The following is a 55,428-nucleotide window of genomic DNA, read 5'->3' on the forward strand; positions in this document are numbered from 1 at the left end:
TCCCCCGCCCCCGCGGCCGTCGGCCGATGCCACCCGGGCGATGCCGCAACCGCAGCAGCGTCCTCCGGCCGGTGGTGAGAGTGCACCGACCACGGCGTTCAGCGCGCAGCGGCCCGGTCCGGGCCCCGGCCCGAATCCGGTGCCACGCCAACGCGATCAGGATCCGTCGACCGAGAAGTTGAACCCCCGCGGCGACGAACCTCCGCGTCGCGGCGGTGGGATGAGCGCACAGGATCTGCTGCGCCGCGAGGGCCGGCTCTAGCTAGATTCCGCTCCCGGGTCAGCGTTTCCCGGGTTGACGCGGCTCCTCCGACGGCACGTCGTCAGGAGCCGCGTCGATGAGCGTGCCGTCGGACTCCTCCAACCGGGCCTCTTCGGCCTGCGGGTTCTCCGCGAGCAGGACCCGGGCGGCGCTGTTGATGAACGCCACCGTGGGCACGGCGAGCAGCGCGCCGACGATACCGGCCAGCACGCCGCCGCCCGCGATGGCCAGCACCACCGCCAGCGGGTGAATCGACACCGCCCGGCCCATCACCAGCGGTTGCAGCACATGGCCTTCCAGCTGCTGCACCGCGATGATCAGGCCGAGAGTGATCAGGGCGTAGACGAACCCCTTGGCCAGCAGGGCCACCACCACCGCCAGGAATCCGGCGACGACCGCACCGACCAGCGGGATGAACGCGCCCAGGAACACCAGTGAGGCCAATGGCAGCGCCAGCGGGATGCCCATGATGGCCAGGCCGGTCCCGATACCCACCGCGTCGACCAGGGCCACCAGGAACGTCGCCCGCATGTAGCCGCCCAGCGAGTGGAACCCGGCCCGCCCGGCGTCGCGGACCCGGTCACGCACATGGCCGGGAAACACCTTGGTGACGAACGCGAAGATGTTGCGGCCGCCCTGCAGCAGGAAGATCAGCGTGAACAACACCAACAGCGCGCCGGTGAGCAGTTCGGTGAGGGTGCCCGCGGTGGACAACGCGCCGGTGGTGAGCTTCTCCTGGTTGCGCTGCAACGCCTCGATCGCGGTGTTACCGGCCTGGTCGATCTGCTCCTTGCTCAGCTGCAGCGGACCGTTGATCAGCCAGTTCCGCACCCCGTCGATGCTTCGGGTCACCTGCTCCACGAGTTGTGGTGCGCCCTCGATGAATTGGGAGATGACGAAGCTCAGGATGCCGCCCACCACCGCGAAACTGGCGAGCAACACCAGGGCCACGGCGGCGCCGCGCGGAGCGCCGCGCCGGTCCATGACGTCGACGGCGGGCAGCAGCAACGCCGCCACCATGGTGGCCAACGCCACCGGCACCACGATCACCTCAAGATGTTTGACCACCCACAGCAATGCCACTATGGCCGCGAAAATGACCAGCAGACGCCATGACCAGGCAGCGACCTTGCGGACCAACGGCGTAACGGCCTCATCAGCAACGGGATCCAGTGACATGTCGGTAGCCTAACCGCGGCGCGCCGCTGAAACCGGCGATGTCGTCGCGACCTGCGCGGTTACCCTGTAGGGCGTGTCACAGGACGCGCCGGCCGACACGGCCCGGGCCGGCACGACGCGCGGCAGGTACTGGTGGGTGCGGTGGGTGGTCATCGCACTCGCGGTCACGGTGCTCGCGGTCGAGGTGGCCCTGGTCTGGGATCAGCTGGCCAAGGCGTGGCGCAGCCTGCTGACGGCCAATGTCTGGTGGGTGCTGGCGGCCGTGGTGGCCGCGATGGCCTCGATCCACAGCTTCGCCCAGATCCAGCGCACCCTGTTGCGCTCGGCGGGGGTGCCCGTCAAGCAGTGGCGTTCGGAGGCGGCGTACTACGCGGGCAACGCGCTGTCGACGACGATGCCCGGCGGCCCGGTGCTCTCGGCCACGTTCGTCTACCGCCAGCAGCGCATCTGGGGTGCCTCACCCCTGGTGGCTTCCTGGCAGCTGGTGATGTCGGGCGTGCTGCAGATCGTGGGCCTGGCGTTGCTCGGGCTCGGCGGCGCCCTCATGCTCGGGGCCAGCAAGAACCCCCTGTCCCTGATCTTCTCCCTCGGCGCCTTCGTGGCGATCATCCTGCTGGCCCAGGCCGTCGCCACCAAGCCGGAGCTGATCGACGGCATCGGGGCCAAGGTGTTGTCGTGGGTGAACTCGTTACGGGGCAAGCCCTCCGACACCGGACTGGCCAAGTGGCGCGAGATCCTGCAGCAGCTGGAGTCGGTCAGCCTGGGCCGGCGTGACCTCGCGGTGGCGTTCAGCTGGTCGATGTTCAACTGGATCGCCGACGTGGCCTGCCTGGCGTTCGCCTGCTACGCCGCAGGCGGGCACCCGTCGCTGGCCGGCGTGACCGTCGCCTACGCCGCAGCGCGGGCGGTGGGGTCGATCCCGTTGATGCCGGGCGGGCTGCTGGTCGTGGAGGCCGTGCTGGTGCCCGGCCTGGTGTCCTCCGGCATGACGCTGGCCTCGGCCATCTCGGCAATGCTCATCTACCGGCTGGTGAGCTGGATCTTCATCTCCGCGATCGGCTGGGTGGTGTTCTTCTTCATGTTCCGCACCGAGAAGGACCTCGACCCCGACAAAGATCCCCACACCACCGATCCGCACACCACCCCGAACCCCGAACCAGAGCGCTAGGAGACGTCATGCGGATCCGGTATCCGATCGCCGTGCTCGCCCTGACCCTGGCCGGATGTTCGTCGGCACAGGCCCCCGAGCCGGAGCCCACCACGACCAGCGCCCCGCCCGCGGCCGTCACGCCGGTGGTGGGATCTGTTCTGGCGCAACCGGTTCCGGTGGCAGCCACCGACGGCCGCACCCACTTGGCCTATGAGCTGATGCTGACCAACACCTCGCCTGCCAACGTCATCCTGAACACCCTCAGCGCCGCGACCGGGGACCGCAAGCTGCTGACCCTGACCGGCGACGCCCTCAAATACTGGACCAGGGCGGTGGGCAATCCCGGCGTCGGCACCAACGTGCTGGGGCCGGGACAGAGCGCCTACGTCTGGCTCGACGTGGTCGCCGACGACCCGTCGCAGGTGCCCTCGGAACTGACCCACGAGCTCGGGATCACAGTGACGAAGCCGATGCCGCCGCTGGTCCCGCCGACCCTGACGGAATCGGTGGCCCCGGTGTCGGTGCAGACCCGCAAGCCGGTGTCCATCTCACCGCCGCTGACCGGGGACAACTGGGTCGACGCCAACGGCTGCTGCGATATGACACCGCACCGGATGGCGCTCAACCCGATCAACGGAAAAGTCTGGGCGGCAGAACGATTCGCGATCGACTACGTACAGCTCGGCGCGGACGGGCGGCTGTACGCCGGGGACCGGGCCAAGGTGGCGAGCTACCCGTACTTCGGTGCCGAGATCCACGCGGTCGCCGACGGGCCCGTGGTGGCGGTGCTCGACGGGCTGAACGAACAGGTTCCCGGCGTCACGCCGAGCGGCCTGACCCTGCAGCAGTACGGCGGCAACCACATCGTGCAGGACATCGGCGACGGCAACTACGCCTTCTACGCGCACCTGCAGCCGAACAGCCTCAAGGTCAAACCCGGCGATCAGCTCAGCACCGGGCAGGTCATCGGCGGCCTGGGCAACTCCGGCAACTCCGATGCCCCGCACCTGCACTTCCATGTGATGGACGGTCCGGATCCGTTGGCGTCCAATGGCTTACCATTTACCTTCAAATCGTTCCGGCTGGATTCCCGGCTCACCTCGCTGAACGCGTCGGATGCGCTCTTCGACGGGAAGCCGGCCGCACGGCAACCGGGCTTCGCCGTCCGCGACCAGGCGGACGTCAGCCCACTGGTACTGGATGTGATGACGTATGCGACGAGCTAGCCTGACCGCCCTGGCGACCGACCTGATCTGTGTCGTGGTGTTCTGCACCATCGGCCGGCGCAGCCACGCCGAAGGCCTGACGGTGGCCGGGATCGCCGAGACCGCGTGGCCGTTTCTCACCGGGACCCTGGCCGGCTGGCTGCTCTCGCGGGGCTGGCAGCGTCCGACCTCGCTGGCGCCCACCGGCATCGTGGTGTGGATCAGCACCGTGGTGATCGGCATGATCCTGCGCAAGCTGACCTCGGCGGGAGTTGCCGTCAGCTTCATCGTGGTCGCGTCCCTGACCACCGCGGTGCTGCTGCTGGGCTGGCGCGGGGTGCTGGCCGCCGTGCGCTCACGCACACGATCAGCCTGACCGCGGCGTCGTCAATCCGCTTGAGGTAGGCCCCCGCTCGGGGTCGACGACACCGCCGTCGACACCGTCAGGGTGGCCCGCAACCCGCCCAGCGGGCCGTCGGACAGCTTGATCTCCCCACCGTGCAACTGGGCCTGCTGCGCCACGAGCGCCAGGCCGAGTCCCGAGCCACCCGCCACCGCGCTGCTGCCCCGGCGGAACCGGCCCAGCACGGTCTTGTGCTCCTCGATCGGCAGCCCGCGTCCGTTGTCGTCGACGGTGATGACGAACATCTGGCCGGCGCGATGGGCGGTCAGCACGATCCGGCTGGCCTCGCCGTGGACAATCGCGTTCCGGACCAGGTTGTCGACCGCGATGCGCAGCCCGCCGGGCCAGCCCAGCACCAGGCCGACGTCGTCGGCCACCTGCACGTCGATCCGGACCTGCCCGCCGGCCCGGGTGTTCTCCCGGGCCACCCGGTCGAGCAGGTCGGTGATGTCGATCAGTTCGCGGTCCTCGGCCTGCGCCAGTTGCCCGGAGGCCAGCTGGCCCAACGACGTGATGATCGCCTCCACCCGGCGCTGGGCGCGAGACAGGTCGGCGACCACCTCGGCGCGCTCGGATTCGGGCAGGTTGTGGATCCGCAGGGTGTCCAGGTCGGCGCGCATCGCGGTGAGCGGCGTGCGCAGCTCGTGCGCGGCGTTGGCGGCGAAATCCTGCGCCGCCTGAAGGGAATTGGTGGTGGCGCGCTGCGCCGCGGCCAACCGGGTGAGCATGCCAGCCATGGCCTCGGACAGGTCTTCGGCCTCGCGCACGCCGCGCACCCTCGGCATCGTCTCGGTGCCGCTGTCGAGCTTGGATGTGTGTTCGGTGAGCTTGCGCAACGGCCGGATGGCGGGGCCGGCCAGCAGCCAGCCCAGTCCGCCGGCCACCAGCACGGTGAGCACACCGAACCCGGCGTACACCGGAATCCGATTGGGGCTCAACAAGATACTGTCGGCCCGGATGCCCACCGACATCAGCACCCCGCCCTGCTGGTCCATGTGGATCGTGCGCACCCGGTATTCGACGCCGTTGACCTCGACGGTCTCGGTGCCCGGCGGCAGCGCCGGCAGCTGCAGGCCGCGCTGGAACACCACCTGCCCGGTCGACCGCGACCGGCCGGTGGTCAGGACCCCGCGGTGCGGATCCTGCAGCTGTTCGGGGTTGAGGCTGGCGTCGACGATCGCATCGAGCCTGCGGTCCAACTGTGCGGAGTCGTTGTTGGCCAGCACCACCGACGTCAGGATGGTGAACACGGCGACCACCGCGGCCGCGGCCAGGGCGGAGGCCACCGCGACCCTGGTACGAAGTGACGCGGACCGGATCAGGCTGAGGACCCGCACCTACTGCCGGTCCCTCACGACTCTTCCCGCAATACGTATCCGATCCCGCGGACGGTGTGGATCACCCGGGGCACGTCAGGTCGCTCGAGTTTGCGCCGCAGATACGAGATGAACACGTCGGCGACGTTGGTGTCCACGTCGAAGTCGTATCCCCAGACCAGCTCGAGCAGCCGCTGCCGGGACAACACCACACCGGCGTTCTCGGCCAGCACGGCCAGCAGGTCGAACTCCCGCTTGGTCAGATCCACCCGGTCGCCGCCGACGAACACCAGGCGGCGGGCCGTGTCGATGGTCAGTGCCCCGACGGTCATGGTGTCCGACGGGCGGTCGGCGTGGCTGGCCCGGCGCAGCAGCGCGTTGAGCCTGGCCACCAGCTCACCGAGGTCGAAAGGTTTGGTCAGGTAGTCGTCCGCGCCGGCTTCCAGCCCCGCGATGCGGTCGTTGACCGTGTCGCGGGCCGAGAGCACGCAGATGGGGATCTCGTTGCCCAGTGCCCGCAGTGCGGTGACGACCGCGACGCCGTCGAGCTCGGGCATCTGGACGTCGAGCACGAGGGCGTCATGTGACTCGCTCGACAGCAGGCGCAGCGCTTCCTTGCCGGACGCCGCGACCCGGACGTCGAACCCCGAATGCCGCAGTCCGCGGGCAACCGAGGTACGCACATCCGGGTCGTCGTCGACCATCAGCACCGTGCGATTCACGCTGTCGGGCGTGCCGGGTCCTTCGCCGCTGGCGGGGGTTGTTTCCACCCGCACGCGGTTACGGGATCGAAGGAGCCGGAGCGTCGCCGCAGCGGTTCTTCAGGTCGACCAGCGGCTGACGGATACCGGTCAGTTCGGCCTTGGTCTGGGGGTTCGCCTCCAGGTAGTCGTGCACCTTGGTGCGGACCTCTTCGCGCGGCAGGCCTTCCAGGCTGGTGAAGAAGTTGTTCACATCGGGATGGGTGAACAGGTAGGCCGAGGTCGACGCCGACACCCCGGACGCCACGCCGGCCAGATCGGCCGCGGTGCAGTTGGGGGGATTGGCCGCCGGGTCGTCGGCCAGGGCCGACGGGATGGCCCCGAACAGCATCGCACCGGCTACCGCGCCGGCGCCGGCCACGCCAGCTACCACGCGCCGCGCATTTCGGGCCGAGAGCAACATGGTCAAGCTCCTTCATCGGATGGGGAAGGCCGTTACCCCAGACGGCTAACGGCTCAGAAANGCATCAGCCCCATCAGCTGCGGCAGGCTGATCGGCAGTTTGCACCGGGTGCCCAGGTTCGCCAGCGGCTGCTGCAACTGCTGCATGTCCTTGGCGGCCTGGGGGTTGGCGTCGAAGTAGCTCTTGAGGGCCGCCAGCGACTGCGGTCCGGCCTGCTGCTGGCTGATCGTGGTCAGGGCCTGGTTGGTCTGCGGATGGCTGTCCAGGTAATTGCCGACGTTGGTGGCCACACTGCCCGCGGTGCGGGCGACCTCACTGGCTGCGCAGGGATCGGTCGCCGCCGTGGCCGACGGGACCAAGAGCGCGGCCACCATCGCGCCGCCCGCTCCGGTCACCGCGAGGGCGACGGCCAGACTACGGCGCAAGCCACCGTTGGTCGGTTGCATGGAGTACTCCTTCAACGCAGGCCCCGGCGCACAGTCAGCCGGGGTCATTCGTCTGTATGTCGTCGGGCCGCCCGGTTCTGTTAGCGGCACACAGCCAACGCTACGGATATCTCTGGCGAACATCGGGTGCGCAGATCTCGGTGCGATCCCAGTTTCCCGAAGTGAGCGGGCCACATTACCGCAGTAGAGGTACGCTCTCGCTGACACAAGCTCAGGACACGCCCAGCCACTTCGGGGCGAGAAAGCGGGGACCTCGAATCCAGCAGTTCATGATGCGCTTGAGCAGCTATCTGCGCAGATTCCGCTGGGCGGTTTTCGCGACATGGTTGTTGCTTCTGGTGCCCTCGATCTACCTCGCGATCAACCAGTCGTCCAACCTCACCGGCGGCGGGTTCGAAGTCGAAGGTTCACAGTCGCTCCACGTCCAGCGGCAACTCGAGGAACATTTCCCGGATCAGGGCGCGTCCCCGCTTGCCCTGATCGCGGCACCGCGGGCGGATGCCTCGTTCGAGGACATGAACGCCGCGGTGGTGTGGCTGGAGAAGATCGCGGGCGAGGTGCCCAGCGTCAAGATCATGCCGAACCCCCAGCAACCCGGCCCGCAGCCGGACCGGCCGTACGTCATCACGCTGCAGCTGGACTTCAACAACACCGGCGCAGTAGACGTCGCCAAGCAGCTGCGCCAGAAGGTCGGCGTGCACGGCGAAGAGCCGGGTGAGAGCGAGAACGGCAAGGTCAAGTTCTACGTCATCGGACAGGGCGCACTCGGCGCGGCGGCCACCCAGGCCACCAAACACGACATCGCCCAGGCCGAGAAGTGGAACATGCCGATCGTGTTGATCGTGCTGCTGGCGGTCTTCGGATCGCTGGCCGCCGCGGCGCTGCCGCTGATGCTCGGCATCTGCACGGTCGTGGTGACCATGGGGCTGGTCTACCTGCTGTCGATGTACACCCAGATGAGCGTGTTCGTCACGTCGACGGTGTCGATGTTCGGTATCGCGCTGGCCATCGACTACTCGCTGTTCATCCTGATGCGGTTCCGCGAAGAGCTGCGCGCGGGCCGCGATCCCGCCGATGCAGTCGACTCCGCGATGGCCACCTCCGGCCTGGCGGTCGCCCTGTCCGGGCTCACCGTGATCGCCTCGGTCACCGGCATCTACCTCATCAACACCCCGGTGCTGGTGTCGATGGCCACGGGCGCCATCCTCGCCGTCGCGGTCGCGGTGCTGACCTCCACCACACTGACCCCCGCGGTCCTGGCCACGTTCGGCAAGGCCGCCGCCAAACGCTCGTCGTACCTGCACTGGTCGCGCCGGGCCGAGGCCAGCCAGTCACACTTCTGGACCCGCTGGACCGGTGCGGTGATGCGCCGTCCGTGGGCCTCGGCGGTCGGTGCGACGGTGTTGCTGCTGGCGCTGGCGGCCCCCGCGTTCGGCATGGTGCTCGGCAACAGCATGCAGCGCCAGTTCGAGCCCACCCACGAGATCCGCGGCGGCGTCAACGCCGCGGCAGACGCGTTGGGGCCGGGAGCTCTCGGCCCGGTGCGCGTGCTCGTCAGCTTCCCCGACGGCAACGCCGACGGGGCCAAGGCCACCGCCACCCTGGACACGGTCCGCAAGGAGATGAGCGGCGCGCCCCATGTGCTGAACGTGCAGCCGCCGGTGTTCTCCGACAACAACGACAGCGCGCTGCTTTCGGCGGTGCTGAAGGTCGACCCCGAGGACCTGGCCGCCCGCGAGGCCATCGACTGGATGCGGGACAAGCTGCCCGCGGCGGCGGGAGAGAACGCCCGCATCGACGTCGGCGGGCCGACCGCGCTGATCAAGGACTTCGACGACCGGGTGTCCAGCACGCAGCCGCTGGTGTTCCTGTTCGTCGCGCTCATCGCGTTCGTGATGCTGCTGGTGTCCATCCGCTCGGTGGTCCTGGCGCTCAAGGGCGTGCTGATGACGGTGCTGTCGGTGGCCGCGGCCTACGGCAGCCTCGTGGTCGTCTTCCAGTGGGGCTGGTTCGAGGGGCTGGGCTTCGAGAAGATCGACTCGCTCGACAGCACCATCCCGCCGCTGGTCCTGGCGATGACCTTCGGGCTGTCGATGGACTACGAGATCTTCCTGCTCACCCGGATCCGGGAACGGTTCCTGCAGACCAACAACACGCGTGATGCGGTGGCCTACGGCGTCAGCACGAGCGCGCGCACCATCACCAGCGCGGCGCTGATCATGATCGCCGTGTTCATCGGCTTCGCTTTTGCCGGCATGCCGCTGGTGGCCCAGCTCGGCGTGGCCTGCGCCGTGGCGATCGCGGTCGACGCCACCGTGGTCCGGCTGGTGCTGGTGCCCGCACTGATGGCGATGTTCGACGAGTGGAACTGGTGGCTGCCGCACTGGCTGGATCGGCTGCTGCCCGAGGTGGACTTCGAGAAGCCGCTGCCCAAGGTCGAGGTCACCGATCTGGTGATCATTCCCGACGACATCTCGGCGCTGGGCCCCACCGGATCCGACCTGCGCATGATGGTTCGGACCGCGGCCAAGATGAAACACCTTGCCCCGCAGACGATCATCGTCACCGACCCGCTGGCGTTCAGCGGCTGCAGCAAACCGTCCTCGCGCCTGGCGGCACGGCGGCCAGGCGGCCCGAAGCGCTGCCCCGGCGTGCATCCGGTGACCATGTGGCGGGGCCGGCTCTCGGTCGCGGTCGACGCTCTAGAGACCGAAGCCGACGGAGCGCGGGCACCGATGGAACGCCTCGGCCCGGTGGAGACCACCAATGTGCAACTGCCGACCGGCGATCGGCTGCAGATTCCGACCGGCGCCGAAACGCTGCGGCTGAAAAGTTATCTGATCATGTGCCGCAACAGCACAAAGGACTATGAGGAGTTTGCTGACCTCGTCGATTCGGTAGAAACCGAGACAGCAGCTCTGGTGTTGTCGGGCATGGACCGGTATTACTGTGGGCAGAACCCGAAGAGCAGATGGGTCGCCACCCAGCTGGTGCGCCGGCTGGCCGACCCGCAGCCGTCCGATGAGCACGACTTCGTGATGTCGGACCCGGATGCGGCTGCCGAATGGGAGAAGGTCAGGCAGCGCTGCCTGTCGGTTGCGGTAGCAATGCTGGAGGAGGCGAAGTGACGTTGGCCCCCGACGTCCGGGAAACCAGGGACGCGCGGACTGCGCGGCGCGACGAGGTTCAGCCCGGCCAACCGTCGTCTCGGCGTCCCGCGGGGCCCCCGGCCCAACGCACTGCCGCTCAACGCACCTCGACACCGCGCACCGCAACGCAGCGCACGCCGGCACAGCGTGGTTCGGCACCTCGCGCTTCGACCCAACGCACTTCGCCACAACGCCCCCAGAATCAGCCCGCCCAGGTACAACGGACAGAGAAGGAACGCACTCCGGCGCGGAGTGCGAACGGACAGGGCGTCCAGGCAAAGAGCACACAGGGGCAGGGCACGCAGACACCACGTACACCGGTACAGCGCTCGCAGCAGCCGCGACCCGCGCGTCAGGCGCAGGCCGCGCCGCCGCAGCGTCAACCCGCATTCGACGACCGGCCGGTCGAGTACTGGCCGACCGCGGCGATCCGTGCGGCACTGGAGACCGACGACATGGCGGTCTGGCAGCGCATCGTCGCGGCGATCAAGCGTGACCCGTACGGCCGCACCGCCCGGCAGGTCGAAGAAGTGCTGCAGACCGCGCGTCCGTATGGGGTGTCGAAGGCGTTGTCCGAGGTGCTGGTGCGCACCCGCGAACACCTCGAGGCCACCGAGCGCGCCGAGGTGGCTCGCCAGATCCAGGCCATGCTGCGTCGCTCCGAACTCCAGGCCCCCGAATTCGCTTCGCGCATCGGCGTATCCAACGAGTCGTTCGCCGACTATCTGGAGGGCACGGTCAGTCCGCCCGCCTCGCTGCTGCTGCGTATGCAACGGCTCTCGGACCGGTTCGCCAAACTCGCCGCGCAGCGGTCCGCGAAATAACCCGGGATCTTCCCGGTTCCCGACGCCGTCTCCGCCGGAAGCTAGCGCTCCCAGCCGCGCAACAGTAATAGTGCGGCAATCCGCTGGGTCGGGGTGTTCAGACGGTCCTGCAGAATCCGGTCGACCTTTTTCATGCGCAGCCGGACGGTGTTCGGATGGACGTTGAGCGCCGCTGCGGCGTGGTTGACGTCGCCCCAGTGCTCCAGCCAGGTGCGCAGCGTGATGGTCAGTTCGGTCCCGTCCGTGCGGTCGGCGTCGCGCACTCGCTGCAGTTCGCTGTGTGCCACGGACTGCACCGCGGTGGCAGCACGGCGCAGAACGATGGTGTCCCAGACCTGCTCGTGGGTCGCGGATCTGAGGCCGAGGTGCAGCGCGGCGGCAAGAGTGTCGTCCGCTTCCGCGCGGGCGGTCGGCAGCCCCGCGTTGCCGGAGCTCGATCTGCTCGCGCCGACCGCCCCGGGACAGGCAGATCCGGCGATCTCGCACAGCCATGGCCAGCCGCCCGGCGCGGCACGTTGTCCGACCACCGCGTAGACGGCATCGTCGATGTCGACGAGCACGGGATCTTCCCACGACTTCTTTCGCAGGAACGTGCGCCACAGGGCCAGGTCCTCTCGAGCTTCCGCCTGCGAGAGTCGTTGCAAAGCAACTACTCTCACCGGTTCAGACAGCAACGGCACGTCCTGGCCGGCATCGTTGCCCGTCCCGGTCAACGCCGCGCGCAATTGGCCTACCGAATACCGGCCGGTCAACTCGAGTTCTGCGCAGAACCGCACCAGGTGCAATGCGACTGCGGTACTCGCCGCGGAAAGTCTGGCCTGGAGATCGGTGTCGAGCTCGCCGTCGAAGATGGCCCAGATCGAACCGACGAGTTGTCCGCCGACCCGCAACGGGATGACGAGACGCTGCGCGAAGCCGGGGCCCTCGGCGGGCACCAGAAACGGACGACTCTCCCGGGCCAGCCGTTTCAGTGCCCCACTGGCCCGCAGTCGCTTCAGCACCTCGGTGGGGACTGCGCGGCCCATGATGGTGGAGGTGCGGGCAGTGTCGGCGGTCTGCGTCGTTGCCGAGTAAGCGATCACGCGGTTCCGGGCGTCCTCGATGGTGACCGAAGAATTCAGAATCGACGCCACCACTTCGGCCAAGGCGAACAGCCCCTGCTGCGCTGACTCCGCCCCGGCCACCGCAGCCTGCTCCTCGAGCAGCAGGCTCCGCACGAACCAGATGAAATGCGACCACTCCATTTGCGGGTTCAGAGCCGCCAAGGTGACACCACGCGCGGCGCTGTGGGCGCAGACAGCGGGTGAAACCGGCTGCGGCAGCACCAAGGCCGCCGCACCGGAAGCCGCCGCCGCGTCGACGATCTGCATTTGCATCTGCTCGTCGGTGGCGCCGATGGCGGCGATCAGCGAACCGGCGCCGGGAGCCCGATGATCACCCCACAGGTGTACTGCCGACACCTCTCGCGGATTGCCCTCCACCATCGTGGTGACGACCCCAGCACCCAGCGCCTCGCAAAGGTCTACACCGTGGAGCATAGCCGGATTGTAGATACCGCACAGTCGCTCACGCGCACGGTGTCAGTTCCGAACAGGGGTGGAACCTGTTGCAGGCCACAGTATTGAACCGTGAACACACACAACAGTGTCCCGCGGCAGCAAGTAGCCGTGATCGGCGCCGGCATGGTGGGTTTGTGCACCGCCTGGTACCTCCAGGAGTACGACATCGACGTCACGGTGTTCGACCGCGACGATGTCGCCTCGGGATCGAGCTGGGGCAACGCCGGCTGGCTGACACCGAGTATTGCCACTCCCCTACCGGAACCCGCGGTACTGAAGTACGGGCTGCGGGCGCTGCTGAGCCACTCGTCGCCGGTCTATGTCCCACCGGCCGCCGATCCGAATCTGCTGCGATTCCTGACCCGGTTCGCGCGGAACAGCACCGCGAGGCGGTGGCAGAAGGCGATGCAGGCCCTGATTCCACTCAACAACGGGGCTTTGGCGGCGCTCGAAGAGATGGAACTCGACCTCTCCGAAAAATCGTCTCCTGCAGCACCTTTCACTGCCGCCTACCGCACCTACGCGGAACGGGAAGTGCTTCTCGACGAGATCAAACACATCCGGGCAGCAGGCCAGTCGGTCAACTTCGAGCTACTCAACGGACCCGAGGCCCGTGAGCAGGAACCCGCGCTCTCGTCGGAGATCAATGCCGCGATCAAGATCCTCGACGAGCGGTTCCTCAACCCCGCCGCCTTTGTTCATTCCATTGCCGACGCCGTTGCGGCCCGCGGCGGAAAGATCGTGCGTAACACCGCCGTTGACCATATCGACGAGAGCACCGGCGGTGTCCGTATCGCCGGCCGCTCCTTCGACGCCGTGGTGGTCGCCACCGGAGCACGGCTCAACAAGCTCGCGCGGCCCTTCGGGGTCAAGCGACTGGTCCAGGCCGGACGCGGGTACAGCTTCACCGTCAAGGTCGACCATCTGCCGCGCGGCCCCGTGTACTTCCCCGCCCAGCGCGTGGCGTGCACCCCGGTGGGCGACCGCCTTCGCATCGCCGGGATGATGGAATTCCGCGACGTAGAAGCGCCACTGGACCCCCGGCGAATCCGAGTGCTGCGTGACGCTGCGGCGGGATTGCTCGCGGGGGCTCACCTCGACCAGCGTGAGGACGAGTGGGTAGGAGCCCGCCCGTGCACCGCTGACGGACTGCCACTGATCGGACAATCGACCAGTCCCCGGGTGTTCATCGCCGGCGGACACGGCATGTGGGGCATCACGTTGGGCCCCGTCACCGGCAAGCTACTCGCTCGACAGATCGCCACCGGCCAAACCTCGGCAGCGCTGCGCGCCGTCGACCCGCTTCGATGAAAACGGAAGTGAATCCTCATGACTGAACTGCAGACGATTTCCTCACCCGCAGCCCCGGCAGCGGTTGGCCCCTACGTGCAGGCGGTTGCCCACGCCGGTGTCCTCTACTGCTCCGGCTCACTGCCGCTGAATCCGGCCACCGGGACCATCGACGCCTCCGACATCGCCGCTGAGGTGCGCCAGAGCCTGACCAATCTCGCGGCGGTGTGTGCCGAAGCCGGCACCGGTCTCGACCGTGCCCTGCGGACCACGATCTACACCACCCGATTGAGCTCTTTCGCCGACATCAATGCCGCGTACGCAGAGTTCTTCGACGAGCGGTTCCCGGCTCGTACCACCATCGAAGTGGCGGCGCTGCCGTTGGGCGCCACGGTCGAGATCGACGCGATCGTCGCACTGCGCTGAGCCCCGGACCGGGCGCCGGTCTCGTGCCGGCGCCTAGCGCGAATGCAGTGGAGTGACGTTGTCGACGAGCCAGCGGCCGTCGGTCTTGCTCAAGGCAACCCGCAGTGCCATCACCGCGTTGTCGGTGGGTTTACCCGGTGCGCTCTGCGTCCCGCGCAGCACCACGGCGACGCTGGCCACCTGCGGTCCGAGCGCCTCCACCCCGGCCGAGATCGTGGCAGCGGTGGCCGAGACGTTCTTGCTCGTCAATTCCTTTGCCACATTGGCGAATTCACTCTTGAACCGCTCAGCCTGCTGGGGCGACATCATGGCGGTGGCCCGGTCGATCGAGGCGGCCGGGCTCTGCGGGCTGAAGGTGGCGGTGGCCTCCGAGACGCTGCTGGCGATACGCACCACCTCGTCGCGGTCGTTGTTGAAGGTGCGGTCCGGAACCGTCCAGCGCAGGTACCCCACCGTCACCGCGGCCACCACCGCCGCCGCGGCCACAGCGGCGACCGCGAACCGCAGGCCCGGGGCGTAGTCGTCGGTACCCACCGTCACGCCGTCCCGGCGGGCCAGCACGATGTTGACGATGACGCCTTGCACGATCAACAGGCACAGCACCGAGCACAGCGAGACCCACCACAGCGGCCAGGCCAGCGCCAGGCCGATGTACACCAGCCCGGCGATCGCGGCCAGCGGTGCGGCGATGTCGAAGGCCAGGACGCGCAACCGGTTCCTCATCGGATCGGCTCCAGCCGCGAGATCATCAGGGTGCCGTCGACGTCTGAGACGTCCAACCGCAGTGTCCACCGCACGGTCTGGGGCTTGTCACTGCCGGCGTTCTCGCTGACCGAGGTCGCCACCACCAGCACGGTGTCGGTGCGCGAGACCATCCCGGCCAGATCGGCCTTGGGCGCGGGCATCGGCCTGCCGTCCGGTCCCGGTGGCGGGTGGTAGAGCGATTCGATGGCCACCGAGTCGATCTGCCCGGTGGTGCGGGTCTGCAGCCGCTGCACCAGATCGCGGTAGGGCGCCACGGCCGCGTCGAAGTCGGCGTTGAGCTGCCCGACGGTCCCTTCGCGCAGCTTCTGCATCCCCGCCTCGACGCTGTCCTTGTTGATGTTGATCAGGGTGTTGGTCCACTCCACGGCGGTGCGCAGCACCCGGGTCTGATACTCGCGCTCCCCGGCCTCGCTGCGGTGCCCGGACCACACCATCACGCCCAGGACCACCGCGACGACGGCGATCAGGCCGGCGACGGCCGACGCGAAGCCGAAGCCGGTGATGACACCTCCGGGGTGATCGGCTGGGCTTTCCTTGCTGTCCGTGCTGGAGGGCGCCTCGGGCATGGCCGTGAGGGTACCGGCCGCGCAACTCGACCAGCGCACCCGCGGCCTTCTGGAAGAATGTCGGGGTGACGGTAGAAGCCATCAAGTCGGGTATCGACCTGAGCCATGTCGACCCGCAAGCCCGCCCGCAAGACGATCTGTTCGGCCACGTCAACGGCCGCTGGTTGACCGACTACGAGATTCCCGCCGACCGCGCCACCGACGGCGCCTTCCGGCTGCTGCACGACCGTGCCGAGGAGCAGATCCGCGACATCATCACGCAAGCCAGTGAAACGGCTGCCGCGACCGGGTCCACGTCGCCTTCGGACGAACAGCGCATCGGTGATCTGTACGCCAGCTTCATGGATGAGGAGACCATCGCGGCCCGCGGCCTCACCCCGCTGCTCGAAGAGCTGGCCCTGATCGACGCGGCCGCCGACAGTGACGCGCTGGCCGTGGTGCTCGGTGGGTTGGAGCGCACCGGGGTGTCCGGCGGGGCCGGCGTCTACGTGGACACCGATTCCAAGGACTCGACCCGCTACCTGCTGCACATGAGCCAGGGCGGCATCGGCCTGCCCGACGAGTCGTATTACCGCGACGAGCAGCACGCCGAGATCCTGGCCGCCTACCCCGCCCACATCGCGCGGATGTTCGCGTTGGTCTACGGGGGCGATCAGAGCGAGACGGCGGCGCGGATCGTGGCCCTGGAATCCAAGCTGGCCGCCGCGCACTGGGACGTGGTCAAGCGCCGCGACGCGGACCTGACCTACAACCTGCGCCGGTTCGCCGACCTGGCCACCGACGCCCCCGGCTTCGACTGGACCGGCTGGCTGGGGGCGCTCGGGAGCAGCCCCGAGAAGGCCGCCGAGCTGGTGCTGCGCCAGCCCGATTACGTGACGGCGTTCGCCGCGCTGTGGTCGAGCGCGGACCTGGAGGACTGGAAGGCCTGGGCCCGCTGGCGGGTCATCCATTCGCGCGCCGGGCTGCTGACCGACGATCTGGTCGCCGAGAACTTCGACTTCTACGGCCGCACCCTGAGCGGCACCGAACAGAACCGCGACCGGTGGAAGCGCGGGGTGTCGCTGGTCGAGGGCCTGATGGGTGACGCCCTGGGCAAGCTGTACGTCCAGCGGCATTTCCCGCCGGAGGCCAAGGCCCGGATGGACGAGCTGGTGGCCAATCTGCGCGAGGCCTACCGGGTCAGCATCAACGACCTGGACTGGATGACGCCGGAGACCCGGGCCAAGGCCCTGGTGAAACTGGACAAGTTCACGCCGAAGATCGGCTATCCGGCCCGCTGGCGGGACTACTCGGCGCTGGTGGTCGAGCGCGACGACCTGTACGGCAACTACCGCCGCGGCCACGTGGTGAACTCCGACCGTGAGCTGGCGAAGCTGGGCGGCCCGGTGGACCGCGACGAATGGTTCATGACGCCGCAGACGGTCAACGCCTACTACAACCCGGGGATGAACGAGATCGTCTTCCCCGCAGCCATTCTGCAGCCGCCGTTCTTCGACGCCGAGGCCGACGACGCGGCCAACTACGGCGGTATCGGCGCGGTGATCGGGCATGAGATCGGGCACGGCTTCGACGATCAGGGCGCCAAGTACGACGGCGACGGCAATCTGGTGGACTGGTGGACCGATGCCGACCGCGCCGAATTCGGGGTCCGCACAAAGGCTTTGATCGACCAATACGAGAAGTTCAGCCCGCGCGGGCTGGCTGCCACCCACCACGTGAACGGCGCGTTCACCGTCGGCGAGAACATCGGCGACCTCGGCGGCCTGTCCATCGCCCTGCTGGCCTATCAGCTGTCACTGAAGGGTCAGGAGGCGCCGGTGATCGACGGGCTGACCGGCGTTCAGCGCGTCTACTTCGGCTGGGCTCAGGTGTGGCGGACCAAATCCCGTGAGGCCGAGGCGATCCGGCGGCTGGCGGTGGATCCGCACTCTCCGCCGGAGTTCCGCTGCAACGGCGTCATCCGCAACATCGACTCGTTCTACGAGGCGTTCGAGGTGTCCGACACCGACGAGCTGTACCTGGAGCCGGCGCAGCGCGTCCGGATCTGGAACTAGCCACAGATACGACAAAACCCCCGCATTTCTGCGGGGGTTTTGTCGTATGCGTTGGGTCTAGAACATCTGCCAGTCCGACGCGCCGTCCGGTGCGTTGTACAACCCGACGGAGTTCTTGATCACCACCGGATCGCCACTGCCGAAGTTGTCGTAGAACCACTGGGCATTGGCCGGGCTCAGGTTGATGCAGCCGTGGCTGACATTGCGCTTGCCCTGGTCGCCGACCGACCACGGGGCGCTGTGCACGAAGATGCCGCTGTTGTCGATGCGGACCGCATCCTGCACCTTGAGCTTGTAACCCTCGGCCGAGTCGACCGGGACGCCGTAGGTGGACGAGTCCATCACGATGTCGGGGAATTTCTCCAGCACGTAATAGGTGCCGTTCTTGGTCTCATGCTTGCCGTCGGGCTTGCCCATCGACACCGGGAAGGTCTTCTCCAGCTTCCCGTTGCGCATGACCTCCATCTGCTTGGTCTTGTCGTCGATGGTGGCCACCAGGTAGTCGCCCACCCGGAAGCTCGACTTGGTACCGGCCGCGTCGATGTTCACCACCGTGTTGGACGGCCAGAAGTCCTGTGGCCGCCAGCGCAGCTGCGTGTCGGTGACCCAGTAGAAGCGACCCGCCACCGGAGGGTTCGAGGTGATCCGGATGGCGTCCTGGGCCATCTGCCGGTCGGCGATCGGCCGCTGGAAGTTGATGTAGATGGGCTTTGCCACACCCACCATCGATCCGTTGACCGGGTTGAACGACGGCGGCAGGAACGGCGCCTCACCGGTGAACGGCGTGGAGTTCTGCCCCGGCGCGTCGCCATCCGTGAAGGGGACGGTCGGCGATCCGTAGTTGACGATCGGCGCGGGCGTCGTGGGGGCGCCGGGAGCCGCTGCGGCCGGAGCCGCCGGGTCGGCCGGCAGCGGGGGGATGTACGCGCCGGGCGGGGGACCCGGTACAGCGGGGTCGACGGGTGCCGGCGGCACCTCCGGGTCTGCGTACGCCGACGGGCTGAGCACCAGTCCGCCCACCAGTCCCGCAGCCATGAAGGCGGTGATCAGTCGACGNATCGTCCACGCCGCCAGCGCGATCACCGCGGCGGCCGCGGCGATCACTGCGGCGGCCGGTCGCCAGCCCCACAGCTCGCTGAGCGCGGCGGTGAGCGGATTGCCCACCACCAGAGCCAGGCCGGTGCCGACGTAGACCGCCGCGGTGGCGCGTCCGGCATGGCTGGCCGGGACCAGCCGGGCGCCGATCGGGGCGATCACCGACCACATCAGCCCGTGCGCGAGCGCACAGAGGACGCGCCCGCCGGCCAGCACCGCGAAGTTCGGCGCGAGTGCCGAGATCACCTGAGAGATGGTCAGGCACACCAGGGTGACGACCAGCGTCCGGCGCCGGGGCCAGCGCGCGGTCAATCGCACCAGCGCGACCGTGGTGAGCGCGGCCACCAGGGCATAACCGGCCATCAACGTGGCCACCAGACCCTCGCTGACGCGCAGGTCCGTGGCAATCGCAGGCAGGGCGCCGACCGGAAGCATCTCGGCCGTGACGTAGCTGAAGGCCGCCGCAGCGAGGATGGCGAGTTGCGTCGCAACACGCGGTGTCCACGGGCTGGCGTGGGCGGCGACCGATTCGCCGGTGACGCTGAAGGTCATGCTGGAATGCCACGGTAGTGCCCGGACGTGTCCGGTGGCCCGCCGACGCGGCGGCGGGCCCGACGCCTTTGTCCGGCCGCAGCACCAGGAGCGCGCACAATCGATTCCGTGATTGTCGCGTTCAGCATCAGCCCGGCCGGCGGGGACGAAACCGGAAGTGTCGGCGCCGCGGTGGCCGAGGCCGTACGTATGGTGCGTGCCTCGGGTCTGCCCAACGAGACCAATGCCATGTTCACCAACATCGAGGGTGAATGGGACGAGGTGATGGCGGTGGTGAAACAGGCCGTGGACGTAGTGGCGGCCGTGTCACCCCGCGTCAGCCTGGTACTCAAAGCCGACATCCGGCCCGGTTACACCGGCCAGCTCACCGCGAAGGTCGAGCGGATCGAGCAGGCACTCGGCGACTGATCAGGACCGGACCAGGCGGGCGATGGCCGCCGATGCCTCGGCCAGCTTGGCGTCGGCCTGGTCCCCGCCCTCGGAGACGGCCTGCGTCACGCAATGCCCCAGGTGCTCGTCGAGCAGGCCGAGCGCGACCGATTGCAGCGCGCTGTTGACCGCGCTGATCTGCGTGAGGACGTCAATGCAGTACTTGTCCTCATCGATCATCTTGGCGATGCCCCGGACCTGGCCTTCGATCCGGCGCAGCCGCTTTGCGTAGTTTTCCTTCTGCGCCGAGTAGCCGTGGGCACCCGAGTCGTCTACCGCGTCCATGACCCCAGTATACGGGTACCCCACAGGGGTATGCATATCGTTTCGGCCGGGGGAAATGGCGCCCGCACCATCGTGCGGTTCCTCAGCGCAAAGAATTTGGGCGGCTAACTAACCGAGGGGCATACTTACCTGCATGTCTGCCGAGACCCCTGACATCAAACCCCGCAGCCGCGACGTCACCGACGGCCTGGAGAAGGCCGCAGCCCGGGGAATGCTTCGGGCGGTAGGTATGGGCGACGACGACTGGGTCAAGCCGCAGATCGGCGTCGGGTCGTCGTGGAACGAGATCACCCCCTGCAACATGTCGCTGCAGCGCCTGGCGCAGTCGGTCAAGAACGGCGTGCACGAGGCCGGCGGGTACCCGCTGGAGTTCGGCACCATCTCGGTGTCCGACGGCATCTCGATGGGCCACGAGGGCATGCACTTCTCCCTGGTTTCCCGTGAGGTGATCGCCGACAGCGTCGAGACCGTGGTGCAGGCCGAGCGCCTCGACGGCACCGTGCTGCTGGCCGGGTGCGACAAGTCGATCCCAGGCATGCTGATGGCCGCCGCGCGCCTCAACCTGGCGAGCGTGTTCTTCTACAACGGCTCGATCATGCCGGGTGTCGCGAAGCTCACCGACGGCACCGAGAAGGAAGTCACGATCATCGACGCCTTCGAGGCGGTCGGCGCGTGTGCACGCGGTCTGATGTCGCGCGAGGACGTCGACATCATCGAGCGGGCGATCTGTCCGGGCGAGGGCGCGTGCGGCGGCATGTACACCGCCAACACCATGGCCTCGGCCGCCGAGGCGCTCGGTATGTCGTTGCCGGGCAGCGCATCTCCGCTGGCCGTCGACAAGCGTCGCGACGAGTACGCCCGCAAGTCCGGTGAGGCCGTCGTCGAACTGCTGCGCCGGGGCATCACCGCGCGCGACATCCTGACCAAGGAGGCGTTCGAGAACGCCATCGCGGTGGTGATGGCGTTCGGCGGGTCCACCAACGCGGTGCTGCACCTGCTGGCCATCGCCCGCGAGGCCGAGGTCGAGCTGACCCTGGACGATTTCACCCGCATCGGCAACAAGGTGCCGCACCTGGCCGACGTGAAACCGTTCGGCCGCCACGTCATGAAGGACGTCGACGAGATCGGCGGTGTGCCGGTGGTGATGCGCGCCCTGCTGGATGCCGGTCTGCTGCACGGTGATTGCCTGACGATCACCGGCAAGACCATGGCCGAGAACCTCGCCCACATCGCCCCGCCCGACCCGGACGGCAAGGTGCTGCGCGCGATGAACAACCCGATCCACCCGACCGGCGGCATCACGATCCTGCACGGCTCGCTGGCCCCCGAGGGTGCGGTGGTGAAGTCGGCCGGCTTCGATTCCGACGTGTTCGAAGGCACCGCACGGGTTTTCGAGCGGGAGCGGGCCGCCCTGGATGCACTGGAGGACGGCACCATCACGCACGGCGACGTCGTCGTGATCCGCTACGAGGGACCCAAGGGCGGTCCCGGTATGCGCGAGATGCTGGCCATCACCGGCGCCATCAAGGGCGCGGGTCTGGGCAAGGACGTGTTGCTGATGACCGACGGCCGGTTCTCCGGCGGGACCACGGGCCTGTGCGTCGGGCACATCGCGCCGGAGGCCGTCGACGGCGGGCCCATCGCGTTCGTGCGCGACGGTGACCGGATCCGCCTCGACGTCGCCAACGGCACGCTCGACGTGCTGGTCGACGAGGCCGAATTCGAGGCCCGCAAGGCCGGTTTCGGGCCGCTGCCCCCGCGGTACAAGACCGGCGTGCTGGCCAAGTACACCAAGCTGGTCCAGTCCGCAGCCGTCGGCGCCGTCTGCACGTAGTTCCCCTGCACCGCGAGCGTGCGTGTCTGTCGGCCGGCACACCGCAAAACGTCGGCATTCCACGCACCCTCGCGGGCCGGTAGAGTGACGTCGGGCGCGCAGGATCGCCCGACGTCCGCTCGAAGAGGCACAGCCTCCCTGCCGATCAGTTGACATGTGACCGACCTCTTCTCGGCCCGATTCGCGGACGCGGGCGTGTGAGAGGAGGCCGTCATGGCCAGCTGTCTGCCGAGCAATCCCTCGATCGACCGACTGCGCAAGGAAGCCCGCAAGCGGCAGCGCGCGAATCGCATCCAGCTGCACGAAGCCCAGTTCGCCGTCGCCCGCGACTACGGATTCAGCAGCTGGCCCAAGCTCGTGCACTACCTGCGCGACGCGGCCGAGCTCAGCGTCGATCCCGGCGCGCTCGACGAGAAATCCCTGCACCTCGCGGACCGATTCTGTTCATGGGCGTCGTTGCGCTACAACGAAACCGACGCACCACCCCGCCGGCAGGCCGCCGCGGACCTGCTGAACAACCGGCCGAACCTGGTCGATGACAGCATCTGGGCCGCCGCCTCGGCGGCGGACCCGGAGGCTCTGGCCCGTCACCTCCGAGACCGTTCCATACCGGCGAACCGCACCGGCGGCCCGTTCGGCTGGGCCCCGCTGATGTACCTGTGTTATTCGCGGGTTCCGTCGGACCGCACCGCCGATGACGTGCTCGGCGCCGCGACCCTGCTGCTCGATGCCGGTGCCGATCCGAACGCCGGATATCTCTGGTGCGGGTTGTCGACCCCGTTCACGGCGCTGACCGGGGTGTTCGGCGAGGGCGAGCAAGGCCCGCGGCGTCAGCCCCGACACCCCTTCGCCGCCGAACTGGCCACCCTCCTGCTGGATCGCGGTGCCCACCCCGTCGACCAGCAGACGCTCTACAACCGGATGTTCCGGCCCGACGATTCCCACCTGGAACTCTTGTTCGCCCACGGGCTGGCCGACGCCGGGCCGAGCCCGTGGGAACTACGTCTGGGTGAGGCGATGGAAACCCGCGAGCAGATGTGGCGCCGGCAGATCGACTGGGCCGCCGAACACGGCTTCACCGCTCGGCTCGAGTTGTTGGCCCGCAACGGAATCGACGTCTCGGGCGTGGAGGTGGTCACCGCCGAATTCCCGACCGACCCGAACGCTTTCGACGACGAGGGCGCAACGGCCTTGCACCACGCGGCTTGGGAAGGCGACGTCGAGCTGATCGGACGACTGCTCGACGCCGGGGCCGACCCGAGTCTCACCGATCGGCAGTTCGGCTCGACCCCGCTGGCCTGGGCCGAGCACGCCTATCAGGCCGAGGCCGCCGACCTGCTGCGGCCACGAACGCCGCGCTAGCGCAATCTATTCGGGCGCAGCCGACCTCACCAGCCGGGGTCCCGGCCGGTCCAGGGGATCGCCTACCGGCTACGCGTGTCGCGGCTCAGAATTGCGCACCCTCATCCCGAAGTACATCGCGTTGAAGCCCAGCAGCATCACGAGGCCACCGCTGATCACATGCGACCAGATCATCCCGGCGGTCGGTCCGCTGACGAACACCCACGGCGAAATGATCAGCCACACACCGAAGATCGGCAGTGTCCAGGTCATGCCGTGCGCGCGGTCCAGCGCAAAGCTGAAACACATCGACAGGAACGCGATGGCGCCGCCGACGATCAGATCGTTGACGGTCAGCCGGCCGAAGGCGTCGTACCCGACGATCCATGGCGAGAGGGCGACGTACATCGCCGTCAGCAACGTCAGGCCGAACGTGAGCTGCGCGGCCATCGACTCCGCGACCCGGTCATAGCCCGCCCGCAGGGCCAGGATGTCCGGGTGCTGGTCGATCGATGAATGGACTGTACTCATTTCTTGTCCTTTCCGTTACACGGCAGGACGTTTGGGTCCTGCCGCACCCATCCATCGCTTCTCAGATTACGCCGAGATCGACACCTTGGGGCCGCCGATCTCGGGCGCCGGTCCCGGGCCAAGTAGGGTGTTTCCGATGCGGTGGCGCAGCAACGCCGAACCGGATGAGACCACCGGAGCGCGGCGGCAACTCGGCTGGTTCGCGACNGCCGCCGGCCAAGAACCCGCCGCGCTTCGCCGACCGGTGGCCGGCGGCCGCGCGCACCCCGGTCGGGCTGGTATTGCTGGTGGTCTACCTGTTCACCGTGTTCGACAAGCTGAACACCGCCTACTTCACGCCAGAGACCTCGTGCGGCAGTGAGCTGTTCGGTCAGCTGATCTGGCTCAACGGCTTCGGCGATGTGATGTTGAGTCCCGCGGTGGGGCAGGTCGTGGCCATCGCGACCGTGGTGGCCGAGGCCGTCATCCTCGGCCTGCTGGCGGTGCCGCGGCTGCGCTACTGGGGCGTGGTGCTGGGCGTGGTCTTTCACTCGGTCCTCGGGCTGGCCTCCTTCTACGACTTCGCCACGGTCGTCTTCGCGGTATACGTGCTGCTGGTTCCGACCGAGGCGTTCGCCGTTCCCGGCCCGCGGACCACCGCGCTGCGGCGCCTGGCGCTCACCGGTTTCGCGGCCCACGTGCTGCTGAGTGTGGTGTCGAGTTCCGCCGAATCGCCGACCAGCCCGATCGGTCTGCCCTGGCACACCCTGCTGGTGCTCACCTGGCTGGTGGCCGTCGGCCCGCTGATGTTCGTGGTGGTGCGCGGCTACCGCGACGCCCGGGCCGCCGGCGCCGAAACCCCGGGATGGCGCCTGCGGCCGGTCGTACTGCTGGTGGTACCGCTGCTCGCTCTGGCCAACGGGCTGACGCCCTACCTGGGGCTCAAGACCGTCGCCAACTACTCGATGTTCAGCAATCTGCACACCGAGGAGGGCACCACCAATCACCTGCTGCCGGGTGTCACCGCCGTGCAGCTGACGGACTACCAGCGTGACACCGTGACCGTGGTGGGGCTCGAGTTCCCGACGCGGTCGGGCGACATGACAGCGCTGCGCCGGCAAGCCCGCTGGATGTCGGAGGATCCCCCGGTCCGGATTCCCTGGCTGGAACTGCGACGCACCGTGCTGCTCTGGCAGGACGCGGGCATCGACGGCATCCGCATCGCGTACGTGCGTGACGGGCCACCCCGGGTGGTCGACGACGCGACCGCGGATCCCGTGCTCGCAGCCCCGATGCCGTGGTGGCAACGGCATCTGCTGGCGTTCCGCGCCGTCGACTCGGGCTGGGGCCCCGACGCCTGCCGCTGGTAGCCCTGCCCCTCCTGCCCCTGCACCTGCACCTGCACCTGCACCTGCACCGCCAGCGTGCGTGTTTGTCGGCCGCCACGCCGTGATTCGCCGACACTCTGTGCACGCTCGCGGCCGCGTGGATGACGCAGAATCGCGGTATGGACATCGCCGATCGGTTGAAACTCGATGTGCCGGTAGCCCAGGCCGGCATGGGCGGCGGCATCGCTGGCGCACCGCTGGCCGCGGCGGTATCGGCGGCCGGCGGAATGGGCACCTTGGGTCTCGTGCCGCCGGCTCAGCTCACAGCGGCCATCGCCGCGGTTCGCGAACAGGCGCCGGGCCGCGCCATTGCGGTCAATCTGTTGATGCCGTTCACCCGACGCCGCCATGTCGAAACCTGCCTCAAGGCACGGATCGACATCGCGGTGATGGCCTTCGCGATCGACCGTGCATTGATCCGGCAGCTTTCCGGGGCTGGGGTTTTCGTCATGGTGCTGGTCGGCACCGAAGCCCAGGCCGCCGAGGCGCTGGCCTACGGCGCCGACGGGTTGATCGCCCAGGGCCGTGAGGCGGGCGGGCATCTGGTCGGCACCGTCGCTCAACCCGATTTCCTGCCAAAGGCATTGGCACTGGCCGGCTCTCGTCCGGTCTTTGCCGCGGGTGGGATCGCCAGTGCGGCCGATACGCGTGCGGCGCTGGCCGCCGGGGCGGCCGGGTGGTGGCGGGCACCCGGTTTCTGCTCACCCACGAGTCCGGCGCACACCCGGCCTACCGGCAGCGGATCATCCACGCGGACAAGACGATCGAGACGATGGCGTTCGGCCTGTCCTGGCCGCAACGGCATCGCGTCCTGCCCAACGCCGTCACGAATCGCTGGTGCCACCCGGATGGCAGCGCGCGCCGGCTGCCGGCGGCCATCAACCGGTTCAGTGCACCGCTGTCCCGCATCCCCGACCGCGGCGACGGCGCCCTGCTGCACCTGCAACGCCCGGCGCTGCCGTTCCTCACTCCGCTGACCCTGACCGCAGGCATGCCGGCCGAGTGGGCGGACCGCGCGGCGCTGTACGCCGGCGAGACCGCGCTGCGGCTCGACGAAGTCACCTCCGCGGCACAGGCCGTCGCAGACCTCACGCCCTAGGTGCACGCTCGCCGGCCGCGAGCGTGCGCAAAGTGTCGGCGATTCACGGCGTGGCGGCCGACAAACACGCACGGTCGCGGTGCAAAGGGGGCCGGAGCAGCCCGGTCCAGCAGTACGCTGCGATCATGGCCAAACCGGAGAAGGGCAAAGCCCCCACCCCGTGCGCCCACAACCACCATCACGCATTGGTGCAATTCGACAAGAGTGCGAGCTGACATGACGGAGACGCAGATCGACGAGGCCCTCGAGCAGCTCGTCGAGGGCGAGAAGACTTGGTCTTCACTGACATTGGCGGCCCGACGCGGTCTGCTCGACGAAGTGCGGACGCTCACGGTCCGCCACGCCGGAGAGTGGGTGGATGCCGCCGTCGGCATCAAGCAGCTCGATCCGTCGTCGCCGCTGGTCGGCGAGGAGTGGATGTCCGGCCCGTACTCGCTGGCCGCGGGCCTGGGCGCCCTGTCCGAGAGCCTGGCCAAGCTCGAAGCGGGCCGCAGCCCACTGGACGGCGCCGAGTTCGGCTATGCGCCCGGCGGCCGCACCACCGTAAAGGCCTTGCCGCTCAACACGTTCGATCAGCTGCTGCTCTCCGGGTTCAGCGCCGAGGTGTGGCTGCAACCCGGCATCGAGAAGGCCGAGGCGATCCGCTCGGCCGGCCTGGCCCAACGCGATCCGTCCCGCACCAACGGTGTCGGCGCGGTGCTGGGTGCGGGCAACATCTTCTCGATCGCGCCGCTGGACACCATCTATGAGCTGTATGCCAACAACCGGGTGGTGGCGCTCAAGCTCAACCCGATCACCGATCCGCTGCTGCCGGTGCTCACCAAGGTGCTGGCTCCGTTCATCGCGATCGGGGCGGTGCGGATCCTGACCGGTGGCGCCGAGGCAGGCACGTATCTGGTGCGGCACAAGCTCGTCGACCACGTGCACATGACCGGCAGCGCACTCACCTATGACGCCATCGTGTTCGGCACCGGCGAGGACGGTGCCCGGCGCAAGGCCGCCGACGAACCGGTGCTGGACAAGGAGATGACCGCCGAGCTCGGCGGGGTGTCACCGACGATCGTGCTGCCCGGCTCGTGGAGCCGGGCCGACATCGAGTTCCAGGCCAATCACGTTGCCACGCAACGGTTGCACAACAACGGCTACAACTGCGTGGCCGCACAGGTGGTGGTGCTGCCCAAACGCTGGGCACAGCGCGAGGAGTTCATCGCCGCGCTCGGCAAGGCGGTCAACGACGCACCGGCGCGGGCCGCCTACTACCCCGGCTCGGACGCCAGGGTCGCCGGCGCCGACGCGTCGTACCCGGACGCACGACACCTGGGTGATCGGGGTGCGCGGGTGCTGGTGGTCGATCCGGCCAACCGCGAAGCGCTGTTGCGCACCGAATACTTCGGTCCGGTGCTCGGGGTGATCGAGCTCGACGTCCCTGACGAGAACTTCGCCGAGGAGGCCGTGCGCGTCGCCAACGACGAGTTCGTCGGCACCCTGGGGGTGAACATCATCGGCCATCCTGATTCCATCGCGAGCCTCGGCGACAAGTTCGACCGCCTGATCGAGCAGCTGCGGTACGGCACCATCGCGATCAACGCGTGGACGGGGGTCGGCTACCTGACCCCGACCGCCACCTGGGGCGCGTTCCCCGGGCACAAGCGCAACGACATCCAGAGCGGAACGGGCGTGGTGCACAACGCTTTCCTGCTCGACCGCCCGGAGCGCACGGTGGTGCGGGGCCCGTTCCGGCCCGCGCCACGCTCGGTGTTCCGGGGCGAGTGGTCGTTGTCGCCGAAGCCGCCGTGGTTCGTCAACAACCGCACCGCGGCGACGACGGGCCGGCTGCTGGTGGATTTCGCCGGTGCCCCGGGCTGGGGCAAGCTGCCCGCGATCTTCGCCTCTGCGCTGCGCGGCTAGTTCGACACGGCCGGGGTGACCGGCGCCCGCAGCAGCCGCTGCGTGCAGTCGAGCAACACGCGGTGCAGGTCCTCGTCGCTGACGTCGTTGAGTTGGGGGTCCGTGGCACTGCCGTACACGCCGGAGGCCAGCATCGAGATGATGATCCGGTCGGCAACGGCGGGATCGGGGCCGAGCAGGATCGCGGTGAGTCGTTCGATCGTGTCCTGGAGTTCGGCACGGCTCTGCACCAGGCCGTCGATCACCGGGTCGCCGTGAAATACCGCCGTGACCCGGCGGTGCCGCACGGCCATCTCCACCATGCCGCTGATCGCGGCCTCGCGCTGCGCCTCCGGCGTCGACATCGCTTCGGCGATCCGGAGCAGCCGCATCATGTCGTCGAAGACCGGCTGGATGACCGCGAGCACGATCTCGTCCTTTGAATGGAACTGGTAGTAGACGGCGGCCTTGCTGACCCCCAGGCGGTCGGCGATCATCTGCAGCGACGTGCCGTTGACGCCGTGCTCCGCGAACAGGCTCAACGCCGCCTCCAGCACCCGCTCGCGCGCAAAGCCGCGCGGCGCAACCGCCTTCGCCAACACCAGTCCCTTCGTCGCGCTGAGCGTACCCAAGGGTGCTAGATCACACCGTAAATTAAATTAACTAACTTGATTGCAGTTAGCCGACTGTATAAGTTTCACTTTACATCCGGCAAGGACGTCTGCGGGGAGGAGTGCCGATGCCGAGCTCATGCGTGGCGAACCCGGCACAGCTCCTCGACACGTACCTCCTGTCGGCCGTCCAATCGGGCGTCGACCAGGTGGTATTCCTCGCCTCCGACCTGGACCCGCGCCCGTACCGGCTGCCCTGGCCCGCCGGTACCACCGTCTATGTCGTCGACAATCCCGCGATTCTCGAGGTCAAGACCGACGCGCTGACCGGCACCATCCCTACGACCACCGTCCGCGGGGTGCCTGCCGACATCGCCGACGACTGGCCCGGAGCGCTGATCCGGGCGGGTTTCGACGCCGACCGGGCCACCCTGTGGAGCGTCGAAGGCGTACTACCCTTCATCCCATTGGACGAACAGCGTCGACTCGTCGCCGATATCACCGCGCTCAGTGCGCCGGGCAGCAGGCTGATCTCGGAGATTTCCGTCAGTCCCTTCCGGGACGACTCCGACGGAGATCCGGACGCAGATAACTGTTGGCGGCAATCCGCCGACGCCGACATGATCACGAAGTGGCAGTGGAGCTTCACCGCCAGCCGGTACGTCACCGCGTACCTGACCTGCGAAAGGCCGACCCGCGAACATGAAGCTGTTGAGACGGTTCTGGATTCCGTTGATCATCGCCGCGGTGGTGTTGGTCGGCGCGTTCACGGTGATGCGGGTGCGCACCTTCTTCGGCGCCGGCGACGGTTCGGGGATCTCCAGCGCCAAGGTCGACGACACCAAGCCGTTCGACCCCAAGGTCGTGGTCTATGAGATCTACGGCGAGCCCGGGGCCTATGCCGACGTGAACTACCTCGATCTCGACGCCCAGCCCCAGCGCATCGACGGGGTGCCGCTGCCCTGGACGCTGCGACTGGAGTCCACCGCCCCGTCGGTGTTCCCCAACATCGTGGCCCAGGGCAACGGCAGCACGATCAGCTGCCGGATCACCGTCGATGACGAACTCAAGGACGAGCGAACCTCCAACGGCGTCAACGCCCAGACCTTCTGCCTGGTGAAATCTGCATGAGCAATTACGACACCCCGACCGATGCGTTCCCGGTCGCCTCCGCGCCCAAGCACACCAACCACGGTGGCATCGCCAAGTGGATCCGTCGCCTGGCCATCCCGATCATCATCGGCTGGGTCGCGATCATCGGCGTCTTCAACACCATCGTTCCCCAGCTCGAAGAGGTCGGGAAGATGCGCTCGGTGTCGATGACACCGGACGAGGCGCCGTCGATGATCGCCATGAAGCGCGTCGGCGAGGTGTTCCAGGAGTTCAAGTCCAACAGCTCGGTGATGGTCGTGCTCGAGGGCGACCAGCCGCTCGGCGAGGACGCACACAAGTACTACGACGAGATCGTCGCCAAGCTCGAGGCCGACAAGGCCCACGTCGAGCACGTCCAGGATTTCTGGGGCGACCCGCTGACCGCCTCCGGCGCCCAGAGCTCCGACGGCAAGTCCTCCTATGTGCAGGTCTACACCGCCGGTAACCAGGGTGAGGCCCTGGCCAACGAATCGGTGGAAGCCGTCGGCAACATCGTCAAGTCCGTGAGCGCCCCCGACGGGGTCAAGGCCTATGTGACCGGCCCGGCCGCACTGTCGGCCGATCAGGAGATCGCCGGTAACCGCAGCATGCGGATGATCGAGGCGCTGACCTTCACGGTCATCATCATCATGCTGCTGATGGTCTACCGCTCCATCATCACCGTGATCCTCACCCTGGTCATGGTGGTGCTGTCGCTCACGGCGGCCCGCGGCGTGATCGCATTCCTGGGCTACTACAACATCATCGGGCTGTCGACGTTCGCGACGAACCTGTTGGTGACATTGGCCATCGCGGCGGCCACCGACTACGCCATCTTCCTGATCGGCCGATATCAAGAGGCCCGAAGTGTCGGTGAAGACCGGGAACAGGCCTACTACACGATGTTCCACGGCACCGCGCACGTGGTGCTGGGCTCCGGCCTGACCATCGCCGGCGCCACCCTGTGCCTGCACTTCACCCGCCTGCCGTACTTCCAGTCACTGGGCATCCCACTGGCCATCGGCATGGTGACCGTGGTGGGTGCGGCGCTGACCATCGGTCCGGCGATCATCACGGTGGCCAGCCGGTTCGGCAAGGTCCTGGAGCCCAAGCGAGCGTCGCGGACCCGCGGCTGGCGCAAGATCGGTGCGGCCGTGGTGCGTTGGCCCGGACCGATCCTGATCGCCACCATCGCGATCTCTCTGGTCGGTCTGCTGACCCTGCCGGGCTACCGGACCAACTACAACGACCGGGACTACATGCCGGCCGACCTGCCCGCCAACAGCGGCTACGCCGCGGCCGACCGGCACTTCTCCCCGGCCCGGATGAACCCCGAGCTGCTGCTGGTGGAAAGCGACCACGACCTGCGCAACTCGGCGGACTTCCTGGTCATCGAGCGGATCGCCAAGCGAATCTTCCAGGTGCCCGGCATTTCTCGGGTCCAGGCCATCACGCGGCCGCAGGGAACGCCGATCGAGCACACCTCGATCCCGTTCAACATCAGCATGCAGGGCACGACGCAGACGATGAACCAGAAGTACATGCAGGACCGGATGGCCGACATGCTCAAGCAGGCCGACGAAATGCAGATCACCATCGACACGATGGACAAGATGATCGCGCTGATGGAACAAATGCGCGACGTCATGAATAGCATGGTCGGCAAGATGCACGGGATGCTCGACGACATCAAGGAATTGCGGGACAACATCTCGGATTTCGACGATTTCTTCCGGCCGATCCGTAACTACCTGTACTGGGAACCGCACTGCTACAACATCCCGATGTGCTGGTCGATCCGGTCGGTGTTCGACACGCTTGACGGAATCGACACCATGACAGCCGATTTCGAGCAGATCGTGCCCGACATGGACAAGATGAACGCGCTGATCCCGGTGATGATCGCCAACATGCAGCCGATGATCGCGACCATGAAGACGATGAAGACCATGATGCTGACCATGCAGGCCACCCAGGGCGGTCTGCAGGATCAGATGGCGGCCATGCAGGACAACTCCACCGCCATGGGTCAGGCCTTCGACGCCGCCAAGAACGACGACTCGTTCTATCTGCCACCGGAGACCTTCGAGAACGAAGACTTCAAGCGGGGCATGAAGATGTTCCTGTCCCCCGACGGGCACGCGGTGCGCTTCATCATCAGCCACGAGGGCGACCCGATGAGCCCCGAGGGCATCAAGCACATCGATGCCATCAAGCTGGCGGCCAAGGAAGCGATCAAGGGCACCCCGCTGGAGGGCTCCAAGATCTACCTCGGCGGCACCGCGGCCACCTTCAAGGACATGCAGGAAGGCGCCAACTACGACCTGCTGATCGCCGGAATCGCCTCGCTCTGCCTGATTTTCATCATCATGCTGCTCATCACGCGCAGCGTGGTGGCCGCCGCGGTCATCGTCGGCACCGTGGTCATCTCGTTGGGCAGCGCGTTCGGTCTGTCGGTGTTGATCTGGCAGCACCTGATCGGGCTGGAGCTGCACTGGATGGTGCTGGCCATGTCGGTGATCATCCTGTTGGCCGTGGGTGCGGACTACAACCTGCTCCTGGTCTCCCGACTCAGGGAGGAGATCCACGCCGGCCTGAATACGGGCATCATCCGCGCCATGGGCGGCAGTGGGTCGGTGGTGACGGCCGCCGGTCTGGTGTTCGCGTTCACCATGATGTCGATGGCGGTCAGCGAGCTGGCGGTGATCGGCCAGGTGGGCACCACGATCGGCCTGGGTCTGCTGTTCGACACCCTGGTGATCCGCGCGTTCATGACGCCGTCCATCGCGGCGCTGCTCGGCAAGTGGTTCTGGTGGCCGCAGATGGTCCGCCAGCGCCCCAAGCCCGAGCCCTGGCCCCAGCCGATCCAGCGCGAGCCGCAGGACACCCTGGCTTAACCGCCGCACCGCGAGCGTGCGTGTCTGCTGGTCGACACCCCGTCAACCACCGGCAGATTGCGCACGCTCGTGGCGTTCGAGGGGGGCAGTTGGAGCGGGCTACCTGACGAGCGCGACCGCGAAGCCGTCCCAGCCCTTGGTGCCCACCGTCTGAATCGCCGCAGTGTCCAGCCGCGGGTGGCGGCCCATCATCTCCAGCATGTCGCGTACCGCCTGCGCCTGGTGATCGTCGGCCGCGGGCGCCAGCACCCGGCCGAAGCGGGTGACGTTGTCCACCACGATGATCGACCCCGGCCGGCCCAGTTTGACCGCCCACTCGACATAGCCGATGTTGTTCTCCTTGTCGGCGTCGATGAAGGCGAGATCGAACGTGTCGCCCCGCTCGGCCAGCCGCGGCAGCGTGTCCAGCGCGGCACCGACGATCACCTCGACACGGTCGGCGACCCCGGCCCGCTGCAGATTGGCCCGCGCCACCTCGGCATGACGCGGCTCGTATTCCAGCGTGACGACGCGGCCGTCCGGGCCGGCCCCGCGGGCCAGATTGATGGTGCTGTAGCCGGCGAGCGTGCCGATCTCCAGCACCCGGCGCGCTCCCGAGATCGTGGTCAGCAGCGACAGCAGCTTCCCGTGCTGCGCCGACACCTCGATGGCCGGCATGCATTCGGCCTGCGCGGATTCCCGGGCCGCGATCAACGCCTCGTCCTCGGTGTGCAGCACCTCGTTGAACATCGCGTCGACGTCGCGGGGTTCGGTCATGTGCGCCAGGCTAAACGACGCCTTCCTTGGCGTACACCATCCGCAGCACCAGCCCGACCTCCGGCCCCATCACCGTCGCGCACAGCTCGCAGAAGGTGGCGACGAAGTCCGGCCCGTGGGGTGGATCGGCGCCACTCACGTGGTGGGCGAGTTCATGCAGCACCACCAACTCTCGCAGAGCCCAGCTGTGGCGCTCGGGCACGGCGATCACGGCCCTGCCGTCGACCAGCTCGTAGTGCGCCGCGGTGACACCCCGGCGCGGCCGGACGGCCACCGGGCCGGCACCGACCCGGGCGACCACGTCGTCGACATAGCGCTGCACGGATTCGACGGATCCGAATTTCGCCTCGGGCGGCAGGGTGAGTGAGGTACCGAAGAAGTCGATGGCGCGCGAACTGTGTTGGGCGGCACGGTCGAACATGGTCCGCACGAACTGCTCGGCGGCATAGACCCGGGCCCGTTGGCTGTCGCGCGCGTTCACTTCTCGAGGGCGCCGCGCGCCCCGGAGATCTCCGGGTTCGCCCCGAGCCGGGCGTGTCTACCGGCCCGGTCCCCGGCCCGCCGGGCGGCCGACGAGTAGCCGGCCGACGCGCTCGTCGCCCGCCACGTCCCGCGGGCCTGCGAGGCTTCCCGATAGAAACTACGCAGCTCGATGTCCTTGTCCCGCAAGGCGATAGCGGTGCCCGGCCGGGATACCTCGTCGGCCTCACGTTGCGCTTCCTCACGGGCCTGGGTCAGCCGCTGGCCGATGCGGGCGCCGAAGGCCAACTGGAAGTTGAGCCGGGCGGTGATGGTCGGGGTTGGCCGGTGGGCACCCGAGGCGATATAGCTCTCCGAGGCCTTGACCATCTGCAGCAGCAGGCTGGTGTACAGCGCGTGGGTGGCGTCGATGTCCTCGGCGAACCCGTAGGCGTAGACGAAGGTCGAGTTGGACGCCACATCGCACTTCACGTCGTTGGCCTGGCCGATGACCACGAACAGTTGCACGTAGGTGCGCAGGCCGCGAGTCCCGGCCTGGCCGATGGTGATGGTGCGCTGCACCGGCATCTGCGCCTTGGTGCGCTCTGCCGAGTGCGCGCGGGCCAGGGCCAGGTCGATCGAGGTGGCGGTGGCCAGCCGCTGGGCGGCCGCCATGAATGCCTCGGCCTCGTGCAGGTTGTCCGTGCCCTCGGCCTGACGCAACAACGCGGCGATGCGCGCCAACATCTTGTCGTCGCTCATGGCGCGATCCTAGAAACCGGCTCCGACATCACTTCCCGACGAAACCCCCCACGGCGTCCACCACCTGAGGTGACAACGATCCCGGCTTGCCGTAGTTGGCGATGCTGTCGGTGGGATCGTCGCGCAGGACGTGGTTGACGCCGTTGAGCCGGACCACCGTCAGGGCGGTGTGCCCGAGCGCGTCGATCAGCGGACGTTCGGTCTCGCAGTTGGCCTGGGCGTCGGAGTCCGAACAGGTGAGCAGCACCGGCATGCCGGCGGGCAGCGCGGCGGCCAGCTGCAGCGGATCGATCCTGTCGGCCTCGATGATCGCCTTGAGGTTGCCCGGGTTGACGATCGCGCCCAGCCCCTCGGGGAGTTTGGCGGGCACGGTGCCCTTGGTGCGGATCTCGTCGACGGCGGCCAGCCAGGCGGCGAGCACGTCAGGGGTGCCTCCGGCGCGCACCCGGTTGGTGATGATGTCCAGATAGCGGCCGGACAACGGCTGAAACAGCGCCACCGAGTGCACTTTCGGGTCACCGGCACCGGCCAGCGTCATGGCGTGGATCGCGCCCTCGCCGACCGCATAGATTGACAGCTTGGCATCGTCGGTGTCCGGCTGCCCGGCCAGGAACCGCAACGCGGCGGCCGCGCCGCTGGTGTAGACGCCGCTGACCACCTCGGTGGGTTTCTTCTCGTAGGGCCCTAGCTTGGTGGCGCCGGTGCCGATCTTGTCGTAGCGCAGGCTGGCCACGCCCTTGTCCGACAGGGTTTCGGCGAGCTGGCGCATGTTGCCGACCGGGCCGACGACCTTGTTGTCGCCGTTGCGGTCGGTCGGCCCGCTCTCGGAGATCAGCAGCGCGGCCGGACCCGAGGTGCCCTGGTGGCGGTAGGTCCCGTGAATGGTCAGGCCGTCGGCGTCGAAGGTGACATCGTCATCGGTCCACGTGGGTTGCGGCGTCTCACCCGATCCGCAGCCGGCCACCAGCAACACCGAAAGCAGTGCCGCCACAACCCATCTCACAGGTGCGTCTCGATCCATGACGTGACGTCGTCGAGCACGAGCTCCTTCTCCGGCTCGTTGAACACCTCGTGGTACAGACCCGGGTAGACCTTGAGGTGGACGTCCTCAGAGGCCACGCACTCGACGAGGTGGCGGCTGCCGTCGGCGGCCACCAGACGGTCCTTCTCGCCGTGCACCACCAACAACGGCGCGGTGAGTGCCGAGGCACGCTGGGGCATGGTCTGCCCCACGATGATCAGCGCCCTGGCGATACCCGCGGGGACCTTGCCGTGCCACACCAGCGGATCGGCCTTGTAGGCCGCCACCACCTCCGGGTCACGGGACACCGCGTCGGCGTCGAGATTCTCCACCGGCAGCCCGGGTGCGATCTTGCCCAGCGCCTTGGCCACGGCCGCGAGCACCGGGGACACCGCGGCCTGTGCGGCCACGGCAGGTCCGGACAGCACCATCGCGGTGTATTCGTCGGGGTACTCGACGCCGTAGCTGAACACGATGCCGCCGCCCATGCTGTGACCCAGCACGAGCAGGGGCAGCTGTGGGTGCGCGGCGGCGGCGATGCCGACCAGGGTGTGGAAGTCGCCGACGTACTCGGACATGTCACGCAGATACACCCGCTTGCCGCCGGAGCGGCCGTGCCCGCGGTGGTCCAGGGCATAGACCATGAGGCCGGCGGCACCGAACCGCTGGGCGACATGGTGGTAGCGCCCGGCGTGCTCACCCAGGCCGTGGGAGAGGACGACGACGCCGCGCGGTGTGACGTCGGGAGTCCATACGTCGTAGACGATGCGGACCCCGCCGACGCCGTCGAAGGTCTGTTCACTGCGCGTGGTGGTCACCTTGGCGAGCGTAGCCGCACCGGTCGGACATTTTTCGGTCGTAGTTGTCGGAGGTGCTGCGTAAGCTCGCGAATGTGACGGTCCTCGCCCACCGCCTCGATGACGACAGCCCGGCCGATGCCTTCCTGGCCGATGCCCAGCGCTACCGCCGTGAGCTGCTGGCGCACTGCTACCGGATGACCGGCTCACTGCACGATGCCGAAGACCTGGTGCAGGAAACCTATCTGCGGGCCTGGAAGGCCTACGGAAACTTCGAGGGCAAATCCTCGGTGCGTACCTGGCTGTATCGCATCGCCACCAACACCTGCCTCACGGCGCTGGAGGGGCGGCAACGCCGTCCGTTGCCGTCCGGCCTGGGCAACCCGAGTTCATCGGCCACCGATGAGATCTCCGAACACCATGAGATTCCCTGGTTGCAGCCGTTGCCGGATTCCGGCGACGACCCGGAGGATCCGAGCACCATCGTGGGAACGCGGGATTCGGTGCGGTTGGCGTTCGTCGCCGCGTTGCAGCATCTGTCGGCCCGCCAGCGCGCGGTCCTGGTGATGCGCGAGGTGCTGCAGTGGAAGGCCGCCGAGGTGGGTGAGGCGATCGGCGCATCCACGGCGGCCGTCAACAGCCTGCTGCAGCGGGCCCGGGCTCAGCTCGACGCGGTGGGCCCCAGCCAGGACGACGAGATCTCCCCGCCGGATTCCGAGCACGCCCAGAATCTGCTGCGCAACTACATGGCCGCGTTCGAGGCCTACGACATCGACAAGCTGGTCGAGCTGTTCACCGCCGAGGCGATCTGGGAGATGCCGCCGTTCGACAGCTGGTACCAGGGGCCGCAGGCCATCGGCGATCTGTCCCGGTACAAGTGCCCGGCCGAGCAGGCCGGCGACATGCGGCTCATCCCGACCACGGCCAACGGCCAGCCTGCCGCGGCGATGTACTTCCTGAATCGCGAGACAGGCCGGCACGAGCCGTTTCAGCTGCATGTCCTCGACATCGGCAAGGACGGCATCTCCCATGTGGTGGCCTTCATGGAGCCGTCGCTGTTCGAGAAGTTCGGACTGCCCGCCGTTCTCGACGCGCGATAGCCGAGTGGCCAGTTATGCCACGCGATCAAGGCAGTGGCGTGCGATAACTGGCCACTGAGCACCACGGTCCTGCAACGCCGCGCACACTCGAGCCACGATCACCTGGGGTCGGCGATTGAGCAGATCAGCGCCGACTCTGACAATGAGCCAGCCCTGCGCAGCGAGCTCGGCATAGCGATCGATGTCGTTGGCCCGAACGCGAGGATCCGTCCAATGCTGCACGCCCTCGTACTCGACACCTACTTTGAACTCCTCGTATCCCATGTCGATGCGCGCCGACTTCCTGCCGGCGAAGCTGCCGCGCACGACGATCTGCGTCTGCGGCTTCGGCAGTCCCGCGTCGATGAGTAGTAGGCGGGTGCGGGTTTCCTGCGGGGATTCGGCACCGCCGTCCATCAAGTTGAGCACCGCGCGGAGTTGGACCAGCCCCCGAACTCCCGGATGACATTCGAGAAGAGGAACAATCTCGGTCGCGGACAGGTGGGTGGCCTGAGAGAGGGCGTCCAACTGCATGACTGCCTCATCCCGGCCCAGGCGTCGGCCCAAGTCGAACGCCGTACGCGCGGGGGTCGTCACGAGAATGCCACCACGGGTGCGTACCTCGTCTTCCAGCAATCGGTCTCGGTGGATGAGGACACGATCGACTGGCTTCCCGTTACGGCGATACAGTTCGGCCGGCTCAGCCGCATCGATCCATTTGGTGCCGTACAGCGCGGCTGCCGAGAGGCCCGCCATCGTCGCTTTTCGCCCGGACCACAACCACGCCGCCACCGCGCGCGTCGCGGCCGTCATCTCAACACCTTTCGCCAGGTAGACGTTGCGGTACACCGCGTCATACCGGCTCGCCAAAGTACGTCGACTCACCGAACCCGAGTTCAGGGCCTCGGTTCCGAGAAATGGTCTGGCCATGGGCACACGGTCTCGGCCTCCTATGACGCAAACCCTGCCCGCGTGCCCTGTCTGATCCGTCGCTTGTGGATGGATCCCGAGCTGTGGATGCAGCCGAGTGGCCAGTTATGCCACGCGATCGCAAAGGAACCGTGCAGAAACTGGCCACCCGGCCTCGCTCAGGCGCCCTTGTAGGCGGCCTGCAGGGCGGCGATGTCGAACTTGCCGTGGGTGCTCAGCACCGCGGACATCAGCCGGGCGTCGGCCTCGGGATCTCCCTTGCCCAGCAGGTCGTAGTACTCGGTCGGGGTGAGCTGCCAGGCCAGCCCGTACTTGTCCTTGAGCCAGCCGCACGGCAGTTCCTCACCACCCTCGACCAGCGCGGCCCAGAGCCGATCCAGCTCGTCCTGGCCGGTGACGCGGACCTCCAGCGATACGGCTTCGTTGAAGGTGAACTGCGGGCCGCCGTTGATGCCGACGAAGCGCTGTCCGGAGAGCTCGAACTCGACCACCACGGGCACGTCCTGCGGGGAAGGCGAGTCGGGGTGCGAGTCGATGGTGTTGACGATGCGGCCGTTGCCGCCGAATGCCGCGATGTAGTGCTGCGCGGCTTGCTCGGCCTCGCGGTCGAACCACAGGTTGGGGACGATGGCTGCGTTGATGTTGGTCATGGTGGATAGACCCGCGTGGGGGGTGGAGTTCATCGCCCAGTGGCCAGTTATGTCACGCGATCGCCACGAATCCGTGCGACAACTGGCCACTCGGCGCCCGCGGACCAACCCCGAGACGCTCGCACGCCCAGTGGCCAGATGATGCCGCACAACCAGCTGACACGTGTCACAACCGACCACTCGACGACGAAATGAAGCTCAGATAGGCCCAGGTAGATGGGCAGTTACCCGGTAGTACTGCAACCTGTTCTATTATCGCAACCCATGAAGACCAAAGGCGCCCTGCTGTGGGAACTCAACTCGCCATTCAAGGTCGATGAGATCGACCTCGGCGACCCTGTCGCCGACGAAGTGCAGATCCGGATGCATGCCGCGGGCATGTGCCACTCCGACTACCACCTGACCACCGGGGCCACCCCGATGGCGCTGCCCGCGCTCGGCGGCCACGAAGGCGCCGGTGTGGTCACCAAGGTCGGCAAGAACGTCACCGGCATCGAGGAGGGCGACCACGTCATCCTCGCCTTCATCCCGGCGTGTGGGGAGTGTCCGCCGTGTCTGAAGGGCTTCCGCTCGCTGTGTGACCGCGGCGCGGTCCTGCTCGGCGGCAAGGCCATCGCCGACGGCAGAAGCTGGATCCACGCCGGCGGCCGTGAGGTGTCGCCGATGAACCTGCTCGGCACCTTCGCGCCGTACATGACCGTGCACAAGGATTCGGTCGTCAAGATCGACAAGGACATCCCGTTCGAGACCGCGGCCATCATGGGCTGCGCGGTACCGACCGGCTTCGGCTCGGCCACCAACGTCGCCGACGTCAAGCCCGGCGAGACCGTCATCATCGTCGGTGTCGGCGGTATCGGCATGAGCGCGCTGCAGGGCGCGGTGATCTCCGGCGCCAAGCACGTCATCGCGATCGACCCGAACGAGTGGAAGCGTGAGCAGGCCATCAAGTTCGGCGCCACGCACGTCTACCCGTCGATGGCCGAGGCCATCGCGCCCATCATCGACGTCACCCACGGCCTGATGGGCGACAAGGTCATCATCGCCGTCGGCGAGATGAAGGGCGAGTACATCGAAGAGGCCATGATCCTGACCGCCAAGACCGGCACCTGCGTGGTGACGGGCATGGGCTCGATGATGGACGCCGACGTCAAGCTCAACCTGTTCCTGTTCACCATGTTGCAGAAGACCTTGAAGGGCAACATCTTCGGTGGCGGGAACTCGCACGTCGAGACGCCGCGGCTGACCGCGCTGTACAAGTCGGGTCTGCTCAACATCGATGACATGATCACCCGGACCTACAAGCTCGAGGACATCAACCAGGGCTACCAGGACATGTTGGACGGCAACAACATTCGCGGCGTCATCACGTTCGACGAGTCGGACTGGTAACACTTTCCGCCCACCAGCCTCAAGATCCCCCTTTTCAGCGTCGAAAAGGGGGATCTTGTTTTTCCAGAGCGGGCTACTTCAGGCCCGTCAACCGCACCAGGGCATCGAACCCGTCGTCGGTGCCCGGCCAGTGCGCCCGAACGGCAGCCAGCCCGGCGTGGCGCACCACGCTGCGCAGCACCACGGTGACGACGATGGCGTCGTCGGCGTAGCCCAGCACCGGGATGAAGTCGGGAATCAGGTCGATCGGCAGCGCCAGATAAGCGAGCAACAGCGCCAACCGGACCCGCACGCCGCGGGGCAGCGTCTTGTCGGAGGCCAGGCGCCGGATTAATCGGACCAGGTCGGGAAGCAGCCGCAACGCCTCGGTGAGCAGATTCCCGCGCGGGCGCATGACGAGCAGCGCGACCACCAGGATCAGCCAACTCACCAGCAGCGCAACGCCCAGGCCGATCAACGTGCTGCCCCACCAGGTATCGGCCACAGGATGATTCTGCCCACCAGACGCAAAATCGCACTCCTCCGCAGGGAAGAGTGCGATTCTGCGACTGTTCGCGAGAAGTTACTTGGGGGGCATCCGGATGCCGCCGTCGACGCGGACCACCTCGGCGTTCATGTACGAGTTGGTCAGCAGCTCGACGACCATGGAGGCCAGCTCGTCGGGCTTGCCCAGGCGGTGCGGGAACAGCACCGACTCGCCCAGCTTGGCCTTGAACGCCTCGGAGGCTTCGCCCTCGCCGTAGATCGGCGTGTCGATCAGGCCGGGGGCCACGGTGTTGACGCGGATGCCCACGGCGGACAGGTCGCGTGCGACCGGGAGGGTCAGGCCGACGACGCCGCCCTTGGACGACGAGTAGGCGGCCTGGCCGATCTGGCCGTCGAAGGCCGCGACGCTGGTCATGTTGACGATCGCGCCGCGCTCGCCGGTGTCGGTGAGCTCGTTGCGGCTCATCGCCGTGGCGGCCAGCCGGATGCAATCGAAGGTGCCGACCAGGTTGATGGCCAGGACCTTCTTGTAGGCGTCCAGGTTGTGCGCGGAGGCGAATTCGCCATCCTTGCCGATGGTGCGCTGGGCCCAGCCGATGCCGGCCGAGTTCACCAGGGCGCGCAGCGGGCCGAGTTCGGTCGCCTTGTTGACGGCGGCCTCGATCTGCTCGGTGTTGGTGACGTCGACGCTGACGAACGCGCCGCCGATCTCCTTGGCGAGGGCCTCACCCTTGTCTGCCTGGAGGTCGGCGACGACGACCTTGGCTCCCTTGGCGGCCAGCTGGCGGGCGGTTGCCGCGCCGATACCTGATGCGCCACCGGTGACGATTGCGCTAGCTCCGTTGATATCCACGTCGACAGACTAAGCGGTTCGATCACGCCCCGATCTACCGGTCGGTTGGTCGCCGATCGCTAGGCTGGGGCACATGGCCACCGTCGACATCCGCCGCGCCGACGACCGTGGTCTGAGCACGACGGACTGGCTGCGGTCCCGGCACTCGTTCTCGTTCGCCGACTACTACGACCCGGCCAACACCCATCACGGGCTCCTGCTGGTGAACAACGACGACATCGTCGCCCCCGGGACCGGGTTTGACACCCACCCGCACCGGGATATGGAGATCGTCACCTGGGTGCTGTCCGGCCGGTTGGCGCACCGGGATTCGATGGGCAACTCGGGGGTGATCTACCCGGGCCTGGCGCAGCGGATGTCGGCGGGCACCGGCGTGCAGCATTCCGAGAAGAACGGATCCGACAGCGAGCCCGTGCATTTCGTGCAGATGTGGGTGCTGCCCGACGAAGCCGGTGTGACACCGAGTTATCAGCAGCAAGAGATCGAGCTGGCCGCGGCGCTGACGCCGATCGCCTCCGGTGCAGCCGACGCCGCCGTCACGCTGCACAACGCCAACGCCACGCTGCACGGCGCCCGGCTGCGCCCCGGGAACGCGATCGAGCTGCCCGAGGCGCGCTACGTCCACCTGTTCGTCGCGCGCGGCACCGTCACGCTGGAGGGGTCCGGGCCGCTCGCCGAGGGCGATGCCGCGCGGCTCACCGACTCGGGCGGACAACGCGTCGCCGCCGACACCGATGCCGAGATCCTGGTCTGGGAGATGAATGCGGGTTTGGGCGGCGCGTAGCGCGGGTGCACTGATGACCGCGGCCACACTGGCCGCGTGTGGGGCGCAGCCCGAAACCGGGCCTCCCCCGTCACCGTCGGCGTCGACCACCGAGCGACCACCCGCGGGCCTGGCATCGGTGCTCCTACAGGTGCCCGAGCAGTTCGCCCAATCCCCGCTCGACGAGCCCCGCCGCGCCCAGATCCCGGCCGGCTGGACCATCGAGGTGATCGCCCGGGTGCCCAAGGCCAGGATGGCCGCCTTCGCCCCGGACGGTGCGCTGCTGATCTCACAGCCCAGCACCGGGCAGGTGCTGATTGTGCGACCCGACCAGCGCACCCTGCTCAATGGCCTGGAACAGCCGCACGGCCTGTTCTTCGCCGGGTCGACGCTGTACGTGGCGGAGAGCAACCGCGTCGACGCCTATGACTACGTCGACGGCCGGGCGGTCAACCCCCGCACCATCGCCGGTGATCTGCCCGATGCCAAGAGTCCCGATCTGCACGGCGCCTACGCCCACGCACTCAAGAGCGTGGTCGTGGGATCCGATGGCGCGGTGTACTTTTCGATCGGCTCGACGGGCAACATCTCGGCCGAGGACCGAACGTCGACACCACCGCGGGCCACCATCATGCGCGTGCCGCCCGGCGGCGGGCCCGCCACGCCGTTTGCCACCGGGGTACGCAACGGCACCGGCCTGGCCTTCGCCCCGGACGGTTCACTGTGGACGGCGATCAACAACCGCGACAACGTGCCCGACCCGCAGGGCCGGGTGATACCGGACTATGTGGACGACCACCCGCCGGAATCGGTCGCCAAGCTGACACCCGGACGCGAATTGGGTTGGCCGTACTGCAATCCCGACGGACCGCCACCGGCCGGGTTCATCCGGGACATGGATACCAACGCCGACGGAGCCAAGATGGACTGCGCGGCCCTGCCCGCGGTCGAACAGACACTCGGCGCGCATTCGGCCCCGCTGGGCATGAGTTTCGCCGAGCTGCCCGAGCCCTACGGACCCGGGGCGCTCGTCGGGGTGCACGGTTCGTGGAACCGGCAGTCACCGCAAGCTCCCGAGGTGTCGTTCTTCGGTTGGAACGACGGCATATTGGGGCCGCAGGAGACGCTGGTCGGCGGTTTCCAGTCCGACGACGGCAGCCGGTGGGGACGCCCGGTGGCCGCGATCGCCGGTCCGGACGGCGCCGTGTACATCACCGACGACTACGCCGGTGCGGTGTATCGGCTGGCACCACCCACCTAGTCCTCTCCTTCGGCGTGTGGGCGATCCGTGATCCACCGGGCAGCCAGGATTCCCGATACCGCGGTCAGCAGTCCGGCCGCGACGACCGCGGACTCCAGCCCGAGCCAGTTTCCCATCGCGCCGGCAACCAGGGCGCCGACGGCGTAGCCGGCATCTCGCCAGAACCGATAGGTACCAAGGGCATTGGGCCGCCAGCTCGGGTGGGCATGATCGGAGATGACCGCGATCAACGCCGGGTAGACCATGGCCGTCCCGATCCCCAGGGCGATGGCCGAGGTGACACCGGCAAGCAACGGCCAATTCAACAGGGTCACGGCCAACCCGAATCCGCCCGCCTGGACCAGCGTTCCGGCCACGATCAGGGGCTTGCGGCCGATCCGGTCGGCGAGATGGCCGGTCGGGATCTGCCCCAGCCCCCATAACAGCGGATAGAGCCCTTTGATCAGACCAACAGCGGCCAGGCCCAGGCCATGATCGGTGAACAACAGCGGGAACACGCCCCAGGTGAGACCGTCGTTGAGATTGTTGATCAGACCCGCCTGGCTGGCGCCTCGCAGACTGCGGTCACCCCAGCTGGTGCGCCCGAAGATCGTTCGCAAACCACCGTCTCCGGCGGGAGCCGGGTGTGGGTGACGGTCGAGCTCGAGGGCCACGTGCGCGGCGGTGTCGCGAATGACCAGTGACAGCCCCAGACCGGCGACGACGAACACCACGCCGATCAGTTCGGGTGCCGGGCGCAGCCCGTACGCGGTCGCGAGGTAACCGGTGAGGAGGGCGGTGGCGCCGACAGCCACATAGCCGGCGGCCTCGTTCAGTCCGGTGGCCAGTCCACGACGTTCCGGGCCCACCAGGTCGATCTTCATGTTCACGGTCATCGACCAGGCCAGGCCCTGGTTGAGGCCCAACAGCACGTTCGCGGCCACGATCCAGCCCCACGACGGTCCCCAGGCCAGCATGAACGGGACCGGGACACCGACCGCCCAGCCGGCCAGGAGCAGGTGCTTGCGGCAAAATCGCGCGGTCAGAGGCCCAGCCGCGAGATTGGTCAGCGCCTTGGTCACCCCGAACGCGATGATGAACGAGAAGACCGCCAAATCGTTGGTCAGCCCGAAGGTTTCGGATCCGATCAGTGGAACCGTGGTGCGTTCCAGACCGACCAGGGCACCGACACAGATGTTGACGATCACCAAAAGGGTGAATTGCAGCCAGTTTTCCCGCAAGCCGAGTTCGACGCGGCGGACCGAGGGCACCGCAGACACGGAATCCATCACCAACCGGTTCGCATGTCTCGGCCGTGCGCGGCGGCATAGTCCTTGGGACCGCCATCGAGCACGGCGACATCGGTGATCCCGTGCCGCTGCAGCACACTGGCTGCCGTCATCGCCCGTTCGCCGTGCCCGCAGCCGATGACGGCGCCGTTGGGGACATCGGCGGCACGGGCGGGCAGCGCGCCGAGTTCGATGTGCAGCGCCCCGGAGATGTGACCACCGGCATACTCGCCGTCCTGGCGGACGTCGACATAGGGCCGATCCGGGAGCCGGCGCGCGGCGCCGAACTGTAGGTGCTGAACGGGCTCACCGGCGGTCCGCCATGCCTCGACCCCACCGCGGAGCCGCCCGGCCAGTCTCTCGTAGCCGATCTTGTAGGCCTGCCAACCGATTTCGGACAGATCCTGACCGTCTTCGGCGACGAAGACCAAGGGCACCGCATCGTCGAGCAGCCAGCCGAGCCAGGTCGCGAACTGGTCCCGCAAGGGGATGGATAGGGCACCGGCAGCATGGCAGTCGGCAAATGCCGCAGGCGATCGCACGTCGATCACGACAGCACCGTCATCCAGCAGTGCCTTGACCCGTTCGACGTCGAGATCATCGAGCACCGGCGCACCGGTCATGACGCCCGCCCCATGCCTGTTCCGTTCACCGAGCCGCGCGAAGTAGGCCGGGTAACTGCCGAGGCTCGACAACAGCAGCGAGACGAACGTGTCCTCGTCCGGCGCAGACAGCAGCGGGTTGTCGCGCCTCTGGGCACCGACGGTGGTGACGCGCTCGGCCCCCGGCGGGGCTGAGCAGAACGAGCCCGCACCGTGGGTGGGCCATACCGCGACCTCGTCGCCGAGGGTAGCCAGGCGCTGCAGCGAGTGATACTGCGCGCGGGCGAGTTCGATCGTGCGGCCGGAGCCGAGCAGGTCGGTGCGTGCCGCCGATCCGACGATCAGCGATCCGCCGGTGAACACCCCGAGCTCGCGGCCATCCTCGGCGAGCACGAAGGACAAATGCTCGTCGGTATGCCCCGGGGTCGCCATGGCGCGGAGCCGCAGTCCACCGAGATCGACCTCGTCGCCGTCGTGCAGACCGGTGTGGTCGAACCGGCGCCCGCCTGCCGCTGAGGCGAGGATCGTCGCGCCGACGTCGTGGTGCAACTGCACCGCCCCCGACAGGAAGTCGGCATGCAGGTGGGTATCAGCGGCATACGCCACGGTGAGACCGCGCGCACCGGCGGCGCGGCGCAGCGCACGCAAATCCCGGCTCGCGTCGACGGCCAGGGCTCGACCGTCACCGAGGTCGACCAGGTAGGAGCTGTTGCCCAATCCGTGGTCGACCAGCGGGATCAGGTCGGAATCGGCGAAGGACATGGATCGACTCTACGTTATTCCATGAAATTATGGAATACTGTCGGGATGGATCGCTCACCAGCGAAGACACGTCTGTACGAAGAGTTCGCCGCCAGCGGCAAGGCCCTGTCCCACGCCAGCCGGCTGGAGCTGCTGGACTTGTTGAGCCAGGGGGAACGCAGCGTCGAGTCGCTCGCCCGTGCGGCCTCCCTGAACCTGACGTCGGCGTCGTCGCACCTGCAGATACTCAAACAAACCGGCTTCGTCGACACCCGGCGCGAGGGAGTCAAGATCTTCTACCGCCTGGCCGGCGACGATGTCGCTCAGTTATTGGTGTTGTTGCGCACGGTTGCCGACCGTCGCCGAGCCGAGGTGGGTGCCGCGCGCGATGCCTATCTCGGTGAGCCGGTGGGCCCCGGCATCGACCGCGACGCACTGCGGACCCGGCTCGACGACGCCGATGCGCGGGTGGTGGTGCTCGATGTCCGCCCCGACGAAGAATTTCGCGCCGGCCATATCCCGGGCGCAGTGTCGATACCGGTGGACGAACTCGCCGATCGGATCACTGAATTGCCCGACGACGCCGACATCGTCGTGTACTGCCGGGGCGAGTACTGCGTGTATGCGCACGAGGCCGTCCGAACCTTGACCGCCGGCGGCCGTCGCGCGATCCGCCTCAACGACGGAATGGTCGAATGGCGGCTGGCCGGGCATCCGGTCAGCACCGCCCCCTAGACGTACGATCGCCGATGTGGCCGACCAACAGCTAGGCGATCTCAAGCTGCTGCGCCGGGTCCGCGACCGCATCGACCGCGAGTACGCGCAGCCGCTGAACGTCGAAGCCCTTGCCCGCGGCGTCAACATGTCCGCCGGGCACCTGTCGCGCCAGTTCAAGATCGCCTACGGCGAGTCACCGTATTCGTATCTGATGACCCGTCGCATCGAGCGGGCGATGGCACTGCTGCGCCGTGGCGACATGTCGGTCACCGAGGTCTGCTTCGCGGTCGGCTGCTCCTCGCTGGGCACGTTCAGCACCCGGTTCACCGAACTCGTCGGCATCCCGCCCAGCCGGTACCGCGAGCAGACCGCCGGCGTCAGCGACGGCCTGCCGTCGTGCATGGAGAAGCACGTCACCAAACCGATCAGGAATCGAGAAGCGGCCGCGGTGGGCCTGCACCTAGCGTCTGAGTCATGACCATCTCAGACATCAAAATTCACAACACGTTCCTGCCGCACGACGACCCCGAGACGTCTCTGGCCTTCTACCGCGACGTGCTCGGTTTCGAGGTCCGTCTCGATGTCGGTGGCGGCAAGATGCGCTGGATCACCGTGGGCCCCGTCGGCCAGCCCGACACCTCCATCGTGTTGCATCCGCCGGCCGCCGACCCCGGCATCACCGACGACGAGCGCCGCCTGATCGCCGAGATGATGGCCAAGGGCACGTACGCCATCGTCGTGCTTGCCACCAAGGATCTCGACGCCGCGTTCGAGAAACTGCAGGCCACCGACACCGAGATCGTCCAAGAGCCCACCGACCAGCCCTACGGCGTGCGCGATTGCGCCGTCCGGGACCCCGCCGGAACCATGATCCGAATCCAGGAGCTGCGCTAGTCCATGAGCACCGCCAAGACCCACCCCGCCGACAGCCACGATCTGATCCGGGTCACCGGCGCCCGGGAGAACAATCTCAAGGACGTCGACATCGAGCTGCCCAAACGCCGGTTGACGGTGTTCACCGGCGTCTCGGGGTCGGGTAAGAGCTCGCTGGTGTTCGACACCATCGCCGCGGAATCGCAGCGGTTGATCAACGAGACCTACAGCGCCTTCGTGCAGGGTTTCATGCCGAACCTGGCCCGCCCCGAGGTCGACGTCCTCGAGGGATTGACCACCGCGATCATCGTCGACCAGCAGCGCATCGGCTCCGATCCACGGTCCACGGTGGGCACCGCGACCGATACCGGAGCCATGCTGCGCATCCTGTTCAGCCGGTTGGGCAAGCCGCATATCGGTTCACCGCAGGCGTTTTCGTTCAACGTCGCCTCGATCAGCGGCGCCGGTGCGGTCACCATGGAAAAGGGCGGGCGCACGGTCAAGGAACGCCGCGACTTCAACATCGTCGGCGGGATGTGTCCGCGGTGTGAGGGCCGCGGCGCGGTCAACGACATCGATCTGACCGCGCTGTACGACGACACCAAATCCCTGAACGAGGGCGCGTTGAGCATCCCCGGGTTCAGCATGGACGGCTGGTACGGCCGGATCTTCCGCGGATGCGGCTTCTTCGACCCGGACAAGCCGATCAAGAAGTTCACCAAGAAGGAACTCGATGCGCTGCTGCACAAGGAGGCCACCAAACTCAAGATCGACGGCGTCAATCTGACCTATCTCGGGTTGCTCCCGCAGATCCAGAAGTCGTTCCTGTCCAAGGACGTCGAGGCCATGCAGCCGCACATCCGGGCCTTCGTGGAGCGCGCGGTCACCTTCACCACGTGCCCGGAATGCGACGGCACCCGACTCTCGGAGACGGCGCGATCGGTCAAGGTCGCGGGCATCAACATCGCCGAGGCCTGCGCGATGCAGATCACCGACCTGGCGGCCTGGCTCGGCACGGTCAAAGAAAAGTCCGTCGCGCCGCTGCTGGCCGCACTGCAGCACACGCTGGACTCGTTCGTCGAGATCGGGTTGGGCTACCTGTCGCTGGACCGCCCGGCGGGCACCCTGTCCGGCGGAGAAGCCCAGCGCGTCAAGATGATCCGCCATCTGGGCTCGTCGCTCACCGATGTCACCTACGTGTTCGACGAGCCGACCATCGGCCTGCACCCGCATGACATCGCCCGAATGAACGATCTGTTGCTGGCCCTGCGGGACAAGGGCAACACCGTGCTCGTCGTCGAGCACAAGCCCGAGACGATCACGATCGCCGACCATGTCGTCGACCTGGGCCCGGGCGCCGGATCCGCCGGCGGCGAGGTGGTCTTCGAGGGCACCGTGGCAGGCCTGCGCTCCAGCGACACCACCACCGGCAAGCATCTGGGTTACCGTGCAGCACTGAAGGATTCGGTGCGGGATCCCAAGGGCGCGCTGGAGATCCGCGGCGCGAACACCCACAATCTGCGCGACGTGGACGTGGACATCCCGCTGGGGCTGCTGGTGGTGATCACCGGCGTGGCCGGCTCCGGCAAGAGCTCACTGATCGACGGCTCGGTGGCCGGGCGCGACGGCGTGGTGGTGGTCGATCAGAGCCCGATCCGTGGATCCCGACGCAGCAACCCGGCCACCTACACCGGGCTGCTCGAGCCGATCCGCAAGGCATTCGCCAAGGCCAACGGCGTCAAACCGGCACTGTTCAGCTCGAATTCGGAGGGCGCCTGCCCGACGTGCAACGGCGCCGGGGTGATCTACACCGACCTCGGGGTGATGGCCACCGTCGAGACCACCTGCGAGGAATGCGAGGGCAAGCGGTTCGGCGCCTCGGTGCTCCAATACACCCTCGGTGGACGCAACATCGCCGAGGTGCTGGCCATGCCGGTCGGTGAAGCCGAGCCGTACTTCAGCGATGGAGAATCGAAAGTCCCTGCCGCACAAAAGATCCTGGCCAGGATGGCGGATGTGGGCCTGGGATACCTGACCCTCGGCCAGCCGCTGACCACGCTGTCTGGTGGCGAACGACAGCGACTCAAGCTGGCGGCCCGGCTCGCCGAAACCGGTGGCGACAAGGCCGACACGTTGATCCTGGACGAACCGACCACCGGGCTGCACCTGGCCGATGTCGAACAGCTGCTCGGCCTGCTGGACCGGCTGGTGGATGCCGGCAAGTCGGTGATCGTGATCGAGCACCATCAGGCCGTGATGGCACACGCCGATTGGATCATCGACCTGGGCCCCGGCGCCGGTCACGACGGCGGCCGCGTCGTGTTCGAGGGCACCCCGGCCGATCTGGTCACCGAGCGCAGCACGCTCACCGGCCGACACCTCGCCGAATATGTGGGGAGCTGAACCGACCCAGTCAGGGCACCCGAACTTTCTCGTGTCAAAGCCCAAACTTATTGTCGAATAAGGCTTTTCGACTGGGACGGTTTGCACCGCCCCGGTCGGCACGGGTATGGTGGACCGCAGCGAAGGGGAGTAGCCCCCAATCGGATATTCGACATACTGGCCACGCACATCAACGCAGCGCGACGGCCCGGCTATCCGAACCGGCCACGGCCGGTGGGCGAGACCTTCGGCCGTAGACCTATTGGTTGCCGGCCGGAGGCATCTGTTCAGCCCCGAAAGGCAGCCAACGACCGAGGAGTTGTTGAGTGCTGTCCGCTCTGCTCTTGAGTTTCGCTGTCATCTTCGTCGCCGAACTCGGCGACAAGTCGCAGTTGATGGCCATGACCTTCGCGCTGCGTTACCGCTGGTGGGTGGTCCTCGGCGGGATCACCGCGGCCACCACCGGCGTGCACCTGATCTCCGTGGCGGTCGGCCATTACCTGGGCGCGGCGCTGCCGACGCACCTGCTCGGCATCCTCGCGGGCGTGGCCTTCGTGTTCTTCGGGTTGTGGACGCTGCGTGGCGACAAGCTCTCCGACGACGAGGCGACCCGGGCCCAGCGCTCCACCGCTCCCGCGTTCTTGACGGTGACCTCGGCGTTCCTGCTGGCCGAGCTCGGTGACAAGACGATGCTCGCGACGATCACGCTGGCCGCCGACAACGACTGGGTCGGGGTGTGGATCGGCTCGACCATCGGCATGGTGGCCGCCGACGCGCTGGCCATCGTGGTCGGCGCCATCGCAGGCAAGCACCTGCCGGAGCGGGCCATCCAACTGGGCGCCGCGGCGTTGTTCGTGGTGTTCGGCGTCTCGATGTTGCTCGAGGGCGCCTTCCCGGCGGCTCCGGCGGTACTCACCACCGCGGGTGCGGTTGCCGTGACCGCGCTCTGTGCCGCGGGCCTGCGGGCACTGCCCGCCCATTTGCGGCCGGGCGCCATGCGCAAGCCGGTGGTGGCTGACCCAGCTAAGACCGAAGAACCGGACGCAATCACCCCTTGATCGGGCCGTGACCAGGCTGTTACGCATGTTGACAGAGTTTCCTGTGTGGTTATTGTGTAGTTCGTGCCAGGCCTGGCAAAACTCCTCCAGCGTGCGGTCGCGTCTGCGGCCGCCGTTGCCGTCTGCGCGGCGCTGGCCACCACCGGATCACCCGTCGCGCGCGCCGAGGATGCCCGGGCACTGCTGCTCGGGGCGATCGCCAACACCAAGGGCGCCTATCTGGTCTACAACTTCGGCGGCCAGTTCGCGGCCCCCTTCCTGACCGCCGATGGGCGCGCCTACACGCTGAACAACGGCGGCCACCTGATGACGATGAAGAACGCCTCCAGCCGCCTCAACCCGCGGCTGTTGGTCGACACTCATCAGGGCTACCAGTCGCGTTGCGAGCGCACCCCGGGCGCGCGTACCGGCGAAGGGCTGTGGCAGGCCTCGGAAACCTATGCGCCGCTGGCCGCATGGCAGGTGCTGGGCCAGCCCACCATCGCCGTCAACGCCAACTTCTTCGACGTGCGCGGGCAGCAGGGCGGCTCGTGGCGCGACACCAAGTGCTCGTCCCCGCTGGGTGCCTACGTCGACAACACCCGCGGACAGGGCCGGGCCAACACCGCGGTCACCGGCACGCTGGCCTACGCGGGCAAGCAGGGCCTGTCCGGCGGCAACGAGCACTGGTCGGCCCTGGCCACCATGATCCTCCCGATGGGCGGGGCCCCCTACGTGGTGATGCCCAAGAGCCCAAACGACTACGACTCGGCCACCCCGGTGATCCAGCGCCTGCTCGATCAGAACGCCCGGTTCGTCGCGGTGGCCGGGATCGGTCTGCTGGCCCCCGGCGACACGGGCCAGCTCAACGACAACGGTCCCAGCGCCGCGCGCACCGCCGTCGGCTACAGCCGGGCCAGCGATCAGCTCTACGTCTTCCAGGGCGGCAGCTACACACCGGACAACATGCAGGACCTGTTCCGCAGCCTGGGCGCCGACAACGCGGTCCTGCTCGACGGCGGCGGATCGTCGGCGATCGTGTTGCGCCGTGACACCGGCGGCATGTGGAGCGGGGCCGGCTCACCGCGCGGCAACTGTGACACCCGTCAGGTGCTGTGCGACTCCCGCGAGCGGGCACTGCCGAGCTGGCTGGCCTTCAACTGAGTTCTAGTTCACCAGGATTTCGGCGAGCACAGCATTCGGCATGTGCAGCGGCCGCAGGCATCTGCGCAATCCCGGATGGCAGAGCTGCATCAGGCGCTCCGAGGGCTCGGTGTCTCCCATGCGTTGATCGCCAAGGTATTTCAGCGTCGCGCCGGACGGAAGATCACCTGCGACCAACGTCGCCGTCGTGCCCGATATCAATGTCTGCCCGCCGTGGGCGATGTCGCGCAGACGCTCGGTGCCTGCAGCAGTGCCGTGCACACCGATACACAGCTCGAACGGATCCAGCGGTGTCAGTTGCAGGTACAGCGCGCAGGACACGGCGTCGGTTGCGCGTTCGAAGACGGCCGTGAAGCCGTCGCAGGCGGTCTGGCTCGCCGACAGTGCTCCGCCACTGAGTGCGACAAAGTGGGTGATCGTGGCTCGAAAGTACGGCAACGCGGCGGCCATACCCCGAGAGTCGGTTTGCCACAGACGGGCGGACCCTTCGGTGCGGGCCATCAGCCACGTCGTCTCAGTCGCCGGCATCTCGGTCACGTGCGCGCCGCTCCCGCCTCTCGTTCGCCAAGTGTCCCGCACCTGACGGCGCGCAGAACGCCAGCGTAACTACTTTTCGCGGGCCGCGCCGGGGCGGTCGGCGCCGTTGCGGCAGAACGTCGTTGCCAGTTCCCGGCCGACGCACAGTCGCGCCCGCCGGACGCGCGTAAGCGGTTACCGACCGGATTTGCTGAAGCCGGTGACGGTCAGTTCTCCAGCCAGAGGTCGACGCCCTCGGTGGCGAAGATCGACAGCACCGCGGACCAAGTGTCCTGTCCGAGCGCCGCTTTGATGTTGCGGTAGGAGGTCATGACGAATCGGAACTTGCGGTTGTCGGGGGTTCCGAAGCCGCCCCGCAGACAGTCGGCCAATGCATCCAGGTTCGAGCCGAAGTAGCCGTCGTCACCGTTGACCGCCCGGCCGATCTCGGTGAAGAAATCCGCCTTGGACGCCACCTTGCTGCCATCGATCCGGTAGGTCTTCACATGCCTCCGATCAAACAGAAGGATTCGTAATGGTCGCCCGTGTAGTAGAACTCGGGCGGATCGGTCAGCGGGGCGCCGCCGGTGACGATGCGACGCTTGCCGCGGTGCTTACTGCCCGGCGTCGGCACCGTGTACTCGTGGTAGTAGCCACGTTCATGTTTGGGCAGCCGCCCTTCGTAGTTGCCGAAGACGACGCCGTCGTTGCGTGGATACGGGAACGGCCCACCGGATTCGATCAGCTCCACCGTCTTGTTCGCTTCCGGCGGGAGGCTGCCGAGATCGCAGGTGCCCTCCGCGGCCGCCGACGTCGAGGGCTTGGACGGATTCGACGGCGCAGCCGGCGCGGAAACCACCGGTGCGGTGGGCGACGACGTGGGTTGCGTCGGGACGCAGCAACCGGAGAGCAGGCCGCACAGCACCGCCAGCACCGCAACGCGTGATCGTCCCATCGGCATGAGGCTAGCAACAGGCCCGGCAAATCCCGGGTCAATGCCGGTCGACGTGCGACGATCGTTACTCGAGTGAACAGAGTGACTACCCCCACGCAGCCTTCCACCCGCCGCGGCAACACCGTGAGTGGACGGAAACGCCTGCCGAACAAGCGGTTTCGTCCCGACATCGAGGGCCTGCGGGCGGTGGCGGTGCTGGCCGTCGTGCTGTTCCACGCCGGGGTGCCCGGGTTCGGCGGCGGGTTCATCGGCGTCGACGTGTTCTTCGTCGTGTCGGGATTCCTGATCACCGGCCTGCTGTGGCGGGAGCTTCAGTCCGGGGCGGAGGGCACCGGAACCATCCGGATGGCGCAGTTCTACGCCGGACGGGCCCGGCGGCTGCTTCCGGCCGCCGCCCTGGTGCTGGTCGCCACCTCGGTCGCGGCGACCATTCTCCTGCCACCGCTGCAGGCGCGTTCGGTGCTGGCCGACGCGATCGCCAGCGCTCTGTATGTCGGTAACTACCGCTTCGCCGCCGAGGGCACCGACTATCTGGCGGCCGAGGCGGCTCCGTCACCGCTGCAGCACTATTGGTCCCTCGGGGTCGAGGAACAGTTCTATCTGCTGTGGCCGGCCCTGATCGTCGGCATCGCATGGCTGTTGACCCGCACCGGCCGCGACAACCGGTCTGCCGCCCCGTACGCGGGCGTGCTGGCGGTGGTGGCCGGTGCCTCGCTGTGGGTGGCGCTGGCCTGGACGCAGACGATGCCGCCGTGGGCGTTCTTCTCACTGCCCACGCGCGCCTGGGAGTTGGCGGCCGGCGGGCTGATCGCGTTGACCGCCGCGCACTGGCGCACCCTGCATCCGGTCTGCGCGGCATTGGTCGGCTGGGGCGGTCTGGCCCTGATCGTGGCCACCGCTACCCAACTGGGCGCGGCAACGCCCTACCCCGGTACGGCGGCGCTGCTACCGGTGTTCGGCACCGCGCTGGTGATCGGGGCGGGTTGTGCGATACCGGATCTCGGAGTGGGCCGGCTGCTGTCCAAACCGGTGATGCGGGGCATCGGCCGGGTCTCCTACTCGTGGTATCTGTGGCACTGGCCGGTATTGCTGTTGGCGCCCGCGGTGTTCGGTCACGGCCTCGGACTGGCGGGACGCCTCACGATGATGG

The 55,428-nt window shown here is 67.7% G+C and carries 50 protein-coding genes and 5 pseudogenes; 28 read left to right on the top strand and 27 right to left on the bottom strand.

What is annotated here, in order from left to right; all coding sequences use genetic code 11:
- Positions 1-262, top strand: a 262-nt coding sequence (locus BN4332_RS19750) for a hypothetical protein (protein WP_160110889.1), incomplete at its 5' end; no start/stop codon positions are given.
- Between the two features lie 18 nt (positions 263-280).
- Here BN4332_RS19750 and BN4332_RS19755 read toward each other — a convergent pair.
- Positions 281-1,441 (bottom strand): AI-2E family transporter, encoded by a 1,161-nt coding sequence (locus BN4332_RS19755; RefSeq protein WP_066900852.1) that lies wholly within the window; start codon positions 1,439-1,441, stop codon positions 281-283.
- Positions 1,442-1,514: 73 nt separating this feature from the next.
- Here BN4332_RS19755 and BN4332_RS19760 point away from each other — a divergent pair, with 73 nt between their 5' ends.
- Genes BN4332_RS19760 through BN4332_RS19770 form a run of 3 tightly spaced genes read left to right on the top strand, consistent with a single transcriptional unit; the run spans position 1,515 to position 4,172 of the window.
- Complete coding sequence (locus tag BN4332_RS19760) at positions 1,515-2,609, top strand: lysylphosphatidylglycerol synthase transmembrane domain-containing protein (protein ID WP_066900854.1); 1,095 nt, start codon at positions 1,515-1,517, stop codon at positions 2,607-2,609.
- An 8-nt stretch (positions 2,610-2,617) separates the two neighbouring features.
- Entirely contained in the window at positions 2,618-3,817 is a 1,200-nt protein-coding gene (locus tag BN4332_RS19765; protein ID WP_066900856.1) for a peptidoglycan DD-metalloendopeptidase family protein, read from the top strand.
- The gene (locus BN4332_RS19770) at positions 3,804-4,172 is read left to right on the top strand and encodes a DUF3054 domain-containing protein (RefSeq protein ID WP_066900859.1); all 369 of its coding nucleotides are present in this window, start codon (positions 3,804-3,806) and stop codon (positions 4,170-4,172) included. Before BN4332_RS19765 ends, BN4332_RS19770 begins: the two co-directional genes overlap by 14 nt.
- A gap of 11 nt (positions 4,173-4,183) precedes the next feature.
- On the opposite strand, the gene BN4332_RS19775 is transcribed toward BN4332_RS19770, so the two are convergent.
- From BN4332_RS19775 to BN4332_RS19790, 4 genes and pseudogenes are all read right to left on the bottom strand, one after another.
- The gene (locus BN4332_RS19775; RefSeq protein ID WP_066900860.1) at positions 4,184-5,536 is read right to left on the bottom strand and encodes a sensor histidine kinase; all 1,353 of its coding nucleotides are present in this window, start codon (positions 5,534-5,536) and stop codon (positions 4,184-4,186) included.
- 14 nt (positions 5,537-5,550) lie between these two features.
- Entirely contained in the window at positions 5,551-6,219 is a 669-nt protein-coding gene (locus BN4332_RS19780) for a response regulator transcription factor (RefSeq protein WP_200820426.1), read from the bottom strand.
- A 76-nt stretch (positions 6,220-6,295) separates the two neighbouring features.
- Positions 6,296-6,679, bottom strand: coding sequence for a heme-binding protein (locus BN4332_RS19785; RefSeq protein ID WP_066900864.1), 384 nt, complete (start codon positions 6,677-6,679; stop codon positions 6,296-6,298).
- Between the two features lie 62 nt (positions 6,680-6,741).
- A pseudogene (locus BN4332_RS19790) lies at positions 6,742-7,125 on the bottom strand (hemophore); the annotation flags it as partial.
- Between the two features lie 269 nt (positions 7,126-7,394).
- Between BN4332_RS19790 and BN4332_RS19795 the strand changes: the two are divergent.
- Complete coding sequence (locus tag BN4332_RS19795) at positions 7,395-10,253, top strand: MMPL family transporter (RefSeq protein WP_066900866.1); 2,859 nt, start codon at positions 7,395-7,397, stop codon at positions 10,251-10,253.
- Between the two features lie 335 nt (positions 10,254-10,588).
- A pseudogene (locus BN4332_RS19800) lies at positions 10,589-11,098 on the top strand (hypothetical protein); the annotation flags it as partial.
- Positions 11,099-11,139: 41 nt separating this feature from the next.
- Here the strand turns inward: BN4332_RS19800 and BN4332_RS19805 are convergent.
- Positions 11,140-12,636: a PucR family transcriptional regulator gene (locus BN4332_RS19805; RefSeq protein ID WP_084459338.1), complete on the bottom strand. Its 1,497-nt coding sequence runs from the start codon at positions 12,634-12,636 to the stop codon at positions 11,140-11,142.
- 90 nt (positions 12,637-12,726) lie between these two features.
- Between BN4332_RS19805 and BN4332_RS19810 the strand changes: the two genes are divergently transcribed.
- Positions 12,727-13,968 carry an NAD(P)/FAD-dependent oxidoreductase gene (locus tag BN4332_RS19810; RefSeq protein WP_066900871.1) on the top strand — a complete coding sequence of 414 codons (1,242 nt, stop codon included), beginning with the start codon at positions 12,727-12,729 and terminating at the stop codon, positions 13,966-13,968.
- 18 nt (positions 13,969-13,986) lie between these two features.
- On the top strand, positions 13,987-14,373 hold the full coding sequence (locus BN4332_RS19815) for a Rid family detoxifying hydrolase (RefSeq protein WP_066900873.1): 387 nt from the start codon (positions 13,987-13,989) through the stop codon (positions 14,371-14,373).
- 33 nt (positions 14,374-14,406) lie between these two features.
- Here the strand turns inward: BN4332_RS19815 and BN4332_RS19820 are convergent, their stop codons facing one another.
- Both BN4332_RS19820 and BN4332_RS19825 read right to left on the bottom strand, forming a co-directional pair.
- A complete protein-coding gene (locus BN4332_RS19820) occupies positions 14,407-15,096 on the bottom strand; it encodes a hypothetical protein (RefSeq protein WP_066900875.1) in 690 nt (229 codons plus the stop codon).
- The gene (locus tag BN4332_RS19825) at positions 15,093-15,704 is read right to left on the bottom strand and encodes a hypothetical protein (RefSeq protein ID WP_066900878.1); all 612 of its coding nucleotides are present in this window, start codon (positions 15,702-15,704) and stop codon (positions 15,093-15,095) included. The genes BN4332_RS19820 and BN4332_RS19825 overlap by 4 nt, the downstream gene beginning before the upstream one ends.
- A 65-nt stretch (positions 15,705-15,769) precedes the next feature.
- Between BN4332_RS19825 and BN4332_RS19830 the strand changes: the two genes are divergently transcribed.
- Complete coding sequence (locus tag BN4332_RS19830) at positions 15,770-17,758, top strand: M13 family metallopeptidase (RefSeq protein WP_066900880.1); 1,989 nt, start codon at positions 15,770-15,772, stop codon at positions 17,756-17,758.
- 57 nt (positions 17,759-17,815) lie between these two features.
- Here the strand turns inward: BN4332_RS19830 and BN4332_RS33005 are convergent, their stop codons facing one another.
- Together BN4332_RS33005 and BN4332_RS33010 are read right to left on the bottom strand one after the other, a co-directional pair.
- On the bottom strand, positions 17,816-18,793 hold the full coding sequence (locus BN4332_RS33005; protein WP_066900946.1) for a L,D-transpeptidase: 978 nt from the start codon (positions 18,791-18,793) through the stop codon (positions 17,816-17,818).
- 39 nt (positions 18,794-18,832) lie between these two features.
- Positions 18,833-19,405: pseudogene (locus BN4332_RS33010) on the bottom strand (MFS transporter); the annotation flags it as partial.
- Positions 19,406-19,513: 108 nt separating this feature from the next.
- Between BN4332_RS33010 and BN4332_RS19840 the strand changes: the two are divergent.
- On the top strand, positions 19,514-19,813 hold the full coding sequence (locus BN4332_RS19840) for a thiamine-binding protein (protein WP_066900882.1): 300 nt from the start codon (positions 19,514-19,516) through the stop codon (positions 19,811-19,813).
- Here BN4332_RS19840 and ricR read toward each other — a convergent pair whose 3' ends face one another.
- Entirely contained in the window at positions 19,814-20,119 is a 306-nt protein-coding gene (gene ricR, locus BN4332_RS19845; protein ID WP_066900884.1) for a copper-sensing transcriptional repressor RicR, read from the bottom strand.
- Positions 20,120-20,252: 133 nt separating this feature from the next.
- Between ricR and ilvD the strand changes: the two genes are divergently transcribed.
- Together ilvD and BN4332_RS19855 are read left to right on the top strand one after the other, a co-directional pair.
- Positions 20,253-21,953 (top strand): dihydroxy-acid dehydratase, encoded by a 1,701-nt coding sequence (gene ilvD / locus BN4332_RS19850; protein WP_066900886.1) that lies wholly within the window; start codon positions 20,253-20,255, stop codon positions 21,951-21,953.
- Positions 21,954-22,166: 213 nt separating this feature from the next.
- On the top strand, positions 22,167-23,315 hold the full coding sequence (locus tag BN4332_RS19855) for an ankyrin repeat domain-containing protein (RefSeq protein WP_066900888.1): 1,149 nt from the start codon (positions 22,167-22,169) through the stop codon (positions 23,313-23,315).
- Between the two features lie 69 nt (positions 23,316-23,384).
- On the opposite strand, the gene BN4332_RS19860 is transcribed toward BN4332_RS19855, so the two are convergent.
- Positions 23,385-23,825, bottom strand: a complete 441-nt coding sequence (locus BN4332_RS19860; RefSeq protein WP_066900890.1) for an SPW repeat protein — start codon at positions 23,823-23,825, stop codon at positions 23,385-23,387.
- Between the two features lie 1,486 nt (positions 23,826-25,311).
- Between BN4332_RS19860 and BN4332_RS19875 the strand changes: the two are divergent.
- Positions 25,312-26,291, top strand: a pseudogene (locus BN4332_RS19875) (NAD(P)H-dependent flavin oxidoreductase).
- Positions 26,292-26,507: 216 nt separating this feature from the next.
- Complete coding sequence (locus tag BN4332_RS19885; RefSeq protein WP_066900896.1) at positions 26,508-28,199, top strand: aldehyde dehydrogenase family protein; 1,692 nt, start codon at positions 26,508-26,510, stop codon at positions 28,197-28,199.
- Here BN4332_RS19885 and BN4332_RS19890 read toward each other — a convergent pair.
- Complete coding sequence (locus tag BN4332_RS19890) at positions 28,196-28,777, bottom strand: TetR/AcrR family transcriptional regulator (RefSeq protein WP_066900948.1); 582 nt, start codon at positions 28,775-28,777, stop codon at positions 28,196-28,198. The two genes, BN4332_RS19885 and BN4332_RS19890, sit on opposite strands and share 4 nt — an antisense overlap.
- A 140-nt stretch (positions 28,778-28,917) precedes the next feature.
- On the opposite strand from BN4332_RS19890, the pseudogene BN4332_RS35195 reads away from it, so the two are divergent.
- The 3 genes and pseudogenes from BN4332_RS35195 to BN4332_RS19905 all read left to right on the top strand — a co-directional run.
- Positions 28,918-29,421: pseudogene (locus tag BN4332_RS35195) on the top strand (class I SAM-dependent methyltransferase); the annotation flags it as partial.
- 70 nt (positions 29,422-29,491) lie between these two features.
- Positions 29,492-29,920, top strand: a complete 429-nt coding sequence (locus BN4332_RS19900; RefSeq protein WP_066900899.1) for an MmpS family transport accessory protein — start codon at positions 29,492-29,494, stop codon at positions 29,918-29,920.
- On the top strand, positions 29,917-32,817 hold the full coding sequence (locus tag BN4332_RS19905; RefSeq protein WP_066900901.1) for an MMPL/RND family transporter: 2,901 nt from the start codon (positions 29,917-29,919) through the stop codon (positions 32,815-32,817). The genes BN4332_RS19900 and BN4332_RS19905 overlap by 4 nt, the downstream gene beginning before the upstream one ends.
- 99 nt (positions 32,818-32,916) lie before the next feature.
- Here the strand turns inward: BN4332_RS19905 and BN4332_RS19910 are convergent, their stop codons facing one another.
- Genes BN4332_RS19910 through BN4332_RS19930 form a run of 5 tightly spaced genes read right to left on the bottom strand, consistent with a single transcriptional unit; the run spans position 32,917 to position 36,633 of the window.
- Positions 32,917-33,573 (bottom strand): O-methyltransferase, encoded by a 657-nt coding sequence (locus BN4332_RS19910; RefSeq protein ID WP_066900903.1) that lies wholly within the window; start codon positions 33,571-33,573, stop codon positions 32,917-32,919.
- 10 nt (positions 33,574-33,583) lie between these two features.
- The gene (locus tag BN4332_RS19915; RefSeq protein WP_066900905.1) at positions 33,584-34,054 is read right to left on the bottom strand and encodes a TIGR04338 family metallohydrolase; all 471 of its coding nucleotides are present in this window, start codon (positions 34,052-34,054) and stop codon (positions 33,584-33,586) included.
- Positions 34,051-34,794 carry a DUF2786 domain-containing protein gene (locus tag BN4332_RS19920; protein ID WP_066900907.1) on the bottom strand — a complete coding sequence of 248 codons (744 nt, stop codon included), beginning with the start codon at positions 34,792-34,794 and terminating at the stop codon, positions 34,051-34,053. Before BN4332_RS19920 ends, BN4332_RS19915 begins: the two co-directional genes overlap by 4 nt.
- A gap of 28 nt (positions 34,795-34,822) precedes the next feature.
- Positions 34,823-35,815 carry an alpha/beta fold hydrolase gene (locus tag BN4332_RS19925; protein ID WP_096866951.1) on the bottom strand — a complete coding sequence of 331 codons (993 nt, stop codon included), beginning with the start codon at positions 35,813-35,815 and terminating at the stop codon, positions 34,823-34,825.
- Complete coding sequence (locus BN4332_RS19930; protein ID WP_066900911.1) at positions 35,794-36,633, bottom strand: alpha/beta hydrolase; 840 nt, start codon at positions 36,631-36,633, stop codon at positions 35,794-35,796. The genes BN4332_RS19925 and BN4332_RS19930 overlap by 22 nt, the downstream gene beginning before the upstream one ends.
- A gap of 44 nt (positions 36,634-36,677) precedes the next feature.
- Between BN4332_RS19930 and BN4332_RS19935 the strand changes: the two genes are divergently transcribed.
- Positions 36,678-37,712 carry a sigma-70 family RNA polymerase sigma factor gene (locus BN4332_RS19935; protein ID WP_066900913.1) on the top strand — a complete coding sequence of 345 codons (1,035 nt, stop codon included), beginning with the start codon at positions 36,678-36,680 and terminating at the stop codon, positions 37,710-37,712.
- A gap of 12 nt (positions 37,713-37,724) precedes the next feature.
- Here BN4332_RS19935 and BN4332_RS19940 read toward each other — a convergent pair whose 3' ends face one another.
- Together BN4332_RS19940 and BN4332_RS19945 are read right to left on the bottom strand one after the other, a co-directional pair.
- Complete coding sequence (locus BN4332_RS19940; RefSeq protein WP_066900915.1) at positions 37,725-38,621, bottom strand: hypothetical protein; 897 nt, start codon at positions 38,619-38,621, stop codon at positions 37,725-37,727.
- Positions 38,622-38,779: 158 nt separating this feature from the next.
- Positions 38,780-39,271: a VOC family protein gene (locus tag BN4332_RS19945; RefSeq protein ID WP_066900918.1), complete on the bottom strand. Its 492-nt coding sequence runs from the start codon at positions 39,269-39,271 to the stop codon at positions 38,780-38,782.
- Positions 39,272-39,535: 264 nt separating this feature from the next.
- Here BN4332_RS19945 and BN4332_RS19950 point away from each other — a divergent pair, with 264 nt between their 5' ends.
- Complete coding sequence (locus BN4332_RS19950; protein ID WP_066900920.1) at positions 39,536-40,660, top strand: NDMA-dependent alcohol dehydrogenase; 1,125 nt, start codon at positions 39,536-39,538, stop codon at positions 40,658-40,660.
- 73 nt (positions 40,661-40,733) lie between these two features.
- Here the strand turns inward: BN4332_RS19950 and BN4332_RS19955 are convergent, their stop codons facing one another.
- Both BN4332_RS19955 and BN4332_RS19960 read right to left on the bottom strand, forming a co-directional pair.
- Positions 40,734-41,144, bottom strand: a complete 411-nt coding sequence (locus BN4332_RS19955; protein WP_066900922.1) for a YkvA family protein — start codon at positions 41,142-41,144, stop codon at positions 40,734-40,736.
- A gap of 78 nt (positions 41,145-41,222) precedes the next feature.
- The gene (locus tag BN4332_RS19960) at positions 41,223-41,999 is read right to left on the bottom strand and encodes an SDR family NAD(P)-dependent oxidoreductase (RefSeq protein WP_066900923.1); all 777 of its coding nucleotides are present in this window, start codon (positions 41,997-41,999) and stop codon (positions 41,223-41,225) included.
- Between the two features lie 73 nt (positions 42,000-42,072).
- Between BN4332_RS19960 and BN4332_RS19965 the strand changes: the two genes are divergently transcribed.
- Both BN4332_RS19965 and BN4332_RS19970 read left to right on the top strand, forming a co-directional pair.
- Positions 42,073-42,783 carry a pirin family protein gene (locus BN4332_RS19965; RefSeq protein ID WP_066900924.1) on the top strand — a complete coding sequence of 237 codons (711 nt, stop codon included), beginning with the start codon at positions 42,073-42,075 and terminating at the stop codon, positions 42,781-42,783.
- Positions 42,761-44,023, top strand: a complete 1,263-nt coding sequence (locus BN4332_RS19970) for a PQQ-dependent sugar dehydrogenase (protein ID WP_084459340.1) — start codon at positions 42,761-42,763, stop codon at positions 44,021-44,023. The genes BN4332_RS19965 and BN4332_RS19970 overlap by 23 nt, the downstream gene beginning before the upstream one ends.
- Here the strand turns inward: BN4332_RS19970 and BN4332_RS19975 are convergent.
- Positions 44,020-45,291 carry an MFS transporter gene (locus BN4332_RS19975; protein ID WP_066900926.1) on the bottom strand — a complete coding sequence of 424 codons (1,272 nt, stop codon included), beginning with the start codon at positions 45,289-45,291 and terminating at the stop codon, positions 44,020-44,022. The two genes, BN4332_RS19970 and BN4332_RS19975, sit on opposite strands and share 4 nt — an antisense overlap.
- Positions 45,291-46,655 (bottom strand): MBL fold metallo-hydrolase, encoded by a 1,365-nt coding sequence (locus BN4332_RS19980; protein WP_066900928.1) that lies wholly within the window; start codon positions 46,653-46,655, stop codon positions 45,291-45,293. The genes BN4332_RS19975 and BN4332_RS19980 overlap by 1 nt, the downstream gene beginning before the upstream one ends.
- A gap of 45 nt (positions 46,656-46,700) precedes the next feature.
- Between BN4332_RS19980 and BN4332_RS19985 the strand changes: the two genes are divergently transcribed.
- From BN4332_RS19985 to BN4332_RS20010, 6 genes are all read left to right on the top strand, one after another.
- The gene (locus tag BN4332_RS19985) at positions 46,701-47,369 is read left to right on the top strand and encodes an ArsR/SmtB family transcription factor (RefSeq protein WP_066900930.1); all 669 of its coding nucleotides are present in this window, start codon (positions 46,701-46,703) and stop codon (positions 47,367-47,369) included.
- A 16-nt stretch (positions 47,370-47,385) separates the two neighbouring features.
- On the top strand, positions 47,386-47,829 hold the full coding sequence (locus BN4332_RS19990; RefSeq protein ID WP_066900932.1) for a helix-turn-helix transcriptional regulator: 444 nt from the start codon (positions 47,386-47,388) through the stop codon (positions 47,827-47,829).
- A complete protein-coding gene (locus BN4332_RS19995) occupies positions 47,826-48,245 on the top strand; it encodes a VOC family protein (protein WP_066900934.1) in 420 nt (139 codons plus the stop codon). Before BN4332_RS19990 ends, BN4332_RS19995 begins: the two co-directional genes overlap by 4 nt.
- A gap of 3 nt (positions 48,246-48,248) precedes the next feature.
- Positions 48,249-50,627, top strand: coding sequence for an ATP-binding cassette domain-containing protein (locus BN4332_RS20000; protein WP_066900936.1), 2,379 nt, complete (start codon positions 48,249-48,251; stop codon positions 50,625-50,627).
- Between the two features lie 305 nt (positions 50,628-50,932).
- Positions 50,933-51,664 carry a TMEM165/GDT1 family protein gene (locus BN4332_RS20005; RefSeq protein ID WP_066900938.1) on the top strand — a complete coding sequence of 244 codons (732 nt, stop codon included), beginning with the start codon at positions 50,933-50,935 and terminating at the stop codon, positions 51,662-51,664.
- A 63-nt stretch (positions 51,665-51,727) separates the two neighbouring features.
- Complete coding sequence (locus tag BN4332_RS20010; RefSeq protein WP_066900940.1) at positions 51,728-52,807, top strand: phosphodiester glycosidase family protein; 1,080 nt, start codon at positions 51,728-51,730, stop codon at positions 52,805-52,807.
- A gap of 3 nt (positions 52,808-52,810) precedes the next feature.
- On the opposite strand, the gene BN4332_RS20015 is transcribed toward BN4332_RS20010, so the two are convergent.
- The 3 genes from BN4332_RS20015 to BN4332_RS20025 all read right to left on the bottom strand — a co-directional run bounded on the left by BN4332_RS20015 (position 52,811) and on the right by BN4332_RS20025 (position 54,278).
- On the bottom strand, positions 52,811-53,257 hold the full coding sequence (locus BN4332_RS20015) for a hypothetical protein (RefSeq protein ID WP_160110890.1): 447 nt from the start codon (positions 53,255-53,257) through the stop codon (positions 52,811-52,813).
- Positions 53,258-53,550: 293 nt separating this feature from the next.
- Positions 53,551-53,829, bottom strand: a complete 279-nt coding sequence (locus tag BN4332_RS20020) for a barstar family protein (RefSeq protein WP_066900944.1) — start codon at positions 53,827-53,829, stop codon at positions 53,551-53,553.
- Positions 53,826-54,278: a guanyl-specific ribonuclease gene (locus BN4332_RS20025; protein WP_084459342.1), complete on the bottom strand. Its 453-nt coding sequence runs from the start codon at positions 54,276-54,278 to the stop codon at positions 53,826-53,828. The genes BN4332_RS20020 and BN4332_RS20025 overlap by 4 nt, the downstream gene beginning before the upstream one ends.
- 81 nt (positions 54,279-54,359) lie before the next feature.
- Between BN4332_RS20025 and BN4332_RS20030 the strand changes: the two genes are divergently transcribed.
- Positions 54,360-55,428, top strand: a 1,069-nt coding sequence (locus tag BN4332_RS20030) for an acyltransferase family protein (protein ID WP_160110891.1), incomplete at its 3' end; no start/stop codon positions are given.

The sequence above is a fragment of the Mycolicibacterium houstonense genome (genome assembly GCF_900078665.2).
In the GTDB taxonomy this organism is placed as follows: domain Bacteria; phylum Actinomycetota; class Actinomycetes; order Mycobacteriales; family Mycobacteriaceae; genus Mycobacterium; species Mycobacterium houstonense.

Coding starts and splice junctions, on each gene's coding strand:
- BN4332_RS19765 (WP_066900856.1), top strand. CDS start 2,618: ATGCGGATCCGGTATCCGATCGCCGTGCTCGCCCTGACCCTGGCCGGA.
- BN4332_RS19885 (WP_066900896.1), top strand. CDS start 26,508: ATGACGGAGACGCAGATCGACGAGGCCCTCGAGCAGCTCGTCGAGGGC.
- BN4332_RS19985 (WP_066900930.1), top strand. CDS start 46,701: ATGGATCGCTCACCAGCGAAGACACGTCTGTACGAAGAGTTCGCCGCC.
- ilvD (WP_066900886.1), top strand. CDS start 20,253: ATGTCTGCCGAGACCCCTGACATCAAACCCCGCAGCCGCGACGTCACC.
- BN4332_RS19980 (WP_066900928.1), bottom strand. CDS start 46,655: ATGTCCTTCGCCGATTCCGACCTGATCCCGCTGGTCGACCACGGATTG.
- BN4332_RS19785 (WP_066900864.1), bottom strand. CDS start 6,679: ATGTTGCTCTCGGCCCGAAATGCGCGGCGCGTGGTAGCTGGCGTGGCC.
- BN4332_RS19755 (WP_066900852.1), bottom strand. CDS start 1,441: ATGTCACTGGATCCCGTTGCTGATGAGGCCGTTACGCCGTTGGTCCGC.
- BN4332_RS19795 (WP_066900866.1), top strand. CDS start 7,395: ATGATGCGCTTGAGCAGCTATCTGCGCAGATTCCGCTGGGCGGTTTTC.
- BN4332_RS19860 (WP_066900890.1), bottom strand. CDS start 23,825: ATGAGTACAGTCCATTCATCGATCGACCAGCACCCGGACATCCTGGCC.
- BN4332_RS19900 (WP_066900899.1), top strand. CDS start 29,492: ATGAAGCTGTTGAGACGGTTCTGGATTCCGTTGATCATCGCCGCGGTG.
- BN4332_RS19815 (WP_066900873.1), top strand. CDS start 13,987: ATGACTGAACTGCAGACGATTTCCTCACCCGCAGCCCCGGCAGCGGTT.
- BN4332_RS33005 (WP_066900946.1), bottom strand. CDS start 18,793: ATGGCTGCGGGACTGGTGGGCGGACTGGTGCTCAGCCCGTCGGCGTAC.
- BN4332_RS19940 (WP_066900915.1), bottom strand. CDS start 38,621: ATGGCCAGACCATTTCTCGGAACCGAGGCCCTGAACTCGGGTTCGGTG.
- BN4332_RS19905 (WP_066900901.1), top strand. CDS start 29,917: ATGAGCAATTACGACACCCCGACCGATGCGTTCCCGGTCGCCTCCGCG.
- BN4332_RS20025 (WP_084459342.1), bottom strand. CDS start 54,278: ATGGGACGATCACGCGTTGCGGTGCTGGCGGTGCTGTGCGGCCTGCTC.
- BN4332_RS19950 (WP_066900920.1), top strand. CDS start 39,536: ATGAAGACCAAAGGCGCCCTGCTGTGGGAACTCAACTCGCCATTCAAG.
- BN4332_RS19920 (WP_066900907.1), bottom strand. CDS start 34,794: ATGAGCGACGACAAGATGTTGGCGCGCATCGCCGCGTTGTTGCGTCAG.
- BN4332_RS19855 (WP_066900888.1), top strand. CDS start 22,167: ATGGCCAGCTGTCTGCCGAGCAATCCCTCGATCGACCGACTGCGCAAG.
- BN4332_RS19910 (WP_066900903.1), bottom strand. CDS start 33,573: ATGACCGAACCCCGCGACGTCGACGCGATGTTCAACGAGGTGCTGCAC.
- BN4332_RS19995 (WP_066900934.1), top strand. CDS start 47,826: ATGACCATCTCAGACATCAAAATTCACAACACGTTCCTGCCGCACGAC.
- BN4332_RS19780 (WP_200820426.1), bottom strand. CDS start 6,219: ATGGTCGACGACGACCCGGATGTGCGTACCTCGGTTGCCCGCGGACTG.
- BN4332_RS19975 (WP_066900926.1), bottom strand. CDS start 45,291: ATGGATTCCGTGTCTGCGGTGCCCTCGGTCCGCCGCGTCGAACTCGGC.
- BN4332_RS20015 (WP_160110890.1), bottom strand. CDS start 53,257: ATGGCCGCCGCGTTGCCGTACTTTCGAGCCACGATCACCCACTTTGTC.
- BN4332_RS19965 (WP_066900924.1), top strand. CDS start 42,073: ATGGCCACCGTCGACATCCGCCGCGCCGACGACCGTGGTCTGAGCACG.
- BN4332_RS19770 (WP_066900859.1), top strand. CDS start 3,804: ATGCGACGAGCTAGCCTGACCGCCCTGGCGACCGACCTGATCTGTGTC.
- BN4332_RS19805 (WP_084459338.1), bottom strand. CDS start 12,636: ATGCTCCACGGTGTAGACCTTTGCGAGGCGCTGGGTGCTGGGGTCGTC.
- BN4332_RS19925 (WP_096866951.1), bottom strand. CDS start 35,815: ATGGATCGAGACGCACCTGTGAGATGGGTTGTGGCGGCACTGCTTTCG.
- ricR (WP_066900884.1), bottom strand. CDS start 20,119: ATGGACGCGGTAGACGACTCGGGTGCCCACGGCTACTCGGCGCAGAAG.
- BN4332_RS19825 (WP_066900878.1), bottom strand. CDS start 15,704: ATGCCCGAGGCGCCCTCCAGCACGGACAGCAAGGAAAGCCCAGCCGAT.
- BN4332_RS20000 (WP_066900936.1), top strand. CDS start 48,249: ATGAGCACCGCCAAGACCCACCCCGCCGACAGCCACGATCTGATCCGG.
- BN4332_RS19970 (WP_084459340.1), top strand. CDS start 42,761: ATGCGGGTTTGGGCGGCGCGTAGCGCGGGTGCACTGATGACCGCGGCC.
- BN4332_RS19945 (WP_066900918.1), bottom strand. CDS start 39,271: ATGACCAACATCAACGCAGCCATCGTCCCCAACCTGTGGTTCGACCGC.
- BN4332_RS19820 (WP_066900875.1), bottom strand. CDS start 15,096: ATGAGGAACCGGTTGCGCGTCCTGGCCTTCGACATCGCCGCACCGCTG.